Origin of the sequence: Eikenella longinqua (assembly GCF_001648355.1) — a bacterium.
Lineage (GTDB): Bacteria > Pseudomonadota > Gammaproteobacteria > Burkholderiales > Neisseriaceae > Eikenella > Eikenella longinqua.
Genome location: NZ_LXSL01000017.1, coordinates 1 through 56398 on the forward strand (window position 1 = coordinate 1; position 56398 = coordinate 56398).

Annotated in this window: 52 protein-coding genes and 3 pseudogenes; 32 read left to right on the forward strand and 23 right to left on the reverse strand. The window is 58.3% G+C overall.

Annotated features, from left to right (window positions below):
- From A7P95_RS11555 to A7P95_RS04660, 3 genes are all read right to left on the reverse strand, one after another.
- On the reverse strand, positions 1-1371 hold a 1371-nt coding region (locus A7P95_RS11555; protein ID WP_281179402.1), incomplete at its 3' end, for an IgG-binding virulence factor TspB family protein.
- A 159-nt stretch (positions 1372-1530) separates the two neighbouring features.
- Positions 1531-1800, reverse strand: coding sequence for a hypothetical protein (locus A7P95_RS04655; RefSeq protein WP_067591922.1), 270 nt, complete (start codon positions 1798-1800; stop codon positions 1531-1533).
- Positions 1801-2032: 232 nt separating this feature from the next.
- Entirely contained in the window at positions 2033-3082 is a 1050-nt protein-coding gene (locus A7P95_RS04660; RefSeq protein WP_245636560.1) for a zonular occludens toxin domain-containing protein, read from the reverse strand.
- On the opposite strand from A7P95_RS04660, the gene A7P95_RS04665 reads away from it, so the two are divergent.
- From A7P95_RS04665 to A7P95_RS11095, 7 genes are all read left to right on the forward strand, one after another.
- Entirely contained in the window at positions 3081-4079 is a 999-nt protein-coding gene (locus A7P95_RS04665; RefSeq protein ID WP_179945898.1) for an ATP-binding protein, read from the forward strand. The genes A7P95_RS04660 and A7P95_RS04665 overlap by 2 nt on opposite strands.
- Before the next feature lie 33 nt (positions 4080-4112).
- The gene (locus A7P95_RS04670; protein ID WP_067591930.1) at positions 4113-4937 is read left to right on the forward strand and encodes an SIR2 family NAD-dependent protein deacylase; all 825 of its coding nucleotides are present in this window, start codon (positions 4113-4115) and stop codon (positions 4935-4937) included.
- Between the two features lie 102 nt (positions 4938-5039).
- Positions 5040-5927, forward strand: a complete 888-nt coding sequence (locus A7P95_RS11560) for an Nmad3 family putative nucleotide modification protein (protein ID WP_156503501.1) — start codon at positions 5040-5042, stop codon at positions 5925-5927.
- On the forward strand, positions 5924-6568 hold the full coding sequence (locus A7P95_RS11565) for an Nmad2 family putative nucleotide modification protein (RefSeq protein ID WP_156503502.1): 645 nt from the start codon (positions 5924-5926) through the stop codon (positions 6566-6568). Before A7P95_RS11560 ends, A7P95_RS11565 begins: the two co-directional genes overlap by 4 nt.
- A gap of 50 nt (positions 6569-6618) precedes the next feature.
- On the forward strand, positions 6619-7020 hold the full coding sequence (locus tag A7P95_RS12145) for a hypothetical protein (RefSeq protein ID WP_245636561.1): 402 nt from the start codon (positions 6619-6621) through the stop codon (positions 7018-7020).
- A gap of 30 nt (positions 7021-7050) precedes the next feature.
- Positions 7051-7362 carry a PP2C family serine/threonine-protein phosphatase gene (locus A7P95_RS12150; RefSeq protein WP_245636562.1) on the forward strand — a complete coding sequence of 104 codons (312 nt, stop codon included), beginning with the start codon at positions 7051-7053 and terminating at the stop codon, positions 7360-7362.
- Positions 7363-7454: 92 nt separating this feature from the next.
- Complete coding sequence (locus A7P95_RS11095; protein ID WP_245636563.1) at positions 7455-7772, forward strand: hypothetical protein; 318 nt, start codon at positions 7455-7457, stop codon at positions 7770-7772.
- A 223-nt stretch (positions 7773-7995) separates the two neighbouring features.
- On the opposite strand, the gene A7P95_RS04685 is transcribed toward A7P95_RS11095, so the two are convergent.
- The 3 genes and pseudogenes from A7P95_RS04685 to A7P95_RS12160 form a co-directional block, all read right to left on the reverse strand.
- Positions 7996-8523 carry an OmpA family protein gene (locus A7P95_RS04685; RefSeq protein WP_067591936.1) on the reverse strand — a complete coding sequence of 176 codons (528 nt, stop codon included), beginning with the start codon at positions 8521-8523 and terminating at the stop codon, positions 7996-7998.
- Between the two features lie 71 nt (positions 8524-8594).
- Positions 8595-11417, reverse strand: coding sequence for an autotransporter family protein (locus A7P95_RS12155; RefSeq protein ID WP_245636564.1), 2823 nt, complete (start codon positions 11415-11417; stop codon positions 8595-8597).
- A gap of 1608 nt (positions 11418-13025) precedes the next feature.
- Positions 13026-13082, reverse strand: a pseudogene (locus A7P95_RS12160) (hypothetical protein); the annotation flags it as partial.
- Positions 13083-13524: 442 nt separating this feature from the next.
- On the opposite strand from A7P95_RS12160, the gene coaBC reads away from it, so the two are divergent.
- Positions 13525-14718: a bifunctional phosphopantothenoylcysteine decarboxylase/phosphopantothenate--cysteine ligase CoaBC gene (gene coaBC / locus A7P95_RS04695; RefSeq protein ID WP_067591942.1), complete on the forward strand. Its 1194-nt coding sequence runs from the start codon at positions 13525-13527 to the stop codon at positions 14716-14718.
- Between the two features lie 214 nt (positions 14719-14932).
- Here coaBC and cls read toward each other — a convergent pair whose 3' ends face one another.
- The 3 genes from cls to A7P95_RS04710 all read right to left on the reverse strand — a co-directional run bounded on the left by cls (position 14933) and on the right by A7P95_RS04710 (position 17687).
- Positions 14933-16390 carry a cardiolipin synthase gene (gene cls / locus A7P95_RS04700; RefSeq protein ID WP_067591945.1) on the reverse strand — a complete coding sequence of 486 codons (1458 nt, stop codon included), beginning with the start codon at positions 16388-16390 and terminating at the stop codon, positions 14933-14935.
- Positions 16391-16579: 189 nt separating this feature from the next.
- Complete coding sequence (locus tag A7P95_RS04705) at positions 16580-17467, reverse strand: polyprenyl synthetase family protein (protein WP_067591948.1); 888 nt, start codon at positions 17465-17467, stop codon at positions 16580-16582.
- On the reverse strand, positions 17460-17687 hold the full coding sequence (locus tag A7P95_RS04710; RefSeq protein ID WP_067591951.1) for an exodeoxyribonuclease VII small subunit: 228 nt from the start codon (positions 17685-17687) through the stop codon (positions 17460-17462). Before A7P95_RS04710 ends, A7P95_RS04705 begins: the two co-directional genes overlap by 8 nt.
- A 265-nt stretch (positions 17688-17952) precedes the next feature.
- Here A7P95_RS04710 and A7P95_RS04715 point away from each other — a divergent pair, with 265 nt between their 5' ends.
- From A7P95_RS04715 to A7P95_RS04720, 3 genes are all read left to right on the forward strand, one after another.
- Positions 17953-19383, forward strand: coding sequence for a sodium:proton antiporter (locus A7P95_RS04715; RefSeq protein WP_067591954.1), 1431 nt, complete (start codon positions 17953-17955; stop codon positions 19381-19383).
- 69 nt (positions 19384-19452) lie between these two features.
- The gene (locus A7P95_RS11570) at positions 19453-19608 is read left to right on the forward strand and encodes a hypothetical protein (RefSeq protein WP_156503503.1); all 156 of its coding nucleotides are present in this window, start codon (positions 19453-19455) and stop codon (positions 19606-19608) included.
- A 163-nt stretch (positions 19609-19771) separates the two neighbouring features.
- Positions 19772-20455 (forward strand): pseudouridine synthase, encoded by a 684-nt coding sequence (locus A7P95_RS04720; RefSeq protein WP_067591957.1) that lies wholly within the window; start codon positions 19772-19774, stop codon positions 20453-20455.
- Between the two features lie 348 nt (positions 20456-20803).
- On the opposite strand, the gene A7P95_RS04725 is transcribed toward A7P95_RS04720, so the two are convergent.
- Both A7P95_RS04725 and A7P95_RS04730 read right to left on the reverse strand, forming a co-directional pair.
- The gene (locus A7P95_RS04725) at positions 20804-21202 is read right to left on the reverse strand and encodes a VOC family protein (protein WP_067591960.1); all 399 of its coding nucleotides are present in this window, start codon (positions 21200-21202) and stop codon (positions 20804-20806) included.
- A 246-nt stretch (positions 21203-21448) separates the two neighbouring features.
- Positions 21449-21961 carry an O-acetyl-ADP-ribose deacetylase gene (locus A7P95_RS04730; RefSeq protein ID WP_067591963.1) on the reverse strand — a complete coding sequence of 171 codons (513 nt, stop codon included), beginning with the start codon at positions 21959-21961 and terminating at the stop codon, positions 21449-21451.
- 201 nt (positions 21962-22162) lie between these two features.
- Here A7P95_RS04730 and A7P95_RS04735 point away from each other — a divergent pair, with 201 nt between their 5' ends.
- The 4 genes from A7P95_RS04735 to A7P95_RS12165 all read left to right on the forward strand — a co-directional run bounded on the left by A7P95_RS04735 (position 22163) and on the right by A7P95_RS12165 (position 26697).
- Positions 22163-24388 carry a primosomal protein N' gene (locus tag A7P95_RS04735; RefSeq protein WP_067591967.1) on the forward strand — a complete coding sequence of 742 codons (2226 nt, stop codon included), beginning with the start codon at positions 22163-22165 and terminating at the stop codon, positions 24386-24388.
- Between the two features lie 216 nt (positions 24389-24604).
- Positions 24605-24922 (forward strand): hypothetical protein, encoded by a 318-nt coding sequence (locus A7P95_RS04740; protein WP_067591970.1) that lies wholly within the window; start codon positions 24605-24607, stop codon positions 24920-24922.
- Positions 24923-25050: 128 nt separating this feature from the next.
- A complete protein-coding gene (ribF, locus tag A7P95_RS04745; RefSeq protein WP_067591973.1) occupies positions 25051-25989 on the forward strand; it encodes a bifunctional riboflavin kinase/FAD synthetase in 939 nt (312 codons plus the stop codon).
- 186 nt (positions 25990-26175) lie between these two features.
- Positions 26176-26697: a PH domain-containing protein gene (locus A7P95_RS12165; RefSeq protein WP_067591976.1), complete on the forward strand. Its 522-nt coding sequence runs from the start codon at positions 26176-26178 to the stop codon at positions 26695-26697.
- Positions 26698-26776: 79 nt separating this feature from the next.
- Here the strand turns inward: A7P95_RS12165 and A7P95_RS04755 are convergent, their stop codons facing one another.
- The 3 genes from A7P95_RS04755 to A7P95_RS04765 all read right to left on the reverse strand — a co-directional run bounded on the left by A7P95_RS04755 (position 26777) and on the right by A7P95_RS04765 (position 28064).
- A complete protein-coding gene (locus tag A7P95_RS04755) occupies positions 26777-27259 on the reverse strand; it encodes an aminoacyl-tRNA deacylase (RefSeq protein WP_067591979.1) in 483 nt (160 codons plus the stop codon).
- A 43-nt stretch (positions 27260-27302) separates the two neighbouring features.
- Entirely contained in the window at positions 27303-27638 is a 336-nt protein-coding gene (locus tag A7P95_RS04760; RefSeq protein WP_067591982.1) for a YnfA family protein, read from the reverse strand.
- A 138-nt stretch (positions 27639-27776) separates the two neighbouring features.
- Positions 27777-28064 carry a hypothetical protein gene (locus tag A7P95_RS04765; RefSeq protein ID WP_067591985.1) on the reverse strand — a complete coding sequence of 96 codons (288 nt, stop codon included), beginning with the start codon at positions 28062-28064 and terminating at the stop codon, positions 27777-27779.
- A gap of 376 nt (positions 28065-28440) precedes the next feature.
- Between A7P95_RS04765 and ilvC the strand changes: the two genes are divergently transcribed.
- From ilvC to A7P95_RS04820, 12 genes are all read left to right on the forward strand, one after another.
- On the forward strand, positions 28441-29454 hold the full coding sequence (gene ilvC / locus A7P95_RS04770; protein ID WP_067591989.1) for a ketol-acid reductoisomerase: 1014 nt from the start codon (positions 28441-28443) through the stop codon (positions 29452-29454).
- A 258-nt stretch (positions 29455-29712) separates the two neighbouring features.
- The gene (gene metF, locus A7P95_RS04775; RefSeq protein ID WP_067591992.1) at positions 29713-30546 is read left to right on the forward strand and encodes a methylenetetrahydrofolate reductase [NAD(P)H]; all 834 of its coding nucleotides are present in this window, start codon (positions 29713-29715) and stop codon (positions 30544-30546) included.
- Positions 30547-30775: 229 nt separating this feature from the next.
- The gene (locus A7P95_RS04780) at positions 30776-31114 is read left to right on the forward strand and encodes a CidA/LrgA family protein (RefSeq protein WP_067591994.1); all 339 of its coding nucleotides are present in this window, start codon (positions 30776-30778) and stop codon (positions 31112-31114) included.
- Positions 31111-31806, forward strand: a complete 696-nt coding sequence (locus A7P95_RS04785) for an LrgB family protein (protein WP_067591997.1) — start codon at positions 31111-31113, stop codon at positions 31804-31806. The genes A7P95_RS04780 and A7P95_RS04785 overlap by 4 nt, the downstream gene beginning before the upstream one ends.
- A 220-nt stretch (positions 31807-32026) precedes the next feature.
- Positions 32027-33796 (forward strand): acyl-CoA dehydrogenase family protein, encoded by a 1770-nt coding sequence (locus A7P95_RS04790; RefSeq protein ID WP_067592000.1) that lies wholly within the window; start codon positions 32027-32029, stop codon positions 33794-33796.
- 122 nt (positions 33797-33918) lie between these two features.
- On the forward strand, positions 33919-34311 hold the full coding sequence (locus tag A7P95_RS04795) for a hypothetical protein (RefSeq protein WP_067592003.1): 393 nt from the start codon (positions 33919-33921) through the stop codon (positions 34309-34311).
- Between the two features lie 160 nt (positions 34312-34471).
- On the forward strand, positions 34472-34606 hold the full coding sequence (locus A7P95_RS12340; protein WP_281179403.1) for a hypothetical protein: 135 nt from the start codon (positions 34472-34474) through the stop codon (positions 34604-34606).
- A 24-nt stretch (positions 34607-34630) separates the two neighbouring features.
- Positions 34631-35122 carry a hypothetical protein gene (locus A7P95_RS04800; protein WP_156503504.1) on the forward strand — a complete coding sequence of 164 codons (492 nt, stop codon included), beginning with the start codon at positions 34631-34633 and terminating at the stop codon, positions 35120-35122.
- Positions 35123-35292: 170 nt separating this feature from the next.
- Positions 35293-36099: a DNA ligase gene (locus tag A7P95_RS04805; RefSeq protein ID WP_067592009.1), complete on the forward strand. Its 807-nt coding sequence runs from the start codon at positions 35293-35295 to the stop codon at positions 36097-36099.
- Positions 36100-36330: 231 nt separating this feature from the next.
- On the forward strand, positions 36331-36750 hold the full coding sequence (locus A7P95_RS04810; RefSeq protein ID WP_067592012.1) for a hypothetical protein: 420 nt from the start codon (positions 36331-36333) through the stop codon (positions 36748-36750).
- Positions 36743-37969 carry a beta-ketoacyl-ACP synthase gene (locus tag A7P95_RS04815; protein ID WP_067592014.1) on the forward strand — a complete coding sequence of 409 codons (1227 nt, stop codon included), beginning with the start codon at positions 36743-36745 and terminating at the stop codon, positions 37967-37969. Before A7P95_RS04810 ends, A7P95_RS04815 begins: the two co-directional genes overlap by 8 nt.
- Positions 37950-38453, forward strand: a complete 504-nt coding sequence (locus tag A7P95_RS04820; protein ID WP_067592017.1) for a hotdog family protein — start codon at positions 37950-37952, stop codon at positions 38451-38453. Before A7P95_RS04815 ends, A7P95_RS04820 begins: the two co-directional genes overlap by 20 nt.
- A 136-nt stretch (positions 38454-38589) precedes the next feature.
- On the opposite strand, the gene A7P95_RS12470 is transcribed toward A7P95_RS04820, so the two are convergent.
- The gene (locus tag A7P95_RS12470; RefSeq protein WP_425387463.1) at positions 38590-38751 is read right to left on the reverse strand and encodes a type I-C CRISPR-associated protein Cas8c/Csd1; all 162 of its coding nucleotides are present in this window, start codon (positions 38749-38751) and stop codon (positions 38590-38592) included.
- 180 nt (positions 38752-38931) lie between these two features.
- Between A7P95_RS12470 and A7P95_RS04825 the strand changes: the two are divergent.
- Positions 38932-39459: pseudogene (locus A7P95_RS04825) on the forward strand (IS1595 family transposase); the annotation flags it as partial.
- Positions 39460-39506: 47 nt separating this feature from the next.
- A pseudogene (locus tag A7P95_RS04830) lies at positions 39507-39993 on the forward strand (integrase core domain-containing protein); the annotation flags it as partial.
- Here A7P95_RS04830 and mfd read toward each other — a convergent pair.
- From mfd to leuE, 6 genes are all read right to left on the reverse strand, one after another.
- Entirely contained in the window at positions 39990-43538 is a 3549-nt protein-coding gene (mfd, locus tag A7P95_RS04835) for a transcription-repair coupling factor (protein ID WP_067592181.1), read from the reverse strand. The pseudogene A7P95_RS04830 and the gene mfd sit on opposite strands and share 4 nt — an antisense overlap.
- 311 nt (positions 43539-43849) lie before the next feature.
- Entirely contained in the window at positions 43850-47059 is a 3210-nt protein-coding gene (gene carB / locus A7P95_RS04840) for a carbamoyl-phosphate synthase large subunit (protein WP_067592020.1), read from the reverse strand.
- A 40-nt stretch (positions 47060-47099) separates the two neighbouring features.
- Positions 47100-48137 (reverse strand): PDDEXK family nuclease, encoded by a 1038-nt coding sequence (locus A7P95_RS04845; protein ID WP_067592023.1) that lies wholly within the window; start codon positions 48135-48137, stop codon positions 47100-47102.
- Between the two features lie 161 nt (positions 48138-48298).
- On the reverse strand, positions 48299-48583 hold the full coding sequence (locus A7P95_RS04850) for a DUF3861 domain-containing protein (RefSeq protein WP_067592026.1): 285 nt from the start codon (positions 48581-48583) through the stop codon (positions 48299-48301).
- Between the two features lie 149 nt (positions 48584-48732).
- Positions 48733-49074 carry a hypothetical protein gene (locus A7P95_RS04855; RefSeq protein WP_067592029.1) on the reverse strand — a complete coding sequence of 114 codons (342 nt, stop codon included), beginning with the start codon at positions 49072-49074 and terminating at the stop codon, positions 48733-48735.
- Positions 49075-49198: 124 nt separating this feature from the next.
- Entirely contained in the window at positions 49199-49852 is a 654-nt protein-coding gene (leuE, locus tag A7P95_RS04860) for a leucine efflux protein LeuE (RefSeq protein ID WP_067592032.1), read from the reverse strand.
- A gap of 255 nt (positions 49853-50107) precedes the next feature.
- Here leuE and yaaA point away from each other — a divergent pair, with 255 nt between their 5' ends.
- The 3 genes from yaaA to A7P95_RS04875 all read left to right on the forward strand — a co-directional run bounded on the left by yaaA (position 50108) and on the right by A7P95_RS04875 (position 53200).
- Positions 50108-50881: a peroxide stress protein YaaA gene (gene yaaA / locus A7P95_RS04865; protein ID WP_067592035.1), complete on the forward strand. Its 774-nt coding sequence runs from the start codon at positions 50108-50110 to the stop codon at positions 50879-50881.
- Between the two features lie 105 nt (positions 50882-50986).
- On the forward strand, positions 50987-51478 hold the full coding sequence (locus A7P95_RS04870) for a low molecular weight protein-tyrosine-phosphatase (RefSeq protein ID WP_067592038.1): 492 nt from the start codon (positions 50987-50989) through the stop codon (positions 51476-51478).
- A gap of 171 nt (positions 51479-51649) precedes the next feature.
- On the forward strand, positions 51650-53200 hold the full coding sequence (locus A7P95_RS04875) for a methyltransferase regulatory domain-containing protein (RefSeq protein ID WP_067592041.1): 1551 nt from the start codon (positions 51650-51652) through the stop codon (positions 53198-53200).
- 141 nt (positions 53201-53341) lie between these two features.
- On the opposite strand, the gene A7P95_RS04880 is transcribed toward A7P95_RS04875, so the two are convergent.
- Both A7P95_RS04880 and A7P95_RS04885 read right to left on the reverse strand, forming a co-directional pair.
- Complete coding sequence (locus A7P95_RS04880) at positions 53342-54688, reverse strand: M16 family metallopeptidase (RefSeq protein ID WP_067592044.1); 1347 nt, start codon at positions 54686-54688, stop codon at positions 53342-53344.
- A gap of 98 nt (positions 54689-54786) precedes the next feature.
- Positions 54787-56097 carry a M16 family metallopeptidase gene (locus A7P95_RS04885; protein ID WP_067592047.1) on the reverse strand — a complete coding sequence of 437 codons (1311 nt, stop codon included), beginning with the start codon at positions 56095-56097 and terminating at the stop codon, positions 54787-54789.
- Positions 56098-56398: the final 301 nt, after the last annotated feature.

The following is a 56398-nucleotide window of genomic DNA, read 5'->3' on the forward strand; positions in this document are numbered from 1 at the left end:
GGGGCGGGCTTTGCGGGCGGTATCGCACATCGGTTCGTAGCTTATTCTTTGCTGTGTTCCGGCTATGCTGAATGAGGTAGGAGCGGGACAGGCGGCATCGGTGTTGAAGATATTGACCGGGGATAGGGCGATATTGATATTTTGCTGCGGTAAGACGACATCTTGATAGTCGGTAGAGCCTATCGGGGCGCACATCATGCTATTAGGGTTTTGGGCGCAGATATCGGGTTTTTCGGCAGTGCTGCCTTCCTTTTGCGGACGGGTGTCCTGCTGCCCCTGTTGATGCTGGCTGGCAACTTCGGCACGGGTGGGGGCTTGGCTGCTGTTGGCGACCAAATCAGGGCGCTGAATGGTGTTTTGGGTGATGCTGCCGTTATTGTTGATGATGAATTGTGTTTGTTGGGCTTGGTTTGCGCCTTCAGGGGTGTAGGGTTGGGTTAGGAAGGTGTTATCTGCAGGGCTGCCCATGACCATGCTTTGCGTGTTGCCGGGACCGATGACACCGGCGCCCCATAAAGCATTAATCAATTCGGTATGGTTGCGGTTGTTGTCGTTTAAAAGCTGCTCCATCAGGCGAACCATATCGGCTTCTTTAGGCATGATTTCGGCAAGCTGGGGGGCATGGCTTAAATTCCAGTTTTTCAAATCTTGTTCCGTTGCCTTCTCCGCGGTTATGGTAATCCACGAACCGGCTTGCAATCGCGGGCTAATTTCAACGCTGCCCAATCTAAACGGCCAGCTGACGTTATCGTTATTTTTCCGCTGCATTAAAATGCCTTCACGCCAGTATTTATATTGCGAATAATCCGCCTTGCTTACGGGTATTTTCCAGTCAATCCGTTGTTTAGTATCATCATTCTGCTCTCTAATTGTTACCATGGCATAATCTTTGTAATCAGCCGGATTAACCCTGTTAGGTAAATTCTGCGGCTGGTAAGTATTAAATTGCTGCTGGGCTTGTGCCAATGCCTGCTGATACATTTGTTGATTCATCTGCTGCACATCTGAATTTCCCCAGAGGCTATCGGCTACGTTGCCGCCGAAGCCTGTCCAGTCAAACAGTTTAGCGGTGGCACTTGCAACCTTATTCCAATCGCCCTCTTCAAAGCCGCGGCTGTACATTTCAGATACACCTTGCGCTTTCAGGCGGCTTAGATGTTGGTCGGCCACCTGCAAAACATACAACGCGCCGAAACCCTGCGCCAATTTGGACGGGCCGGGCATGGCGGTTTGGGTTTGGATCTGGCCGCGGGCGACGTTGCCGTAATTGTCGTAGAGGTTGACGGGGTTGGTTTTAGTGCCGACTAGGCCGCCGGAGCCGGAGGAAACTCTTGAATATTGATCTATTCTTATAGGTCCACCATTACGCAAGCCCTCAATGCTAGGAACAAATGCCCTACCATTCCCCAACTATAATTGATTGTTCTACCATTAGGGGCTTGCGCAACCGTTTGAAGAGTAGGAGTATTCTGCGGCAGATATGCTGGCACATCCGCCCAAGCTGGAGCAATCAAGCCCAGCCCAAATAGATTAATCGTAACTAATATCAACCTCCTCATAACCTTGCTGCAATATATCCAATCCACGATTAAACCTCTCATCAAACAAATGCCGGTTGGCACGCAATACGGCCAATTGCGCCGGACTCATCATCAAACCTAAATAAAGCGGCTTATCTGCGCTTGGCCGCACGCCCGCAATACCACTATCAAAGCCATCTGCAACCAATGCTCCTACACCCTTAAAAACCGTCATGTAGCCATCATCAACACAATGTACAAACTCAGCCTGCCAATCCATCTTGCTACCCTTTCATTAACAATTTACGTCAGGGCAGCTTAACCAATCCGGGCAGGTTTGGCTAGCTTTTCAGGTAGCCTGTTCATGCGGCCACTTGAAACGGCCGTTTCAACCAGCCCCACCATTTTCAGCACCCCTGCCGCGCTATCGCTTGGCGGATACCTGGCGGAATCGACTGCAAGCAGTCAATTCCGTCAGGCATCTCATCCCTTCCCCGCCGTTTCAGGCAGCCTTATTGCGCCATCGTGCCCTTAGTTTCTGCGTGTGCCATGGTAGGTTTAGCCGGGCTGTCCAAAGTCAGCACGCTGGCACCGCCTTCGCCGCTGTAGCTGCCCTGCGGCAGGTTGTCGGCAGTTTCCTGCCGGGCTTTGTAAGGGTTGTAAATGCCGTTTTCAACGTAGCTCCGGCATTGGGTATCGGGTACGGCCACAGGTGTGGCCTGTTCGGTGTAGCAGGTACAGCCACTATCGCTTTGGATACAGGCGACGGGATAGGGCATGGTTTGGATATTGCGGTTGTGGCCGTTGTAGATGGGAGCTGTCCACGGCTGGCCGTCTATGGCGGGCTGCCAATCTTCGGATTTCAGGTTGTTATCGGGCGGCTGTTGTACGGTAGCCGGTTGTTCGGCATAGCTGCCTGTTGCCGGATATTGGCCATTTGCCTGTTGTGGGTAGTTTTGCGGCTGCTGCTGATATTGTTCGACCTGTTGCGCTTGGGCTTGTTCGGGGTGGATTTTGCGCTGATAGCTTGCCCAAACGTAACTCATCAAATAGCCGACAATCACAATGATAACGGGGAGGGCGTAAACCCACGCGCTGACCGAGCCTTTAAGTTTGGTGTGTTCGCTGGCAGATTTGTACATGCCGAACACGCTTTTTTTCGGCAGAAAGATGCTGTTTTTGGCTTCGGCCACGTCTGCCCGGGCTTCGGGGTTGGCGCAACGCTGCCAGTAGGAGACACGGCGCAGGCCCAGCATGGTGCGGCTGATGTTGCGGTGTTCGCCAATCAGGCTTCTTAGATGGACGTCAATTAACCGCGGGTGTTGCGTAAGCACAAAAATATCAATGCCTTTATGGCGATGCGTTTCCAGAGCTTGGATATAGTCGGGTACTTTCGCCCCGGCAGGCCGCGGGCGAAAGACCCTTTGCGCTTCGTCAATGACGAGTATCGAACCATCGGGCGCCCATTGGTGCCACGTTTCCATGCTTTCGCCTTCGGGTAACCACCTGCTCGAAAGCAATGCTGTGCCGATGGTGTGGATTTCCAACCATGTCGGCTGCATGGATGACGCCTTCCTGCGCCGCTTCGACATCGTACTGCATATGCCTGATTTGCCAGTGCAGCACAAAGCAGGCCTAATTCGCACCCTATCCGGCGGGCGGCTAGATGAAACACAGATTAATGCGTTATCCAAACAAGACGGCCTGACCCCGGCCGTACTGGAACGCGGTTTCAAAGTGGCTGCTGAGCTGGGAGGTAACCGAAAAGCCTTTGCTGGCCATGCCGTTGCCCTATTCAACCAGACACTAAAGGCACAAGGTCGGCGGCCAATCAATCTACCCTCAGCCATACGTGCCGCCTACTCTTTAGACTGGATTGCCTGCGATAGCGACATACATGCTGTCAGCAAAGGCCTAATTACACATAAAAAAGGCCGCATTTGCTGTTACGGTGCGCCCGGAACAGGCAAAACTGCCCGGGCAAACTGGCTCGGCGAGCAGGCCGGACTCCCCATTTTGCTGCGCCAGGGCTCGGATTTGCTCGGATCATACGTCGGCGAAACCGAAAAAAATATCGCCGCCGCTTTCGAACAGGCCAAAGAGCAGGAAATGCTACTGGTGCTGGACGAAGTGGACAGCTTCCTATTCGCCCGCAACGGAGCCGATCGAAGCTGGGAGCGCAGCATGGTCAACGAAATGCTCACCCAGATCGAGCGCTTTGAGGGCCTCTTGATTGTCTCCACCAATCTGATGCACAGCCTCGATCCAGCTGCTCTTCGTCGCTTCGATCTGAAACTGCATTTCGGCTATCTCACCCCGCAACAGGTTATCGATCTAGCACAAGAGCAAGCTTCCCTTCTGGGTTTGCCACCCCTCAGCACAATCGAGCAAGGCTACCTGAAAATCCTAAGCAACCTCACTCCCGGTGACTTTGCCGCTGCCGCCAGAAGGCATCACTTCGCACCATTTGCCAACACAGCTGCTTGGATGGCCGCCCTGCAGAGCGAATGCGCCCTCAAACCCGACGGCATACCGAACCGCATCGGCTTCGTTGCCTAATGTTTGTTTTACTGTCATGCAGGAGCAAGCACCATGCTTAAAGAACCAATCCAACAGGCCGCCGCCTATATCCGCCGTGCCGACGCCCTCATCATTACCGCCGGGGCTGGTATCGGCATCGATTCCGGTCTGCCCGACTTCCGCGGTATCGACGGCTTCTGGCGTGCTTTTCCACCGCTACGCCGTTGGGGCAAAAACTTCCAAAACATGGCCACCCCAGCCCTATTCCGTACCGACCCGCATCTGGCCTGGGGCTTCTATGGCTGGCGGCTCAACAGCTACCGCCAGACCGAGCCGCATCAAGGCTTCCATCTCCTAAAACAATGGGCCGACAGCAAGGAGCACGGTGCCTTCATTTTTACCAGCAATGTGGACGGCCAATTCCAAAAAGCCGGCTTTCCCGACAACCGCATCATAGCCTGCCACGGCAGCATCCACGATTTACAATGCACCGGCCACTGCCATGACCAAACTTGGCCAGCCGACAGCTTCGTGCCGCAGGTAGATGAACAGACCTGCCGACTGCAAAACAGCCTGCCAGTTTGTCCGCAATGTGGTGCTCTCGCTCGCCCCAACATCCTAATGTTTGACGATTGGGAATGGCTGGAAGAACCAACCATGACGCGGCTTCGCCAGTTTAAACAATGGCTACCTGAAATCCGCTGCCCCGTGATCATCGAAATCGGTGCCGGCTCCGCCATCCCCACCGTGCGCCGCTTCTCCGACCGTACCGCCCGCCATCTGCATGCTCCGCTAATCCGCATCAATCCCGATGAAGCTCAAGTCGGCCAAGAACATCATGTTGGGCTGGCGATGGGAGCGTTAGCAGCGCTACGAGAATGTGCTCGTTTTTTATGACGTGGTAAGCAGCAGACACGGCTTCAGAAAAGAGCGATCAAACTAACATTAATTCATATTATTTGATATATAATTTTTCTTACTTATCGAAAGGTTAAAACGATGAAACTTATTTTTTCACGTAAAGGCTTTGATAGTTCGGCTGGTGGTATACCAAGCCCCATCCTACCCGATGGAAGAATGATCTCCCTACCCATACCGGCCAACCCGTACGACAAGAAAACCTTGCATGACGTTTATCTAGACGGCGTTGATATTCATCAAATGGTTGATGATTTATCCGGCGGAAAGGCCCCGGAACACATACATTTAGATCCGGAACTCAGGCGGCATCCACGACAAACACCTTCCGATTGGCGACCTGCATTCGGGCAGGTAAATGCCGCGCAAACCCATTTAAACAACCATCAAGTTGGCATAGGTGATGTTTTCCTATTTTTTGGCTGGTTTAAAGAAGTAGAGCTATCCTCAACAGGACGATGGCAATATAAAAAAACTGCCCCTGATATTCAAGTCATGTTTGGCTGGCTTGAAATTGGAGAAATTTTCAACACCATTAAAGATAGGATGCAAGCACTATCAAAGTATCCTTGGCTTATTGAACACCCACATTTTAATCAAGAAAATTACAAACATCCTAGCAATACAGTTTATCTCGCCAAAGATAAATCAGTATATTCGGATCAATTATCATATGGTGGCGGGATATTCCCATCTTTTTCTCCTGCTTTACAATTAACAAAAACCGGAATGAGCCGCAGTATTTGGCAACTGCCAAAATGGTTCTATCCAGTTGATGGTCATGCCTTGTCATATCATTCAAATCTGGATTGCTGGAAATGCTCCGATGACCCTAAATATATTATACTCCATAGCGCCAAACGAGGGCAAGAATTTATTATTGATAGCGCATACTATCCCCAGTTGGAAAACTGGCTTGCCAGTGTTATCAAAAACCATGCTAGCACTATTAAGGATTCTGAACAATGAAATTAGAACTTAGCAGTAATAATCGCCTTTATACCTACAAAGTTGCCTATGATTCTGGAACTGCTCCAAATCCCGATTTCAATACTTGTACATTAGCTATCTGTAAACCGGCAATACGGCGGACAGCTAAAGTTGGTGATATTATTGTCGGCTTTGATTGCCTTGAAAATCAGGATCGTATCATCTACTGCATGCAGGTTGATGAGGTTTTAACATGGTCAGAATATGTTGCACGTTGTGAGATAGATCAATCCCTAAACGGGAAGATTCCAAAAAATCAAAATGATGCGGGAGACTGCATATGGGTAGAAGAACGATTTGAGAGCTACGAGCCGCTGCCTTCATGGTCTTGGCACGGTCGAGACGAATTTTATTCAGATGTATTAACAGGGAAAAATGTATTATTAGGCAAAAAATTCTGGTATTTCGGCAAAGGAGATAAGTATGAAATTCGCTTACCTGAAAAATTGCTCAATATTATCCCTAACCGCGGGCATCGTTCTAATTCCAATGATGAATATAAAGAGGCATTCATTACTTTCTTTAATATGATCTTGGATAAAGAAAAAATCCCTCTCGGAAAAAACGGCACACCTAAAAATGCTCCAAAAAACCAAACTGAACAGAAAAAATGCTCCTAACTCCCAAGCTATTCTAATGAGAAGAAACAGACTAAACAAAAAGGATTTTCGTGCTTCAACTCGCCTACTTCCAAATGGCCGGCGCCGGCAAAACGCGCAATCAGGATGCCCTATTTGATGGCACGGCAGTAAGGCAAGTACGGCTGCACAAAACTCGTTTGTCCGAAACAGCCGATACTGTTCGGCTGGCGGTCGCCGACGGTGTATTCAACAGCCCGGCCGCACACCTGGCCAGCCGTTTTTGGATGGAAGCCTTTGCTCGCGAAGGCGATGCCGAAGGCCGTTTCCTACGGCGGCTGCACGGCAGCTTTTGTGATCAACTGGCAACTGCATATTTCGGCTCAGCCTCCACCTTTGCTTCGGCAATAGTCGAAGCAAACGGTTTATGCCGTATCTGCAATGTTGGCGATAGCCGCGTTTATCATATATCCGCCAACGGCTGCTGGCGGTAAGTAAGCCATGATCACACCGTATTAGCCGATTTGATTGAACAAGGAGAAGCACAGCCAGGCACAGACTATGCTGGGATTTACTACGCATTGGCACATTGCCTGACAGCGGATTATGAAGAAACCCTTTTTAAAATATACACCGCCTCCTTCACTCTGCTAAGAAACGAAACCGTTCTGGTTTGTTCCGATGGTTTGCACGATGCGCTATCTCATCACCAATTAGAAGAATTGTGGCGTGCTTACCATTCTTTGCCCGATAGGCTGGAAGCCTTACGCCGTACAGTAAAACGGGTTCCCTTTCATGATGACTGTTCGGTGGCAGCATGCCTGCTGCAAGGTTAGTTTCCACCGGTACCGTGTTGCACACCTTTTCCTTGAAGCCTAAAATGGTAACGTCATTCTGTTTTCCCATTTTCAGTGAAAAGGAGCAAATCATGCCTGATATTACTTTACCTCGTGATTGGGTATGCAACGGTAGGGAGTTGAAACCAAGAAGTGGCGGTACATCTAGAGAAACTTGGATTTTCGATGGCAGGGAAATCAAACCCAAAATCGGTGGAACATCAAGGGATACCTGGCTTTTTGATGGTCGGGAGCTAAAACCCAAAATCGGCGGTACTTCCCGTGATGTATGGGTAATTGATCGAGATAAATTAAAACCCAAAATTGGCGGCAGCAGCAAAGATACCTATGATCTAAATGGCGAGCCAATTCTGGTGGCATTTGCCCAATTGATTTTGAAGCTGTGGTGACCCTTTGAAACGATAGTGGCTTGACACTCTTTCGATATAAGGAGAGCAAGCTGCCTGCAGTACAAGTAATGCGGCAAAATACAGCAACAGAGAAAGTTACGTTACGATAAAAGCCGAATCCCATTGGAACAGGATTCGGCTTTATTTATGCAACATCATTATGCGGCCAGAGGCTACCTGAAACATGGCAGCCGCTTAAACTATGCCTTGTATTAGCAGCCGCCTATTGCTGCGCCGTGCCGGTAATCTCCACGGTAACGCGGCGGTCGGGCTGCAGGCAGGCTTTGAGCGCGGCGGTGGCGCGGGTGCCGTGGCAATCGGTGGTCACGGGCTGGCTTTCGCCGGCGCTGGCCACGCTGATGGGGTCTTGCACGCCTTTGCTTTGCAGATAGGCTTTCACGGTTTCGGCGCGACGCAGGCCGAGGTTGTGATTGTATTGCTCGCTGCCCAGGCGGTCGGTGTGGCCGACGAGGGCGATGCTGTCGATCTGGGCTTGGCGGCTGACGAGGTTGGCGGCCAGCTGGTCGAGCGTGGCGCGGCCTTCGGGCAGCAGGTCGCCGACGGCGGATTTGTTGAAGCGGAACAGGGCGTCGGCAGAGAGGTTGATGCGCTCTACCTGCGGCTGCGGTGCGGGCTGGGCAACGGGCGCTTCTTCGGCACACCAGCGGTGGTGCACGTCGCGGGCGAGGGCGGAGCTGGCGAGGCCGGCGATGAGGCTGCCCAGCAGGAGGGTTTTTGCAATTGGGTTCATCTGTTTTCCTTTTGAAGCTACCTGAAAACTGCCATGCGGTTTTTCAGGTAGCCTTTTGATGGGTTGAACGGTTATTTCCAGGTGTACTTGAAGCCGACGCTGCCGCGGTAGCCTTGGCGGCTGGCGCTGCCGAAGTTGTGCTGGTAGCGGGCGTCGCCGTACAGGTAGGCGTTGTTGGACACGGGCAGCTGGCCGCCGATGCCGACTTCGCCCCAGGTGGCGTTGCGTTTTTCGCGCACGTTGTCTTCACCGATGTCCACGCCGTGCGGGTTGATGAAGTCGTGCCACACGTTGGCCACGGCGTAGAAGGTGTTGGTGCGCAGGTTTCTGCTGGGGCCGTTGTAGGCAAGGCGTGCGCCGAGGCGGCCGCGTAGGCTGTGCTGTTTATCCTGGCTCACTTGGCGGATGCCGTCGTTGAAGTCTTTCAGGCCAACGTATTGGTACACCAGCTGCGCCTGCGGCTCGATTAGCCAGCCGCCTTGGTTTTCGGCACGGCTACCGAGGGCGAAGGGGCGGCCGACTTCGGCAGAAAGGGCGGCTGCCCAGCCGTTTTGTTTCACGCTGGCGCTGTCGCGGCCTTGGTATTTGTTGCGCAACCAGCTCAGCTGGCCCACCAAGTCAAGATAGCTGCCGTTGGCGGCATAGTTGGTGTTGCTCAGGCCGAGGCTGACGGCGTCGGTGGTGCCTTTGCCGCTGTAGTGGTCGGCGCTCAGCACACCGTTGACGGCGCGGTAGCGGTCGTAGAAGTCGGTGTCGGCACGGCTGTAGGCCAGGTAGCCGCCAGTGAGGCGGTGGCCGCCTTTGTCGTTGCGGCTAACGGCGAAGTCGTGGCCGATTTGGAAACCGCCCATTTTGGTTTCGAAGTTGAGGCGCTCTTTGCCGTCGCTCTCCAGGCGGCTGCCCAGGATGCGGGTCCAGGTTTGGCCTTTGGCCTGCTCGCCGCAGCGGCCGCAGTCGTCCCAAGCGAGGGTTTGGTTCTCGCCGCGACGCTCATGCAGGGTGCCGAGGGTGTGGTGGCCGATTTCCTGGTTTACCTGCGGCATCAGCACATCGCCGGCCACGGCGGGGGCATAGATGTATGCCGAGGGGTTGGGGGCGTTAGGGTCGGCAAACAGCGTCCAGGCATACACGTTTTTGCCGCCGGCAGTGCTCTTCAACACCAACTGGGCTTGTCCGGCATTAGTAGTATTAGCGGTGCCGGTGAAGATGGCATTGTCGTCGGGCTGGCCTTCTTGCTGGGCGGGTGCGTTGGGCTGCGGCTGTTCAACCGTAACCACATCAGACGAGAACTGCTGGGCCCGGCTGCGGACAATGTTGCCGATGATGCCGTTGGGTGTGCTGACGGTGGTGGTGCCGGTGGCCGTGCCTTTGATGATCAGGTGGTCGGAATCCTGGTCGCTGGCACTGTTCCACAGGGTGTTCACCACCAATTGGCCATTATTGCCGGCGTAGTTGCCGTTTACCGTGATGGTTTTGTAGTTGCCTGCTGCGGCAGTGGCGGGGGCAACGAAGGCAACCGTGCCGGCGTTATCCAAGTTGGTTACGGTGGAGTTGCCGGTGTTGTTCCAGGTGGTGCCGTTGTCGAGCTCCACGGCAGACGTGCCTGCCGCCAGCGACATCGCGCCGTTCAGGGTTGCGCCGTTGGTTACCGTCAGCGAGTTGGTGCCGGATACGGAGTTGAACACGTTGGTGCTGCCGGTTACGGTGCCGCCGTTGATATTGATGGAGTTGCTGCCGCCATTGGCTTGCAGGGCGTTGCCATTCACTTTCACGGTGGCGTTGTTCAGCACGGCTTTGCCGCCGTTGAGCGTTTGCACGCCGGTGCTGCCGGCACCGTTCAGGTTGAGGCTACCTGAAAATTCTACGGTGGCACCGTTCTGCGCGGTGTAGCCGGTTGTGCCGGCCGCGCCGGTGGTGGTGTTCAGGGCGGAAAGCAATTTGGTGGTGTTCACGGGGCTGCTGCCGGCCACCAATTGGTTGTTCAAACCGTAGCTTCTGCCGTCGGCTTTACCGATGGTGACGCCGGTGGCGCTGTCGGCTACGGTGGCCGTGCCTGACAGGCTGCTTTCCGCACCGCCGGACACCAAGGCGACGGTTGAGCCGTTACCGGTCAGATTGAAGGTGCCGTTGTTTACCGTGATATTGGAGGTTTTGCTGGCAGCGGTATCCCGGCCGTTGCTGGCCAAAATAACGGCGTCTTTGCCGGAAGCGGTAACGTTCAGGCTGGCAGCATTAATCGAGCCGCCTTCATCCGCACGGAACAGGGTGGAGTTTTCGGTGGTGATGTCGGTGCTATTGGTTAAGGCTGCCACAGTGGCCGAAGCAGAGCCGCCGTTCACATGGTAGGCAATCTGGTTTTTTGCGCCGGCAGAGTTGTCGAACACGGTTTGCGTACCCGCATTCACGGCCATGACCGAATTGCCGCGTGCGTGCGCACCAATTACGTTGTCGCCTTTCAGCGTCAGCGTGCCGTCGGTCACCACTTCGGCTTTACCTGTGCCGCGACCATCGGCATAAATGCCGTAGTTGCGGGTAACTTGGTTGGCAGAAGCTTCTTCCACCGTGATTTTGCTGCTGGCGGTGTTGGTGATTTTGGCTGTGCGCCCCGCTTCGGCCACCACATTTTCGCCCACGGCATTGGTGCCGGTTACGTTAATTGCGCCGGCATTGGTGATTTTGGCCGCATCGGAGTTTTGCGCCTGGATGCCAACGTTCTGTTTCGGCTGACCACTGGCTACTGTAGCGTTACCTGACACGTTGATCACGCTGTCCGCACCCAAATTTACCGTGGTCGAGGCGTTGCCGTTGCTCACCCTAACAGCAGTTGCACCTTGGGTTTCCTTGCCGATGGTAATGATGCCGTTGTGGTTGACTTGGGCAGCATTTCCAATCACATTGATGCCTGTTTCTGCCGAGGTGTTGGCAATCAATGTAGTAGTAGCAGTTTTACTGTACTGTGCGGTTCGCCCGATATAAATTTCACTACCCTTTTCTCCGATGAATGTGCCATTAGTGCCAGCATATACCCCATCTACACTACTACTTGGCGCATTATTGACACCAACATTAATAACCCCTCCAGTTTTATTAGCAATAACAGCATGATCCTTAACGATAATGCCATAATTAGGATGGGTATAATTAGGAAAAGTGTATCCTGCCACATTAATAATGCCAGAGTTCTCAAATTTTCCTGAGTCCTTGGCAATAACGGTATCTGCTTCAGAATAATATGCATTTCCACCAGGCGTGCTGCCACGGGTATCATATTCCTCACCTGCATAATAACCTCCTGATATAACACCATAATTTTCTGCAACACTGCCTGCCCCACGTACCGTAACACTATTAAAGTGCCCTGATAATGAAGCACCTTCCTCCACCACCGCTTTACCACCATTCTCAGCCAGCATCCCTCCTCCATTTGATTCGAAATTTCCTGAACCAAAACTTACACGATGCTCTAAGATGGCACCATTTTTTAAGGTAGCAGTCGAGCCTGTTCCCGTAGCAGCCATAATCCACCGTTCAGGTGTTGGTTTTAAAGAATCCGGGTGGTTGGTTCCCGTATTATTTTTAGTGAGAATAACCTTTTCCGTAGTAGTTGCCTCGTTATACCGACGGTTGTAGGCTGCTTGTTGTGTTTCCCCATCATTGGCAAATCCCGGTTGGCCGACAGCCGCTTTTAAAGCCTCATTAAAAGCCTGCAAATCAGCAATGCTATTGATGTTATAGCTGGTTCCCAGCAAATTTACCGTTTTAGGAGCCAGCACCCAGAACGTACGGGAGGTACTTGTTTCCCCAATGAGCATTCCTTCAAAATTAATACGATTTTTAGAAACCCATGCTACGGCACCACCATTTTCTGCCTGAACCATACGGGTTTGTTTTGCAGGAAGCTGACTTGGCGGAGTATTGACATTTTTTGAGGGCGCTTGCGTGCTGTCACCCAAGTTGGCAATCAGCATGCTGCCATTACCATTGGCTGTACCCAAACGCATATTGACATAAGCATCATTTCCGGTCGGAACAGAAATGGTTGTATCGCCAACCGTTTGCCCTTGGATATTGTTATAAACATTGACCGTCTGATGACTGCCGCTAGCTGGGTCTATTACCGTAACTGTTGTACCTTGTTGGTTGGAAATAATCCGTTCGCGTGCCAAATCATTTGCTATCCCTGGATCGCTAAAAATATCCTTCGCTGCTTTTGAAATAGTGGATGGACTGTTAGTAGTCAATTGATTGTTCAGGGAGGCAGCGGTTAATGTAACCGTATCGCCGCCGGTAACCAGCACCTGTCCCCTGTTATCATCGTTGGTGGAAACTGTATATATCCCCATATCGCAGCTGCCGCCGCTGGCCACGGTACTGCCGTTGCCGCAAGTAGAAGCCGTCGCCGGCAGGGCGGATACGCCGATGCCCACCACGGCAACAAAAGCCAGCAGTTTGGCAGCCGAGGGGCCGGAAGATTTCTTCCGGCTGGCGCGTTCCAGTTCCGAGCAAACCACCCAAGTGCTTTGTTCTTCAGAATAAACGATGTTATAAATTTTGTTCATTAGATTAATCCCTTGAAGTGAGAAACAAATCTCCGGCGCATTTAAAACCAGGCTTCAAATGCCGTTCCGCAAAATCGAAAAACAATGCAGCTTAACATAACCATACGGCACGCTTGCGGACTTCTGTAAAGAAAAACTGGAAATGATGGGGAAAAGATACAACGCAGCAACACGTCATCTCTTTGTATACATTACTCTAATTTCAATCATATTGACGCCCGCACCTCCTTGAGGCTACCTGAAAAGGCATAGCAGATTGACTCAACTTGCAGCAGCATTACTGCCCCTTGCCACATCGTTCCCATCAAGCTTTATATTTTCAGGTAGCCTGCCCCACCCCGTAAGGCTACCTGAAAAGCCCGAATTCCTGCGCAGCCAAAACCACCCCTTCCCTGTGTTACCATACCGCCCGTTTCCCTCGCTCAAGCAAGAACTCCACACCATGTCCAAACCGCCCAAACACATCCTGCTCGGCATCAGCGGCGGCATTGCCGCCTACAAATCCTGCGAACTGGTGCGCCTGCTGCGCAAGCAGGGGCACAGCGTGAGCGTGGCCATGAGCCGCGCCGCCGCCGAATTCGTCGCCCCGCAAACCTTCCAAGCCCTAAGCGGGCAGAGCGTGTGGACCGACCATTCCGCCGCTGCCGGCAACGGCATGGCGCACATCAACCTCAGCCGCGAGGCCGACGTTTTCCTCATTGCCCCCGCCAGCGCCAACACCCTGGCCAAAATCGCCCACGGCCTGGCCGACAACCTGCTCACCACCCTCGCCGCCGCCCGCGCCTGCCCGCTGGCCGTGGCGCCTGCCATGAACGTGGAAATGTGGCGCAACCCCGCCAACCTGCGCAACATCGCCCAGCTCCAGGCCGACGGCATTACCGTGTTCGGCCCCGCCAGCGGCAGCCAGGCCTGCGGCGAAACCGGCCAAGGCCGCATGCTCGAAGCCGCCGAGCTGGCCGAGCTGCTGCCCGATTTGTGGACGCCCAAGCTGCTTGCCGGCAAACGCGTGCTGCTCACCGCCGGCGCCACCTTCGAAGCCATCGATCCCGTGCGCGGCATCACCAACCTTTCCAGCGGCCGCATGGGCGTGGCGCTGGCGCAGGCCTGCCGCGCCGCCGGGGCGGAAGTGGTGCTGGTGGCAGGGCAGCTTCAGGTAGCCCCGCCCGCCGGGGTGGCCGTGCATCATGCTCACAGCGCGCAAGCCATGCACGACGCCGTGATGCGAGAAGCGTGCGCCTGCGACATCTTCATCGGCGTAGCCGCCGTGGCCGACTACCGCGTGGCCAACCGCAGCGCCGAGAAGCTGAAAAAAGACGGCAGCGGCACACCGCCGACAATCGAGCTGGCCGAAAACCCCGACATCCTCGCCGCCGTGGCGCACCTACCCGATGCGCCTTTCTGCGTAGGTTTTGCCGCCGAAAGCCACCATGTGCTGGAGCACGCCCGCGCCAAACGCCTGCGCAAAGGCGTGCCGCTGATTGTGGCCAACTCGGTGGCCGACGCCATGGGCAGCGCCAGCAATCAGGTCACGCTCATCAGCGGCTCGGGCGAAACCGCGCTGCCGGAAATGGGCAAGCGCGACACCGCCGACGCCATCGTAGCCGAAATCGCCCGCCTGCTCGGCCAGGCCGGCTGAACGCTTGCCCCGCGCCGAACCGTCAAATTTTTCAGGTAGCCTCCCGCCGCACGGGAAGGCTACCTGAAAACCATTCTTGCTACGTCAAACTCATTTTTACCGCATTGCAGCCCATGCTTTCAGACAGCCTGCTTGCAAAATAAGGAAGCAAAGATTAAGGCTACCTGAAAAGTGATTTCCGCTTTTCAGGTAGCCTTTATTCAACAGTTTGCCGCTATAGCAGCGGGCTGGCCAGCCGCACGCAGCGTTCGGCGAAGCGGCGTATCCTCGGGCGCTGCTGCCATTTCTTCAGCTCCACCTCTTCGCAGTTTTTCAGGTAGCCTTCCAGCAGCGCGGCCACAGCGGCCACGCTTTCGGGCGAATACAGCGCCAGGCTCACTTCCAAATTGAGATAAAAGCTGCGCATATCCATGTTTACCGTGCCAAACAGCGCAAAGCGCCCGTCCACCACCACCGCCTTGGTGTGCAGCAGGCCGCCGCCATACATTTTCAGCTTCACCCCCGCATCCAAGAGCGGCTGGTAATACGCGCTGCTGGCATAGCGCACCAGGCGCGAATCGTTGCGCCGCGGCAAAATCAGCACCACTTCCACGCCGCGCTGCGCGGTCATGGTGAGTGTGTTGAGCAGGGCTTCGTCGGGCACAAAATAGGGCGTGCTGATCACCACCCGCTCCTGCGCCACGTTCAGCGCATTGAGCAGCACGTCGTACACCAGCGCCGTGTCGCCGCCGGGGTGCGAGGGCACCACTTGCAGCGTTTCGCGCCCGCTGTCGGCGCCGCGTTCGGGCACGCCGTCGAGATAGCCGCTCAGGTATTCCAGCGTGGCGTTGAGGTTGTGCGCGTTTTCCACCGCCCAATCGCCGTAGAATACCGCCGCCAATTCCTGCGCCGCCACGCCTTCGCAGCGCAGCACCGCGTCCACCCATTCGCCCACGCCCGCGCCCTGCTTAAACAATTTGGGGTCCACCAGGTTGTAGCTGCCGGTGTAGGCGATGCGGTAGTCCACCACCAGGATTTTGCGGTGGTTGCGCAAATCGGCGCGCACCCACAGCGAGCTGATTAAGCCGAACGGCAGCGCGGGAGTGACTTCCACGCCGGCCTCGCGCAACCTGTCCGGCCAATCCGACAGCCAAAAACCCTGGCTGCCCAGCGAATCAGCCAGCAGCTGGCAGCGCACGCCGCGATCGGCCGCGCGCATCAGCGCCTCCAGCACGGCCTCCACCCGCCCGCTGCCTTCCACAATGTAAAACTCCAGCAGGCAGCAATGCTGCGCCGCTTCAATATCCGCAGTGAAGGCCTGCAAAATCGAATCGGTGTCGGCCAACAGGCGTGCGCTGTTGCCGCCGGTGGGCGCGAAGCCCGACTTGCCGCGCACGAAACGCGCGAGCTGGCGGAAGCGCATATCGGGCACCGGCGCGGCTTCGGGCGGCAGGAAGCGGTCGGCAAACTCGTCATGGAAGGCTTGCAGCTCGACCTGCCGCGCCACCCGCGCACGCCCCAGCTTGGATTCGCCGATGAGCAGGTAGGCGCCCACGCCCACGAAGGGGAAGGCAAACAGGAGCGTGAGCCAGGCCAACGCCGCGCCGCTCGAACGGCGCGAATAAATCACGCGCAGGGCGATGGCCAGCGTGAGCAAAAAGTGGGCGGTGAGGAAAATGTTCGACCAACTCATAAGCGTGTTATCCGGTTAGGCAGGCGGCCGCTTGAGGCTACCTGAAATTTAGCAAGCTGCTAGAAATCTCAAAACTATAAGCTGCTTAAGTTACGAAAAATTTTTACGATACGATCGCATCAAAAAAGGCTACCTGAAAAACCAAACCGCAGTTTTTCAGGTAGCCTCTTTATCGTTTGCCGCAGGGCATCAGTTGCCCCGCGCGGTAACATAGGCCGCGAGCTGCCGCAGCCGTTCGGCCCGCTCGCCGAAGCCGGCTAAGGCCTGCTGCGCTTCGGCCACCAGCCGTTCGGCATAGGCGCGGGCGGCGGCCAGGCCCATCAGCCGCACATAGGTGGGTTTGTCGGCTTCTTGGTCTTTGCCGGCGGTTTTGCCCAGCGTGGCGGTGTCGGCTTCGCAGTCGAGCACGTCGTCGATCACTTGGAAGGCGAGGCCGAGCTTGGCGGCGTAGCTGTCCAGTTTGGCCAGCGCGTCTTCACCCAAATCGGGGCAGCTCAAGCCGCCCAGTGCCACGGCGGCGCGGATGAGGGCGCCGGTTTTCAGGCGGTGCATGGTTTCCAATTCGGCCTGTCCGATCTGCCGCCCCACGGATTGCAAATCAATCGCCTGCCCGCCGGCCATGCCGAGGCTGCCGGAGGCGCGCGCCAAGGTGTGCACCATTTCGAGCTGGCGCGCGGCGGGCAATGCGCCGGGGCGGCTGAGCACATCAAAGGCCAGGGTTTGCAGCGCGTCGCCCACCAGCAGGGCGGCGGCTTCGCCGTATTGCACGTGGCAGGTGGGCTTGCCGCGGCGCAGGCTGTCGTTGTCCATGGCGGGCATGTCGTCGTGCACCAGCGAATAGGCATGCACCAGCTCCACGGCGGCCAGCGCGGCTTCGGCGGCGGCTTGGTCTGATTCGCCCAATTCGGCGGCGGCCAGCACCAAAAGCGGGCGCAGGCGTTTGCCGCCGCCGAGCACGGCGTAGCGCATGGCTTCATGCAGGCCTTCGGGCAGGCTGCTTGCGGCGGGCAGCACGCGCTCCAGCACCAGCTCAGTTTGGGCGCGGGCGCGCTGCTGCCATTGTTTCAGCTCACTCATCTTGTTCCAGCACCAGTTCGCGCTCCTGCCCGGCGTCGAGCACTTGCAGTTTTTGTTCCACTTCGGCCAAACGCGCCTGGCAGAAGCGCACCAGCTCGCTGCCTTCCTGATAGGCGGCCAGCGCGTCTTCCAGCGGCATGTCGCTGGCCTGCATGGCTTGGTTGATGGCTTCCAGCCGGCTCACGGCTTCTTCGAAGGTTTTCGGTTTTTTCTTGGTCATAGCGGGTGGTTTTGCGGTTTGATTCAAGGGCGGGATTGTAGCACAGCGGCCGGGCGGGTTCAGGCGGCTCCGACCAGGCAGAGGCTACCTGAAAATCTGCGGCCCCTGCCCGAGCGATGTTTTCAGGTAGCCCCAACGCCGATTTCATACTGACACACCGCCCACTTTCATTTACAATCCCCTCACCCGGCCGGATTGCTACAAGAAATCCGGCTTGCTATTTGCCGGCCCTTGCCGCCTCCAACCGCCATCAAAAGGAAACCCGATGCGTATCCGTCACGCCCTCTTCCCGCTGCTGCTCGCCCTGCCGCTGCCCGCGCTGGCCGCCGAGCTCAACGGCGCCGAGCTGAGCCTGCCCTGGGGCATCCCCTTCGTGCTGATTCTGCTCTCCATCGCCACCGGCCCCCTGTTTTTCGCCCACATCTGGCACCACCACTTCGGCAAAATCACCGCCGGCTGGACGCTCGCCTTCCTCATCCCCTTCACCCTGGTATATGGCTTCTCCACCAGCCTGCACGTGCTCGTGCACGCCCTGGTGGCCGAATACATTCCGTTTATCCTGCTGCTGTGGGCGCTCTACACCATTTCCGGCGGCATCCTGGTGTGGGGCAACCTGCACGGCAGCCCGTGCCTGAACACCGCCCTGCTCGCCATCGGCACGCTGCTGGCCTCCGTGATGGGCACCACCGGCGCCGCCATGCTGATGATCCGCCCCATCCTGAAAGCCAACGACAACCGCAAGCACCGCGTGCATGTGGTGGTGTTTTTCATCTTCCTGGTGGCCAATATCGGCGGCGGCCTCACCCCGCTGGGTGACCCGCCCCTCTTCCTCGGCTTTTTGAAAGGCGTGGATTTCATGTGGACGGTGGAGCACATGCTGCCGCCGGTGCTGATTAGCGCCGCCGTGCTGCTCACCGTGTTCTACTTCCTCGACCGCCACTACTTCGCCCAGGCCGACGAAATCCTTGCCAAAGACCCGAGCCCCGACAGCCCGCCGGAAAAAATCAAGCTCATGGGCAAATGGAACTTCCTGCTCTTGGGCGGCGTGGTGGCAGCCGTGATGATGTCAGGCATTTGGAAGCCCGAACACCCCGGCTTGGAAATCCTCGGCACGCACTACGCCCTGCAAAACCTCGCCCGCGACGTGATTTTGGTGGCGCTGGGCATCACCTCGCTGCTGATCACGCCCAAGCAGGTGCGCGCCGGCAACGAATTCAACTGGGGGCCGATTGCCGAAGTGGGTAAGCTCTTCCTCGGCATTTTCATCACCATCGCCCCCGTGCTCGCCATGCTGCAAGCCGGCGAGAGCGGCCCCTTCGCCCCGCTGATTGCGCTGGTGCACGACGCTGCGGGCAACCCGATCAACACCATGTATTTCTGGATGACCGGCATGCTCTCCGCCTTTTTGGACAACGCGCCCACCTACCTCGTGTTCTTCAACATGGCCGGCGGCGACGCGCAGGCGCTGATGACCGGCCACCTGTTCCACTCGCTTTTGGCCATCTCCATGGGCTCGGTGTTTATGGGCGCACTCAGCTACATCGGCAACGCGCCAAACTTCATGGTGAAGGCTATCGCCGAACAGCGCAAAGTGCCCATGCCCGGCTTCTTCGGCTACATGATGTGGTCGTTCGGCATCCTCGTGCCGCTGTTTATCCTGCACACGCTGATTTTCTTCGTGTGGCAGATTTTCTAAGGGCGCAGTAAGATGAAGGCTACCTGAAAACTATTTTTCAGGTAGCCTTTGATTTTCGGGGAGCGAAAAATGAAGCAATCCGGTTCTTATTCTGACCTTCAGTCTTTTGGTTATGGCTTGGCAATCGTTGCCGTAACCATCGTCTCTATTGCTGCTGTCGTCGCTAATTTCATCTTTACTTGGCACATCCTTGCCGCATTATTGGATACGGCAACTGCGCCTTGAAGCCAAACAAGCAGCAAACCAAACTCCCGCCCCTCCGGAAAACCACCCAAACCACCACGATTAAACCCGTGCCAACCCCAATCCCCATTTTTCAGGTAGCCCCAAAGGCTACCTGAAACCCTGTGCTATCATCCCGAATCCCACACTCATCCCCCGCCCAACCATGCAGCTCACCAAATACCTCCAAGCCCAAGGCATCGGCAGCCGCAAACAATGCCGCCAGCTTATCGAACAAGGCCGCATCGCCATCAACGGCGCCCCCGCCGAACACCCCGCCGCCGAAATCGAGCCCACCCAAGTGCACAGCCTCGCCATCGACGGCGAAGCGCTCGCCGTCATCCCCCTGCCGTATTATTACATCCTGCTGCACAAGCCCGCCGGCTACGAAACCTCCCACAAACCGCGCGACTACCCCAGCATCTTCTCCCTGCTGCCCGATCACCTCCGCGCCACCGGGCCCCAAGCCGTCGGCCGCCTCGACGCCGACACCACCGGCGTACTGCTCCTCACCAACGACGGCGCCTTCAACCACCGCCAAACCTCGCCCAAACAACACGTGGCCAAGCTCTACCGCGCCACCCTCAAACACCCCGCCGGCGAAGAACTGTGCGCCACCCTGCGCCAAGGCGTGCTGCTGCACGACGATAACGAAACCGTGGCCGCCGCCGCAGCCGAGCTCGAAAGCCCGCACAGCCTGCTGCTCACCCTCACCGAAGGCAAATACCACCAAGTCAAACGCATGGTGGCCGCCGCCGGCAACCGAGTGGAAGCCCTGCACCGCCTGCGCTTCGGCGATTGGGATTGCCAAGGCCTGCAACCCGGCGAATGGCGCTTTATCCAGCCCTAGCGCCGCCGTCAGGCAAACCAGCAGGTTGCCCTTCAACCTTCCCATCCGTTCCCAACACAAGCCCGCGGCTTACTGCTTCCCTCCGGCCTGCCGATACTTTTTAGCTTCGCAGAAACTCCGCTGCACGGCGTTTTGACTGCGTTGAAGCTTACGCTTTCAGGCAGCCTTGCCCGCCCCAGCCAAACAAAAGGGCAATCTTTGCTTACTCGAATGCAGGCTGGTTGTCAAGAAACCGCCTAAGATACTGTTCAGATTGGGTTTTACTGCTTGCCCCTGTTGTCGGGGCGTAATATAAGGCTACCTGAACTTTTCAGGTAGCCTCTCTTTTCCAGCAAATTTCCAGCAAATCTACTCGTTCCAAGCCATCGCTTCGATTTTGTGCCCGTCTAAATCGCGCACAAAGCAGCCGTAGTAGGCTTCTCCGTAGTGCGGGCGTTTGCCGGGCGCGCCGTCGGGCTGGGCGCCGTGGGCGAGGGCGGCGGCGTAGAAGGCGTCCACCTGCGCATTGTTTTCCGCCAAAAAGGCGATGTGCACGCCGTTGGCGGTTTGCGCGGGCTGCCCGTCGTGCGGCGCCTGAATCCAGAATTCGGGGAAGGCGCGGCCATAGGCGATGGCGCGGTGTTCGCTCAAATCCAGCACGCGGCGGATGCCCAGCGGGGCGAGCGCGGCATCATAAAAGGCGGCGGCCCGCTCGAATTGATTGGTGCCGAGGGAAACGTGCGACAGGGCGCTTTGCGGTTGGGTCATGGCAGAACTCCTTTTGCGGGTGGGGAATGGCTTATAGCGAACCAACTTAACTTTCGCTACGGCGTTAGCTCGCCTTGCCGTACTCCTCTGTACTGTCTGCGGCTCGCTGCCTGGTATCGAAAGCCAATTTGATTCGCTATAGTGATTTTAAACCATTGGGCATGGCGGATTCCAGAATCCGGCCTGCGGCCAAGCAAAGGGCTACCTGAAAAATGCGCAACGCTTTTGGCTGCGCCCAAACATTTTTCAGGTAGCCGCCAACAGCCGCCGATAGCGCGCCGCATCCTGCGTCGAAAAGCAGCAAAACACCACGCGCGCCACCTGCGGGCATTGCGCCAGCGTGTCGCGCACGGCCTGCACGGCGATTTCCGCCGCCTCGTCTGCGGGATAGCCGTACACGCCGGTGCTGATGCAGGGGAAGGCGATGCTCTTGGCGCCGTGCGCGGCGGCCAGCCGGAGCGAGCGGGCATAGGCCGCGGCCAGCAGCGCCGCTTCTCCGTGCCGCCCGCCGCGCCACACCGAGCCGACGGTGTGCACCACCCATCGCGCGGGCAGGCGGTAGCCCCGGGTGATTTTGGCTTCGCCCGGCAGGCAGCCGCCCAGCGTGCGGCACTCGGCCAAAAGCTGCGGCCCGGCGGCACGGTGTATCGCCCCGTCCACCCCGCCGCCGCCGAGCAGCGAGGAGTTGGCGGCGTTTACGATGGCGTCCACCGCCAGCGTGGTGATGTCGGCTTGGATGGTTTCGAGTGTGGCGGGCATGGCGCTTTCCTTGCTGCTGTGGGGTTGAAGGCTACCTGAAAAATGTTTGGGCGCAGCCAAAAGCGTTGCACATTTTTCAGGTAGCCTAGGCTTCGCCTGCATGATACGCCCGCTCGGCTGCCGACCCAAGAGGCTGGCTGAAATCTGCCGCCGCCGTTTCAGGTACAATACCCGCCGTCTCCCTCCCCGCCTCCCATTGCCGTGCCCTACTGCCAAGTTGCCCTCAACGTGCCGCTCGACAAGCTGCTCACCTACCGCGCCGACCGCATTCCCGCGCCCGGTACGCGCGTGGCCGTGCCCTTTCGCGGCAAAACCGTGGCCGGCATCGCGTGGGGCGCGTGCGCAGCGCCGGAAATCGATCCCGCCAAAATCTTGCCGCTGGCGCAGATGTTTGCAAACGAGCCGCCGCTGCCCGCCGCCTGGCGCGAGCTCATCGAATTCACCGCCCGCTATTATCACCACTCCATCGGCCAAACCGCCTTCACCGCGCTGCCGGCCGGCCTGCGCGAAGCCAAGCCCTGCCCGCTGCCGCCGCCCGAGCCGTGGTTTGCGCTCACTGAATTGGGGCGGCAGCAGCCCACGCCGCCGCCGCGCCACCGCCGCCAGGCCGCGCTGTGGCAGGCCTTGCTGGCCGCGCCCTTGAGCCGGAGCGCCGCCCGCGCCATTGCGCCGCAAGCCGCCGTGCAACTGGCCGCCTGGCAGGCGCAGGGCTGGCTCGCCGCCGAAACGCCCGTTGCCCCCGCCCGCCTGCCGATTCCGCCTTCGCCCGTGCCGCTCAACCCCGGGCAGCAGGCCGCCGCCGATGCGGTGGCGCAGGCGCAGGGCTTCGCCCCCTTCCTGCTGCATGGCATCACCGGCAGCGGCAAAACCGAAACCTATTTCGAAGCCATGGCCGCCGCGCTCTCTGCTGGCAGGCAAGTGCTGTTCCTGCTGCCGGAAATCAGCCTCACGCCGCAGCTCATCGCCCGATTGCAACAGCGTTTTGCCGAGGTGCCCACCGCCGTGCTGCACAGCCAAACCGCCGCCGGCGAGCGCACCCAAGGCTACCTGAAAGCCATGTGCGGGCAAGTCCGCCTGGTGGTGGGCACGCGGCTGGCGGTGTTCACGCCGCTGCCGGATTTGGGGCTGATTGTGGTGGACGAAGAGCACGACGCTTCGTTTAAGCAAGACAGCGAGCTGCGCTACCACGCCCGCGATTTGGCCGTGTGGCGCGCGCGGCAAGCCGGCTGCCCGATTATGCTGGGCAGCGCCACGCCCTCTCTGGAAAGCTGGCACAAAGCGAAAAGCGGTGCCTACCGCCTGCTCAGCCTGCCGCAGCGCGCCCGTGCCGCCGCCCGCCTGCCCGAAATCCGCCTCATCGACATCCGCCGCGAGCCGCTGGATCAAGGCTTCTGCCCCGCCGCCTTCAAGCTCTTGCGGCAAAACCACGCCGCAGGCGGCATGAGCATGGTGTACCTCAACCGACGCGGCTTCGCCCCCACCCTGTTTTGCGGCGACTGCGGCCACACCTTCGGCTGCCCGCACTGCTCGGCCAAGCTGGTGCTGCACCAGCGCGCCCGCCAGCTGCGCTGCCACCACTGCGGCCTGGCCGTGCCCATTCCGAAAAAATGCCCCAGCTGCGGCAACCAAGACCTCACCGCCGTGGGCATCGGCACGCAACGGGTGGAAGAAGCCCTGCGCGCGCAGCTGCCCGAAGCCAAAATCGAGCGTGTGGACAGAGACAGCGTGGCGCGCAAAGGCGACTGGCAGCGGCTCTACCAGCGCATTGCCGAAAACGGCGTGGACATTTTGGTGGGCACGCAGATGCTGGCCAAAGGCCACGATTTCGCCCGCCTGAACCTGGTGCTGGTGCTCAACGCCGACGGCAGCCTTTATAGCGCCGACTTCCGCGCCCCCGAGCGCCTGTTTGCCGAGCTGATGCAGGTGGCCGGGCGTGCCGGACGCGCCGAGCTGCCCGGCCGCGTGTTTATCCAAACCCGCCTGCCCGAGCACCGCGTGTACCAATCCCTCCTGCGGCAAGACTACCCCGCCTTCGCTGAAGCCGAACTGGCCGAGAGAGAAAGTTTCGATATGCCGCCCTTCGCCCACACCGCCGCCGTCCGCGCCGACGCCGCCAATATGGCCGATGCGTTGGAACTCTTGCGCCTGGCCGCCGAGTGGGTGGCTCAGCAAGGGCTACCTGAAAACGAACGCAGTGAGTTTCGCCAAAACGGGGAAAGCGAAGCGGCCGAAGTGCTCTGCCTCGGCCCCGTGCCCATGCTGCTGGCCCGGCTCGCCGGCCGCGAACGCGCGCAGGTGTTCCTCGAAAGCCCCAGCCGCAAAGCCCTGCACCGCCAAGTGTCCCTCTGGCAGCAGGCACTCGCCGCGCTGGCACGGCAGTTTGCCGCCGCCAGATGGTCGGTGGACATCGACCCGCTGGAAATGTGAGCCGCCATAGATGGATGGGCAATACCTGCCGCGCAAAAGGCTACCTGAAAAATAAGCCGCCAAAAGGGCAGGATATTTTTCAGGTAGCCTTTTCATGCCGCTGCAGCTTGGACATTCATGCCCGATATTTGTACTAAAAACCGATAGACATTCCCCCTAAGTATCGGCAAAATGTGGTCTCTTTCGTTTCATCCCGCAACCCAAAAAGGAAACCCCATGAAGAAAACTCTGTTTGCCGCCGCCCTGCTGGCCGCCGTGCTTGCCCCTGCCGCTTCCGCCAAAACCGTGCAGCAGATGCGCAGCGAATTCGTGTCCTCCTGCGTGCAGTCTGCCACTTCCGGCGGCAGCACCCTAAACCGCTCGATGGCCACCACCCTGTGCGGCTGCACCTTCGACGAAACCGCCAAGCAATACCCCGCCGCCCAATGGAAACGCACGCTCGAGCAATACGACCGCACCGGCAACGACCCCGTGTTTGAACGCCGCATGCGCGCCTCCACCGAAACCTGCGTGCGCCGCCACGTGCGCCGCTAATCCCCGCGCATCAAACCAAAGGCTACCTGAATTTATTTTCAGGTAGCCTCAATCTTTCCCGCCACAGCGGATGCTTTCCGCCGTCCTTCCCGCTACAATACGCCCTTTTCGTTTCCCCGCCACATCCCATGAACATCCGCTTCGGCAACACCGCGTTTCTGCCGCACCCGCGCGGCAGCGCCGTAACCATCGGCAACTTCGACGGCGTCCACCTCGGCCACCGCCACATCCTCGAACGCCTGCGCCAAGAAGCCGATGCGCGCGGCCTGGCCGCCGTGGCCATCGTGTTCGAGCCGCAGCCGCAGGAATTTTTCAGCCGGCGGCGCGGCGTGGAACAGCCCTTCCGCCTCAGCCCCCTTCGCGAAAAACTGCGCCTGCTGCGCGATACCGGCTGCCTCGACGCCGTGTGGGTGCTGCGTTTCAACGCCGAGCTCTCCGCCATGCCCGCGCCCGATTTTATCCAAAACCTGCTGTTCGGCCAGCTGAACACCCGCTACCTGCTCATCGGCGACGACTTCCGCTTCGGCGCCGGCCGCCAAGGCGATATCGAGCTCCTGCGCCGCCGCCCCGAAATGCAAACAGAAAGCACCCCCTCCGTGATGGTGCAAGACGTGCGCGCCAGCAGCACCCTGGTGCGCCAAGCCCTGAGCGAAGGCCGCCTCGCCTACGCCGAAAGCCTGCTCGGTCACCGCTATTCGCTCATCGGCCGCGTGAAGCACGGCGCCAAGCTCGGCCGCACTATCGGCAGCCCCACCGCCAATATCCACCTGCCCCCGCACCGCTACCCGCTCGGCGGCGTGTTTGCCGTGGCCGCACACGGCGCATTCGGCAGCCGCCCCGGCGTGGCCAGCTTCGGGCTCAACCCCACCGTGTCCGACCTGCCCACGCAGAAGCTGGAAGTGCACCTCTTTGATTTTGCGGAAAACCTATACGGCCAGCGCCTGCGCATCGACTTCCTGCACAAACTGCGCGACGAGCAAAAATTCCCCGGCCTGCCCGAGCTGCAAGCGCAAATCGCCGCCGATATGGCCGAAGCCCGCGAGTGGCTGGCACGGCATTCGCGTTAAGCCTTCACACCGTTGCAACATCCCAAAAAGGCTACCTGAAAATGTTTCAAACCATTTTTCAGGTAGCCTTTTTGTGTTTTCATCTTTCCCCTTAACATTATCTAGCAAATATTAAGGATGCTTTAACTTTTATATCAGCCATGCTATGCTTTTGGCTCATCTTAATTAACTATAGTGGAGATAATCATGAGAAGCCAAGAAGAAATCCAACAGATGCTGACAGACTGTGGTGCTATAGACTTTTTTGGAACAAAAAAAGAAGTAAAAGAACTTCCTAACATCATACATGATGATGAAATAATTACTTATGCAACATCAGGTTTATTGGATGGAAATACATGGTTGATTGTTTCTACTAATAAGCGAGTCATTTTCTTAGATAAAGGCATGATATTTGGGTTAAAACAAGTAGAAATACCATTAGAAAAAATTAATTCAATAAGCTATAAAAAAGGACTTCTGCTAGGCGAAATTGATATCTGGGACGGTGCTTCTCGTATGGGAATAACTGGCGTCACGAAACAGACACTGGTTCCGTTTGTAAATGCAGTAAATAAGGCTAAGGAAGAATTAGCTAACTTACACTCCCAACCTGTTTCTTCTCATTTATCTACCGCTGATGAGATCTTAAAATTCAAGAATCTGCTGGATCAGGGGATACTGACCCAAGAGGAATTTGATAAAAAGAAAAAAGAATTGCTTGGCTAACGTGTTGCCTGAAACCTTCAAAATTAAAAGGCTACCTGAACTTTTTCAGGTAGCCTTTCCTATGCCCACCAAGCGCCGGCTAATCCACCGCCACGTCCACCGCCTGCGCGCCCAAGCTCTCCAGCGCGGCGGGCGGCACGGCCACCAGGAAGCCGCGTTTGCCGCCGTTGATGTAGAGCGCGGGCAAATCCCAGATGCTGCGTTCGGCATACACCGGCAGCGCGGTTTTGCAGCCGAATGGGCTGGTGCCGCCCACCAGGTAGCCCGTCCATTTATTGGCCTGCTCGGGCGTGGCGGGCTCGATGTGCTTCATGCCGAGGTGGCGGGCGAGCTGGCGGGTGGAGATGTGGCGGTCGCCGTGCATCAGCACGATGAGGCCTTGTTTGTGCTCGTTTTCCAGCACGATGGTTTTGATCACGGCGTGTTCGTCCACGCCGAGGCATTCGGCGGGCTGGGCGGTGCCGCCGTGCTCGATATAGGGATAGAGGTGCGGCTCGTAGGCGATGTGGTGCTCGCGCAGAAAGCGGATGGCGGGGGTAACGGGATAGTGGGGTTTGCTCATGTTGGGCTACCTGAAAATGGAAATTCGCTGGGGAAACAAGGTTTCACGCGCGGCCGCCCCACATGATCACCGCCGCGCCACACAAACACAGGGTGGCGCCCAGCCAGTCGCTCGCCTTGGGCAACACGCCGTCGGCAAAACGCAGCCAAAACAGCGCGGTAACGATATACACCCCGCCGTATGCGGCATAAATCCGCCCGCTGGCGGCCGGATGCAGGGTGAGCAGGTAGGCAAACAGCGACAGGCTCGCGGCGGCAGGCAGCAGCAGCCAGGCGCTTTTGCCCTGCCGCAGCCACAAATAGGGCAGCCAGCAGCCGACGATTTCCGCCAGCGCGGTGAGCAGGAACAGCAGCAGGGTTTTGGCGGTGTGGGGCAGCATGGCGGGGTGTCTGTGGGTGGAGGGTCGGCTTGGCCGAAATGGGTTTCACTGTGTGGAAGCCAACGTTTTCAGGTAGCCTACATCTTGCCCGCAGGCTACCTGAAAGCGCCAGCTTCAACGCAGTTAAAAACCGCCGGCCTATTTGGCAAACGGCAGCCAGCGCCGCGCCAGCACATACATCGCCGCGCCGCCCACGGCCAGCACGGCAAACACGATGCCCTTCTTGCGCGCGTTCGGGCAGAGCCAATACACGCCGAGGCTGAAGCTGAAAAACAGCAGCGACACCGCCCACACCAGCTGCTTATCTTTAAAGCGGTTGAGCGTGTAGCTTTCGGTGAGCATCACATAAAGCTGCCACAGCCCGGCAAAACACATAAAAAACACGCCGGCAGGCAGAAAAATCAGGCCGAGTTCTTGTTGGCTCATGGCGAGGCCTTATCAAACAGAATCAGGCCGGCATTATAACCAAAGCACCGCCTGCTTCCTATGATGATGCCGTTTGCGGGGCATCCGTAGATTTTAGGTAGCCTTTCATCGCGGCAAATCCTCAACAACAAGACAATTTGTCTAAAATAATCTATTCAGAGCAAACTTTTTTGCCGATTTCTAAAAATTTTGTCCAAAAAGCTGCCAATCTGTCAAAAATCGGGTAGTATGCCCCACCTATGCGACAGCGCCTCACCTACCCGCTCCCGTGCCGCCCGCCCAAACGGCCACAAGCCCGATTATTCCGCAGCACGGCCGGCCTGCCGACTTCCCGTATCCCGTTTATTTGATTTCCGAATACAGAAAAGGATTCCCCATGAAAGTGTATTACGACAAAGACGCCGACCTCTCCCTCATCAAAGGCAAAACCGTGGCCATCATCGGCTACGGTTCGCAAGGCCACGCCCACGCCGCCAACCTGAAAGATTCCGGCGTGAACATGGTGGTGGGCCTGCGCCAGGGCGGCTCTTGGAAAAAGGCCGAAGCCGCCGGCTTTGAAGTGCTGCCTGTGGCCGAAGCCACCAAAAAAGCCGACGTGGTGATGATTCTGCTGCCCGATGAAAACCAGCCCGCCGTGTATCGCGCCGAAATCGAGCCGAACCTCAAGCAGGGCGCCGTGCTCGCCTTCGCCCACGGCTTCAACGTACACTACAACCAAATCGTGCCGCGCGAAGATTTAGACGTGGTGATGATTGCCCCCAAAGGCCCCGGCCACACCGTGCGCAGCGAGTTTCTCAAAGGCGGCGGCGTGCCCTCGCTGATTGCCGTGTATCAGGATAAAAGCGGCAAAGCCCGCGACATCGCCCTCTCTTATGCCGCAGCCAACGGCGGCACCAAAGGTGGCGTGATCGAAACCAACTTCCGCGAAGAAACCGAAACCGACCTCTTCGGAGAGCAGGCCGTATTGTGCGGCGGCGTGGTGGAGCTGATCAAAACCGGCTTCGAAACCCTGGTGGAAGCCGGCTACGCGCCCGAAATGGCCTACTTCGAATGCCTGCACGAAATGAAGCTCATCGTGGATTTGATCTACGAAGGCGGCATCGCCAACATGAACTACTCCATTTCCAACAACGCCGAATACGGCGAATACGTTACTGGCGTGGAAGTGATTAACGACCAATCTCGCGAAGCCATGCGCAATGCTTTGAAACGCATCCAAACCGGCGAATACGCCAAAATGTTCATCCTTGAAGGCGCCACCCACTATCCGAGCATGACCGCCCGCCGCCGCCTCACCGCCGACCATCAAATTGAAAAAGTCGGTGCCCAGCTGCGCGGCATGATGCCCTGGATCGCCAAAAACAAACTGGTGGATCAAGATAAAAACTAAGCTTTCTTAAGCAGCAAGCCAACAGGCTACCTGAAAAATATTTTTCAGGTAGCCTGTTTCCTCTTTCTCTTGCTCCACACGCATATCAAGCAAAAAACTCTTTTCTAGAAAACCAGTTATCCGTTTCCGCACCCCAGCCCGCATCCAACCTGCATGAATCCCATTCATCGCCCGATGCCGATTTTTCAGCCCGCCGCCCTTGCCTAAACCCCCGTCGCCCGCTACCGTATCGCCCTTTACCGCCCTTATCCCACCGCCATGCAAAACAACACCCTCAGCTTCGAATTCTTCCCCACCCGTACCCCCGAAGGCCGCGAAAAGCAGAAAATCACCCGCAAGCAGCTCGCCCAATACCAGCCCGAATTCTTCTCCTGCACCTCCGGTGCTGGCGGCACCACCCGCGAAGGCACCATGCAAACCATCCGCGACATCCTCGCCGAAGGCATGGCCGCCGCCCCCCACATCCCCTGCGTGGGCCTCGATGCCGGCGAGCTCACCGAGCTGCTGCAAGAATACAAAAACATGGGCATCCGCCACATGGTCGCCCTGCGCGGCGACATCCCCTCCGGCATGGGCCTGGGCACCACCGGCCTGCACCACGCCAACGAGCTGGTCGAGCTCGTGCGCCGCCAATTCGGCGACTGGTTCCACATCGAAGTGGCCGCCTATCCCGAATACCACCCGCAATCGCGCAGCGCCGAAGACGACATCCAAAGCTTCGTGCGCAAAGTAAAAGCCGGTGCCGATTCCGCCATCACCCAATTCTTCTTCAGCGCCGACGCCTACTTCCGCTTCCTCGACGATGTGCGCGGCCGCGGCGTGGACATCCCCATCGTGCCCGGCATCATGCCGATTGCCAACTTCTCCAAGCTCGCCCGCTTCGCCGATATGTGCGGCGCCGAAATCCCGCGCTGGCTGCGGCTCAAGCTGCAATCCTACGCCGACGACACCGCCTCCATCAAAGCCCTTGGGCTCGATGTGGTAACCGAAATGTGCGCCCGTCTACTGCGCCACGGCGCCCCCGGCCTGCATTTCTACACCCTAAACCAAGCCGGCCTCTCCTCCACCATCTGCCAGCGCTTGGGCTATTGATCGGCCGCTTGCTGGTGCAAACAATAAAGGCTACCTGAAAACTGGATTGCGTTTTTCAGGTAGCCTTTCATCTTGGCCAGATTTGGCCTCACCATGCAGTCCTAAAATTTTGCCTTACCGCAAACCAAGCGCCATCGGGCGCTTATCTACTTTAAGCTGCCTCCTCGCCCGCCAATCATCGGTGTATAATCCCGCCCCTTCTCAAACTATTTTCCCTAGGCAAGTAACCATGTTACGCGCGCTCATCATCGTTTTCGCCTGCCTGGCCGCAGGCGAAGTGTTTTTGCACTTCACCCACCTCAAGCTCCCCGCCAGCATTGCCGGCCTGCTGATTTTGTTCGGCCTGCTCCAAGCCGGCTGGGTGAAAGACACCTGGCTCAAGCCGCTCACCGAATTCCTCATGCAGCACATGATGCTGCTGATGATTCCCGCCTGCGTGGCGCTGATGGACTACTTCTCCATCGTGGTGCTGGATTTTTGGTCGATTGTGTTGGCCACGCTGGCCAGCACCATCCTGGTGCTGCTCTCCAGCGCCAAAACACACGAAATCCTGAGGAAACGGCAATGAAAGAGCTCGCCGCCAACCCCATCGTACTGATTCTGCTCATGCTCGGCGTGTACCGACTCAGCCTGCTCATCCGCCTGCGCAGTGGCAGCCCGCTGGCCAACCCGCTGATGGTGAGCACGGTTTTGGTGATCGGCTACCTGAAACTCTGCGGCATCAGCTACGACACCTTCATGCAAACCGGCCGCATGGTGGGCTTCTGGCTGCAACCGGCCATCGTGTGCCTGGCCGTGCCGATGTATCAGCAATGGCCGCGCATCCGCACGCAATGGCTGCCGATTGCCGCCTCGCAGGTGGTGGGCAGCGTGGTGGGCATCATCACCGGCGTGCTGTTTGCCCACTGGCTGGGCGCGGGGCACGAAGTTACGCAGGCGCTGGCCGCCAAATCCGTTACCATGCCGATTGCGCTGGAAATCACGCATGTGCTGGGCGGCGTGCCCGCCGTTACCGTGGCCGCCGTGCTGCTGGCCGGCCTCACCGGCCAATTTATCGGCTTCTGGCTCCTGCGCCACAGCCACATCCGCAACCGCATTTCCCATTCCATCGCGCAAGGCACCGCCTCGCACGCCATCGGCATCGCCGCCAGCTTGGAAATCAGCGGCCACTTCGCCGCCTACGCCACCCTCGGCCTCATCTTCAACGGTATCCTCACTTCCTTCCTCGCCCCGATTATCGTGCCGCTCTTGGGCGTGTGAGAGGCTACCTGAAAACGGGAGCCGGTATTCATACCCGGCAAGCCATCTCTGCCCGCTGCCACACAAAAGGCTACCTGAAAAACGAAAAACAGTTTTCAGGTAGCCTTTTTGCCGCCCATCAATCCCGCCGCACAAACCCCGCCTGCGCCATACCCAAGCCCCTGCCGATTTGCTATGCTAAGGGCAATCCCATCCCATTCCCCATACAAAGGAGCTCCCCATGTCCTACCGCGCCCCCGTAAACGAACTGCTGTTTTCCCTGCATACCCACGGCAACCTCGCCGACATCATCCAATGGTATGCCGAAAGCGGCATCGACGAAGACACCGCCGCCGCCATCATCGAAGAAGCCGCCAAATTCAGCGAAGAAGTGTTCCTGCCCACCAGCCGCACCGGCGATCTGCACGGCGCGCGCCTGGAAAACGGCAAGGTCGTCACCCATCCAGACCTCGCCGCCGCCTACCAAGCCTTCTGCGAAGCTGGCTGGGCCGGCCTGCGCGCCCCCGCCGAATACGGCGGCCAAGGCCTGCCCGCCATCCTCTCCGCCGTGTGCGAAGAAATGTACTACTGCGGCAACCTCGCCCTCTCCCTCATGCCCATGCTCACCGTGGGCGCGGTGGAAACCATCGCCTGCCACGGCTCCGAAGAGCAGAAGCAAACCTTCCTGCCCAAAATGAGCCAAGGCCTCTGGAGCGGCACCATGAACCTCACCGAGCCCCAGGCCGGCACCGACCTCGCCCAAGTGGCCACCAAAGCCGTGCCGCAGGAAGACGGCAGCTACCGCATCAGCGGCCAGAAAACCTTCATCACCTGGGGCGAACACGAGCTCGCCGAAAACATCATCCACCTCGTGCTCGCCCGCCTGCCCGGCACTACCTCCGGCATCAAAAGCCTCTCCCTGTTTATCGTGCCCAAATACAAGGTCAACCCCGACGGCAGCCTCGGCGCGCGCAACAGCGTGCACGCCACCGCGCTGGAACACAAAATGGGCATCCACGCCAGCCCCACCTGCGTGATGCAGTTCGACGAAGCCGAAGGCTATCTCATCGGCAAAGCCGGGCGCGGCCTCTTATACATGTTTACCATGATGAGCCACGCCCGCCTCGGCGTGGGCATAGAAGGGCACGCCGTGGCCGAAGCCGCCTACCAGCTCGCCCTCGCCTACGCCCACGAGCGCATCCAAGGCAGCGCCCCCGACGGCAGCCCGCTCGCCATCATCCACCACCCCGACGTGGCACGCATGCTCATCCAGCAGAAAGCCACCCTCGCCGCCCAGCGCGCCCTGTATATCCAAGCCGCCGCCGCGCTCGACGCCTCCCACCAACACCCCGACCCCGCCGGCAAAAAAGCCGCCCGCAGCCGGCTCGACTACCTCATCCCCATCGTCAAAGCCTGGTGCAGCGACAACGGCACGGTATTGTCCAACCTCGCCATGCAAGTGTTCGGCGGCGCCGGCTACATCGAAGAAACCGGCGTGGCACAGCTCGTGCGCGACGTGCGCATCACCGCCATTTATGAAGGCACCAACGGCGTGCAAGCCGCCGACCTCGCTCGCAAAACCGTGGCCGACAAAGGCGCCCTCGTGCGCAGCCTGCTTGCCGAAGCCCAGCAAACCGCCAACGAGCTCGCCGCCATCGAGCCCTCTGCCGCCGAGCCGCTAAACCGCGCCCTGGCGCTGGCCGAACGCAGCGTGGCCAGCCTGCTGCAACAGCACGAAGCCAACCACGCCGCCACTGCCGTTCACGCCGACGCCTTCCTCAACCAAACCGCCCTCACCCTCGGCGCCGCCGCCCTAGCCAAAAACTTCCTCGCCGCCCGCAGCCCGGAAAGCGAAGCACGCTTCGGCAGCGAATTCTGCCAAGCCCAGCAGCACATCGCCCGCGCCTACCTCGCCTACGTGCTGCCCCAGGCCTACGCCTGCGCCGAACGCATCGGCGGCAGCGCCGAAACCCTGCTCGCCGTGCCGCTGACCGCGCTGGCTTCGTCTTAAAGCGCACGGCATGGTAAAGGCTACCTGAAAAATTTCAGGTAGCCTTCAACAGCGCACAGCTTGGGTAACGCCTGCAGCTAACTCAAGCTGCGTTTCCTGAAAACAGGCCAAACAAATAATTTATGGAAATCGTTTTAGACGAATGGATGGGCATTAGATGCCAAGAAAGAATTTTCAATATTTCTTCGGAGGCCGAATTATTGTCCATTTTGGAAAAATTAGACACCAACAAGCATACGCTGGCCAATTTAAGCACCGGCAACAGTTATCTGATGGTGGTCGGCGGCAATGGGAAATACGTGGTAACTGGCGAAGAAAACGATGTGCTGTTTAACCTCACGCTTGAAACGGCACCCTCGCCATTGGTGAAATTAAATGCCGGTGGGCAATACGGACTATTCGAGGCAAAATATATCATTCATCGGGAGCTGGCATTCCGTTGTGCCGCTGAATATTTCAAATTAGGGCATATTCCTGCTACCGACCCGGATTTTAACTGGGAAAGAATAGATTAAAACCCATTCTGCACGGCCAGCGGATTGGACAGCAAATGCAGCAAGTTGCTCGAGTGCGAAATCCAACATTGCTATCCTCCTTTGCTGGGTGAGGCCTGCGGCTAACTTAAGCTGCACTTTCAGGTAGCCTCCAAACCAACTATCATCTTTCCGCCCAACCATGAGCCACCCTCCAAACTACCGCAGCAGCAAATCTCGCGCCCAGCGCCTGCCGCGCCACCGTTCCCCCCAAGCGCAGTTGCCCAAATGCCATGACACCGCCGTTCCGCCCAACTATATTTCCGGCTATATTTAGGCCTATACCCGGCGGCGCGGTGGGGTGTGCAAACAGCGCGGCGGCACGGTATATACCGTCTCTTGGATCGGCATGATAGCGATGGCTGCCGCCACGCTGGCGGGCGGCGTGCTGCTGGCCTTCCTGCTGATGGCTCTGCTGATAATAGTCGGCCTTATCCCCGAACTTATCCTGCTGCCGCCCTTCGCTCTGTTTTGGCTGTGGCTCACCGAAAGCTGGTGGTTCGGCCTCACCACGCGCCGCTTCGCCAAAATCACGCCCGGCGAGCTGATTTTGTATGGCGCATTCGGGCGGGTGCGGCAAACCTACAATCGCCAAGCGTGCAGTTTCCGCGGCGGGGTTTACGAGCTCAAAAGCTCCGGGCATCCGCGTTACGTGTTTTTCAAATTGCATGCCCGCCGCCCCGGCCAACGCTTTGCCCGCAGTATTAACCTCAGCCTGTGCGCCAATCCCGGCGCCTTAATCAAAGAGTTGGTGGGCAGCGAATCGTTTATCCTGTGGCCTTACAAAACATAAAGGCTACCTGAAAACGATGTCTTGCGAAGCAAGGCTGAGTTTCTGCGAAGCTAAAGCACCGCTTCAACGAAGTTAAACCGAGCAAAACAAGTTTCTGCGAAGCTAAACCCGCAAACCATTTTTCAGGTAGCCTCAACCCAAGCACCCCATCCCACCCCAACCATCCCGCCATGAAACGCCTCCTCCTCATCTTCGCCCTCCTGCTTTCCCCCGTCCTGCACGCCGCACCGCCCAATCTCATCCTCGCCAAAGAATACAGCGGCCAAAACATTGCCGGCTGGGCCATGAGCGAAAAGCTCGACGGCGTGCGCGCCTATTGGGACGGGCAAAAACTCATCAGCCGCCAAGGCCACCCCTTTTCCCCGCCCGCCGGATTCACTCGCGATTTCCCGCCCTTTCCGCTCGACGGCGAACTCTACAGCCGGCACGGCGCCTTCGAGCAGATTTCCGCCACCGTGCGCCGCAGCGGCAGCGATTGGAGCGGCATCAAACTGCACGTTTTCGACGCCCCGCAAGCCCCCGGCAACCTCTATCAACGCCTCGAACTCGTGCGGCGCCACCTCGCCGCCCACCCCCGCGCCAACATCGCCCTCATCCCGCAAACCCCCGCCCGCAATATCGAGCACGCCCGCCAATTCCTGCGCCAAATCGAAAACCAAGGCGGCGAAGGCGTGATGCTGCGCAACCCCGATACCCCCTACCAAGGCGGCCGCAGCAGCAACCTGCTCAAGCTCAAAAGCGCCCACGACGCCGAATGCACCGTTACCGCCCACCACGAAGGCAAAGGCCGCAACACCGGTCTGCTCGGCGCCGTGTCCTGCCGCAACGAGCTGGGCGAATTCCGCATCGGCTCCGGCTTCAAAGACGCCGACCGCCGCAACCCGCCCCCCATCGGCAGCCGCATCACCTACAAATACCGCGGCTTCACCGCCAAAGGCACCCCCCGCTTCGCCACCTACCTGCGCCGTGCCAACTGAACCCTAAGCCGCCTGCCCGCGCAAAAGGCTACCTGAAAACGATGTCTTGCGAAGCAAGGCTGAGTTTCTGCGAAGCTAAAACGCAAATCTGTTTTCAGGTAGCCTTTCGCCAGCCCGCCGCCGCGTTGCCTAAGCTCCCGCACCAGCCGTTTGCCATGCCATACTGCGCCGTTTCCCTCCGGCTTCGTCTATAATCCCTCCTTCCGTTTACCCCGCAAAGGCTACCTGAAAATGCCCGCCACACGCCTCCTCCCCCTCCTCGCCGCGCTGCTGCTTGCCGCCTGCGGCGCCACCTTCGCCCCGCAGGATTTGCCGCATCTGGCGGCGGGCGAGAGCCGCCGTTTCAAGCTGGAGCGGCTGGACGAAACCGGCGCGGCGGAGCAGGTGTCGCTGCTGGTGGTGCAGGGCGAGGCGGGCGGGCAGTCGCGCTGGATTCAAACCGACGCGTTCGGCGCGCCGCTGGCGCGTTTGCTGGCCACGCCAAGCGGCTGGCGGCGCGACGGTTTCGTGCCGCCGAACCATGCTTCGCAGGCGGTGTTCACGGCGATGTTCCCGCTGTTGGAAAACGGTTTTTCTGACGGCCGGCCGCGCGAACTGGAAAGCGGCGGGGCGAAATGGCGGCTCACGCCTTTGGGAGAGAACGATGAATAAGGCGCGGGCATACCTCGGTCGGCCGGGTTTGGTGTCGGCGTTGGGCAGCGGCGTGGCGGAACATGTGCGCGGCCTGTTGAGGCCGTCTGAAACCAGCCCGCTCACCTTTTCCACCGAATGGGTGAAGGGCAAAAACCGTGCTTTCGGCGCGGTAAACCGGCCGTTGCGCCCGTTTCCAAGCAATCTGCCCGCCGAACACCGCAGCCGCAACAACCAATTGCTGTGGGACGCTTTGGCGCAAATCGAACCGCAAATTCAGGTAGCCCTCAGCCGTTACGGCGCGGGCAGAATCGGCGTGGTCATCGGCACATCGGTGGGCGGTGCGGACGAAAACATCCCGCTGTTCCAACACGTTGCCAACGGTGGCGGCTGGGCGGACATGCCGTTCAAACAGCAGGCGCAACTGCTTTCCTCGCCCGCCGATTTTGCCGCAGCGGCGTACGGCCTGCGGGGCGCGTGCTACGGCGTGTCCACCGCCTGCACTTCCGGCGCGCGCGCCCTCATCAGCGCGGCACGGCTCTTGCGGCTGGGCGTGTGCGACGCGGTGCTGTGCGGCGGCGTGGACACGCTCTCGCCGCTCACCATCAACGGCTTCGCCGCGCTGGAAGTGCTTTCAGACGGCCTCGCCAACCCGTTTTCCAAAAACCGCAACGGCATCAACATCGGCGAAGCCGCCGCCGTGTTCGTGATGACGCGCGAAGGCGGCGGCGATACCCTGCCGCTCTTGGGCTACGGCGCGAGCAGCGATGCGCACCACATGTCTTCCCCACGCCCCGACGGCCTCGGCGCGGCGCAGGCTTTTCAGGTAGCCTTAAACCACGCAGGTTTGCCGCCCGAAAGCATCGGCTGGATTAACCTGCACGGCACCGGCACGCCGCTCAACGACGGCATGGAAAGCCGCGCCGTGGCCGACGTGTTCGGCAGCCATACCGCTGCCACCTCCACCAAACCGCTCACCGGCCACACCCTCGGCGCAGCCGGCGCGCTGGAAGCCGCGTTTTTATGGATCATGGCCAGCCGCCGCGACAACCCCGAAGGCGCATTGCCGCCGCAATTGTGGGACGGCCAGGCCGACCCCGCGCTGCCCCCAATCGCGCTCACAGTTTCAGGTAGCCATTGGCCGCAGGGGCGGCGCATCGGCGCGAGTTCGTCCTTCGCCTTCGGCGGCAACAATAGCGTCCTCATCATCGGAGAAGAACATGCCGCAATGCCCGATTAAACAGCCCGCCGCATTACTGCCGCACAGCGGCCGCATGGTGCTGCTGGATGAAGTTTTATCTTATGATAACAACAGCCTGAACGCCATCTGCACCGTCCGGCCCGACTGCATCCTGCTGCCAGACGGCGCAAACGCCCTGCCCGGCTGGCTCGGCATGGAAATCATGGCGCAGGCCGTGGGCGCATGGGCGGGCGCGCACGCGCTGGACGCCGGCCGCCCCGTGCAGCTCGGCTTCCTGCTCGGCACGCGCAAGCTCACCTTCGCCCAGCCCGACATTCCCGTCGGCATCGTACTCGACGTGCAAATCACCCTGTCCTGGCAAGACAACGCCACCAACATGGGCGTGTTCGACTGCACCCTAACCTGCCGCACCCCACCCCCTAGCCGCCCCGACCTCCCGCCCGGCACCCTGCTGCTCTCCGGCGCGCTCAACGTGTTCAGCCCCACCAGCCGCGAGGCCTTGGACGCGATTTTGGGGCGGTAGCGGAAATACTGCTGCCCTTTATTTTGGATCGGTTGCAGCTGGTGTTTTCAGGTAGCCTGAACGCGATCTGCAGTTAAGTATTTGTAATACATAGCCACCCGAAGGCGACTGGGTGGTATATTCAAACATGGCTTGTTTACCAACTGGAAATGTAAACCCCTTGTTTCTTGCCATAGGAATGAAATGCCGTACTTCCCTTATCAACCACACAAAAAGGTGTTGGTTTTTTATGAACACCAGAAATTTGATGATGTTTACGAGCAACCAGTGCTTTTTTGCCTGTTACAAGGCAGATTATATCTTTGAAATCATATGCTTATTTATCATTACCAGCAGAAATGGATAAATAATCCTGTGCCATTTTAGGTTGGCACACTAAAGCTGCAGACTCTTCCACCAAACGAAACTTATATTGCTATCTTTAGCTTTAATAATCTTAGGAGCTGACGTAGATTAGCAGCTATGCTAGGCTACGAAAATGCAAATAACCAATTGTAAACTAAGTGGGAAAATACAAAAGAAACTGCTCGAGTTTTTGTACTCGAAGTTACCGCCCGTGCTGCTGCCGATATTTTAGGCATACAGCCCAACTCTGCCATCCTGTTCTACCGCAAAATCCGCCAAGTCATCAGCCATCATCTGGCACTGGCGGCCGATGAAATCTTTGACGGTGCCGTCGAACTGGACGAAAGCTATTTCGGCGGACGCCGTAAAGGCAGACGCAGACGTGGTGCGGCAGGCAAGGTAGTGGTATTCGGCATCCTGAAACAGCAGGGACGGGTCTACACCATTGTGGTGGATAACGCTAAGTCTGGAATGTTACTGCCTGTCATCAAAAAGAAAATCATGCCGGACAGCATTGTTTATACCAACAGCCTGAGCAATAACGACAAGCTGGACGAGCAGTTTTATCCATTACCATATCAATCATTCTCAAGGGTTTGCAAAGCATCAGAACCACATTAACGGCATCGCACCCTTTTGGAATCAGGCAAAGCGCGTCGTGTAGAAAACAGTAGCGTTGTTTACAGTATTTCTAGGAGAATACTGAACATGAACATGCACAAAAACACCCGCCTCATCCCGCACCACCGCCAAGCCATCTGGCTGGCATATACACATCAGAAAGAAAGCTTTTCCTCCCTAGCCCGCCGCTACCAGGTCAGCCGCGTTACCATCTACCGCGCACTCAAAGCCGCCAGGGGCAGGCTGCTCAAACCCCAAAACAGTACCAACAAAGGCTCGGCCAACCATGCTTTCGGTGTAGTCTGTTATGAAAACGGGATTGGCCTGAAGTTTACCCGGGTTGCCCGTCTACAGACCGACGGTAAGGGCGGAACGGGCCATTCATACCCTGATGGAGATGTGGCACGAGAAACAGTCGTTCGAGAGTTCGGAACACCGGCAGAAGGAACTGTGCCGCTTCGTCAATTTCTACAACACGGTGAAGCCGCATGCCGGTTTGAACGGCGATACGCCATTTGAGATATTACAGGCTTCATTCTCAACCTATGGTGTAAACGTCGCGGTTGATTTCTATACTGCTACCATACCTCCCTTCAGCCGCCGCAACACATCCTTCACGGCATTTATCCTTGTCTCCACATCTCCCATTTCCGACGTAACCCTCAATTTGTCCGCCCCCGCCAGCCGATATTTTTTATCGCTCTGAATCAGCATAATAATCTCCGTCGGGTCGATTTGGTGGTGTTTGCCGAAGGTTACAGTTACGGCTTCGCCTGTGGCGTCGATGGCGTCTATACCCAATTCTTTTGCGGAGAGCCGCAGGTGGTGGCTTTCGATGAGGGTTTTGACGGGTTGTTCGGGCAGGCCGAAACGGTCCACCAACTCTTCGTGTATGGCGTTGATTTGCTGCACGGTTTCGCAGACGGCGAGGCGTTTGTAGAGGACGAGCCGTTCGTGGATGTCGGGGCAGTAGCTTTCAGGCAGCAGGGCGGGGCTGTGCAGTTTGATTTCGGTGGTGATGCCCAGCGGTGCGTCGAGGTCGGGCTGGCGGCCTTTTTTGAGGTCGCGCACGGCCTGTTTGAGCATTTCCGTATAAAGCGTGAAGCCGACCTGTATCATTTCGCCGGATTGTCCTTCGCCGAGGATTTCGCCTGCGCCGCGGATTTCCAAATCCTGCATGGCGAGGGTGAAGCCTGCGCCGAGTTCGTCTGCCGCCGCGATGGCGTCGAGGCGTTTTTCGGCGTCTTTGGTGATGTATTCGGGCGTGAGCAGGTAGGCGTAGGCTTGGTGGTGGCTGCGGCCGACGCGCCCGCGAAGCTGATGCAGTTGCGCCAGTCCGAATTTGTCGGCGCGGTTGATGATGATGGTGTTGGCGTTGGGGATGTCGATGCCGGTTTCGATGATGGTGGAACAGAGCAACACGTTGAATCTTTGCTGCAAAAAGTCGCGCATCACTTGTTCCAGCTCGCGCTCGCGCAGTTGTCCGTGCGCCACGCCGATGCGGGCTTCGGGCAGCAAGGTTTCCAGCCGCTCGCGCATGTTTTCAATCGTATCCACTTCATTGTGCAGGAAAAACACCTGCCCGCCGCGTTTGAGTTCGCGCAATACGGCTTCGCGCACGCTGCCTTCGCTGAACGGTTTGACAAAGGTTTTCACGGCAAGGCGGCGGCTGGGCGCGGTGGTAATCAGCGAGAAGTCGCGCAGGCCTTCGAGTGCCATGCTGAGCGTGCGCGGAATCGGCGTGGCGGTCATGGTAAGAATATCGACGTTGGCGCGCAGGCGTTTGAGCTGCTCTTTCTGGCGCACGCCGAAGCGGTGTTCTTCGTCAATGATGACCAGTCCTAAGTTTTTGAATTTGATGTCGTCCTGCACCAGTTTGTGCGTGCCGATAACGATATCGACTGTACCGTCTGCCATGCCTTCCAGCGCGGCTTTGGTGGCTTTGCTGTTGTTGAAACGCGAAAGGCTGGCGACTTTGACGGGGAAATCGGCGAAACGGTCGGCGAAGTTTTGCGCGTGCTGCTCGACCAGAAGCGTGGTCGGGGCGAGTACGGCGACCTGTTTGCCGCCCATCACCGCCACAAACGCGGCGCGCAGGGCGACTTCGGTTTTGCCGAAACCCACGTCGCCGCACACCAGCCGGTCCATCGGCTTCGCCTGCGTCAGGTCTTGAATCACGGCGGCAATGGCGGCGGCCTGGTCTTCAGTTTCCTCGTAGCCGAAGCCATCGGCAAACGCCTGATAGTCCAACTCGTTGATTTCAAACTTGTGTCCCGATTGGGCAGCACGTTGGGCGTAGAGGTTGAGCAACTCGGCGGCGGTGTCGCGCGCTTTTTCGGCGGCTTTGCGCTTCGCCTTGTTCCACGCACCGCTGCCGAGCTTGTGCAGGGCGACGTTTTCATGCGCCTGACCGGAGTAGCGGCTGATTAAATGCAGTTGCGAAACAGGCACATAAAGCTGCGCTTCGCCCGCGTATTCGAGCAACATCATTTCGTTGGTTTCGCCGCCCAAATTCATCGTTACCAAGCCCATATACCGCCCGATGCCGTGTTCTTCGTGCACGACGGGGTCGCCGATGTTGATTTCGGCAAGGTCGCGCAACAGGCCGTCCGATACGGCGGCGTGTTTCTTGCGGCGGTTGTGGACGCGGGCGCGGGCGACGTATTGGTAGAGCTCGGATTCGGTGATGACGGCAAGGCGCAGGCTGCTTTCGGGGGTGGGGCTACCTGAAAATTTATCCGCAGCATTTTCAGGTAGCCTTTCAATGTGCAGGCTACTTTTTGTGTTCAGGCCGACTGAAAGTTCGGGCGTAGGTCGGGCATTCAGGCTGCCTGAAAATTCCCCGCCCAGTTTGAACCCTTCCGCCAGCGGCGTTACCGCGATACACAGCGGCGCGGTATCGTCCAGAAACGCCTGCCAGCCCGCCACGGGCTTGGGTTTCAAGCCGTGCTGGGCGAAGAAGCCGAGCATGGTTTCGCGCCGCCCCGCGCTTTCGGCGCACAGCAGAATCCGCCCGTCAAAGGCCGTTTGGAAGCCTTGCAGCGCGGCCAGCGACTGTTCCGACTGGCGGTTCACGGCCACGTTCGGCAGCGCGTAGGGCGAAGCGGTGGTGATGTCCGGCCAAACTTGCGGATAGGCTTTCAGGCTGCCTGAAAAGCGGTCGGCGGGCAGATAGAGAAACTGCGGCGGCAGTGGCGGGTAAGCCACATCGCCCTGCGCCAGCTTGTAGCGCGATTTCACTTCGGCATCAAAACGTGCGGCCTCGGCGTGCACGTCGCCCACGCACACCGCCAGCGCGTCGCCGCCCACATAGTCGAACAGCGTGGCCAGCCCGTCTTCAAAAAACAGCGGCAGGTAATATTCCACGCCCGCGCCGAACTGCCCGCGCCCTACCGCCTGATACACGGCGGCCTCGTTCGGATTGCTTGGGATTTCTTCACGAAAGCGGTTGCGGAAGACTTTCTGCGCGTCCGCATCGGTGGGGAACTCGTGCGCGGGCAGCAGGCGGATTTCCGACACGGGCGCAAGCGTGCGCTGGGTGTCCGTGTCAAACGTTTTGATGCTGTCGATTTCATCGTCAAACAAATCAAGGCGGTAGGGGAAATCCGCCCCCATCGGGAACAAATCCACAATGCCGCCACGCACGGCAAACTCGCCCGCCGCCACCACGTTGGACACGGCCGCATAGCCCGCTTCCACCAGATTGGCGCGCAGTTTGTCCAAATCCAGCCGCTGCCCCGTTTTCAGCCAAAACGTGCGCCCCAGCAGGAACGACGGCGGCGCAAGACGCTGCATGGCCGTGGCCACGGGCGCGAACAGCACGTCCGCCGCGCCGTTTTTGAGCTGCCACAGCACCGACAGCCGCTCCGACACCAAATCCTGATGCGGCGAGAAACGTTCGTAAGGCAGCGTTTCCCAGTCGGGCAGGAACAGCGCGGTGTCCTGCGGGCGGAAAAACTGCCACGCGGTTTGCAGGCGAAGGGCGGTTTCCGCGTCGGGGGTGAGGATGAGTTTGGGCGTTTTTTCAGGCAGATGGTGCGCCAGCAGCATAGGCAGCACGCCGGTGGAAAGATGGAGCCAGCGGGTTTTCTGGCCGGCAGCAGGCAGAGGGAAATTCATGTTGTTCATACAATGGCTTGCGGCAGCCGGAATGGGTTTCGGGCTGCCTAAAAATGGGAAATTGGTTGTGAGGGCGAGATTTTAGCAGATTGGGGCGGGTTGCTGCGGCTGCTGGTGTTTCTGCCAAATGCCTGGCTCCGCTTTCCCCAGCCTGCCTGCAAACCCTTGGCTGAAGCAATTATTTGCCTAGGCAGCAAACCGCGCAGGCAGTACAAGCAGCACAGCAACGCCGTAGGAGGCAATGAAAAGCTTTAACTATAAAGGCTGCCCAGCAATTCGCCGGGCAGCCTGTTTCCTTTTTCAGGTAGCCTCTAGCCTTTCAGCCTGGCATGCAGCTCCTGCACGCTATACACGCCGATTGAGTTCAGGTTTTTCACGCCTTCGCTCATGGCTTCGCCGCCGGCCACGGTGGTGTATTGCGGCACGCGCTGGGTGAGGGCGCTGCGGCGGATGCTGTGGCTGTCAGCCACAGACTGCGGGTTGCTGTCCACGGTGTTCACCACCAGCGCGATTTCGCCGTTTTTAATCGCGTCCACAATATGCGGGCGGCCTTCGGGCACTTTGTTTACCGCCTGCACCACCACACCGTGCTCTTTCAGGTAGCCTGCCGTGCCGCGCGTGGCACACACGCCGTAGCCGAGCAGCTGGAAGTTTTTGGCGGTTTGCACGATGAGCGGCTTGTCTTCCTCGCGCACGGAGAGGAACACTTTGCCGGTGGCAGGCATGCGTTCGCCCGCGCCGAGCTGGGCTTTGAGATAGGCTTCGCCAAATGTTTCGCCTACGCCCATCACTTCGCCGGTGGAGCGCATTTCCGGGCCCAAAATCGTATCCACGCCGGGGAATTTGATGAAGGGGAACACGGCTTCTTTAACGGCATAGAAATCGGGGACGACTTCTTTTTCCACGCCCTGTTCTTTCAGCGAAATGCCTGCCATGCAGCGCGCGCCGACTTTGGCGAGCGACACGCCGGTGGCTTTGGAGACGAAGGGAACGGTGCGGCTGGCGCGCGGGTTCACTTCCAACACGAACACCACGCCGTCCTGCACGGCAAACTGTACGTTCATCAGGCCGACCACGCCCAGCGCGTATGCCATGGCTTTGGTTTGGCGGCGGATTTCGTCTTGGATTTCTTCGCTGAGCGAGTAAGGCGGCAGCGAGCAGCCGGAGTCGCCGGAGTGGATGCCTGCCTGTTCGACGTGCTGCATGATGCCGCCGATAACCACGTCTTTGCCGTCTGAAACGCAGTCCACATCGACTTCAATCGCGTTGTTCAGGAAGAAATCGAGCAACACGGGGCTGTCTTCGGATACCTGCACGGCCTCGCGCATATATTTTTGCAACTGTTCGGCGGAGTGGACGACCTGCATGGCGCGACCACCCAAAACGTAAGACGGGCGCACGACCAGCGGATAGCCGATTTCTTCGGCTTTGACGAGTGCTTCTTCTTCGTTGTGGGCGATGCGGTTGGGCGGTTGGCGCAGACCTAAGTCGTTCAACACTTTTTGGAAGCGTTCGCGGTCTTCGGCAGCATCGATGCTGTCGGCGGACGTGCCGATGATGTTCACGCCGTTTTCAACCAATGCGTTGGCGAGTTTGAGCGGGGTTTGACCGCCGTAATGCACAATCACGCCCCACGGGTTTTCGGTGCGGACGATTTCCAACACGTCTTCCAGCGTCAGCGGCTCGAAATACAGGCGGTCGCTGGTGTCGAAGTCGGTCGATACGGTTTCGGGGTTGCAGTTCACCATAATCGTTTCAAAGCCCGATTCGCGCAGGGCAAGCGCGGCGTGGACGCAGCAGTAGTCAAACTCGATGCCTTGACCGATACGGTTCGGGCCGCCGCCGAGAATCATCACTTTCTTACGGTCGGAAGGACGCGCTTCGCATTCTTCTTCGTAAGTGGAATAGAGGTAGGCGGTTTCGGTAGCGAACTCGGCGGCGCAGGTATCGACGCGTTTATAGACGGGATGCAGGTTCAGCGCGTAGCGGTGTTCGCGCACTTCTTTTTCAGGTAGCCCCAAAAGCTGTGCGATGCGTTTGTCGGAGAAGCCTTTGCGTTTCAGACGACGTAAGGCGGCGAAATCCAAATCTTGCAGGCAGCCTGCACTTACCTGCTGCTCTTCTTTCACCAAGTCTTCGATTTGCGCCAAGAACCAAGGGTCGATGGCGCAGATTTCGTGGATTTCTTCCAGCGTGAAGCCCGCGCGGAACGCGTCGGCAACATAAAGCATACGCTCAGGGCCGGGGTTGGCCAGTTCGCGGCGGATTTCCGCTTTGTCTTCGCTTCTCGGATTGAAGCCGCACAAGCCTGTTTCCAAGCCGCGCAGGGCTTTTTGGAAGCTTTCCTGAATGGTGCGGCCCATCGCCATCACTTCGCCCACCGATTTCATCTGCGTGGTCAGGCGGTCGTCTGCGGCGGGGAATTTTTCAAACGCAAAACGCGGGATTTTGGTTACGACATAATCGATGGAAGGCTCGAACGACGCGGGCGTTCTGCCGCCGGTGATGTCGTTGCGGAGTTCGTCCAGCGTAAAGCCGACCGCCAGTTTCGCCGCCACTTTCGCAATCGGGAAACCCGTCGCTTTGGAAGCCAGCGCGGACGAACGGCTCACGCGCGGGTTCATCTCAATCACAATCATCTCGCCGTTTTCAGGGTTCACCGCAAACTGCACGTTCGAGCCGCCCGTGTCCACGCCGATTTCGCGCAATACCGCTAAGCTTGCGTTGCGCATGATTTGGTATTCTTTGTCCGTCAGCGTTTGCGCCGGCGCAACCGTAATCGAGTCGCCCGTATGCACGCCCATCGGGTCGAAGTTTTCAATCGAGCAGATGATGATGCAGTTGTCGTTCTTATCGCGCACCACTTCCATCTCGTACTCTTTCCAGCCGAGGACGGACTGCTCAATCAGCAGCTCATGCGTGGGCGACGCATCGAAACCGCGTTCGCAAATCGCCAAGAACTCGTCTTTATTGTAGGCAATGCCGCCGCCCGAACCGCCCATCGTGAAAGACGGACGAATCAGCGTCGGAAAGCCGACCTGTTCCTGCGCCGCCAAGGCTTCGTTCATCGTGTGGCAGACAAAAGATTTCGGGCAATGCAAACCGATTTTCTCCATCGCTTCCTTAAAGCGGCCGCGGTCTTCCGCCTTGTCGATCGCGTCTTCCGTCGCGCCGATCAGCTCAACATTGTATTTCGCCAGCACGCCGTTGCGCGCCAAATCCAGCGCACAGTTCAGCGCGGTCTGGCCGCCCATCGTCGGCAGAATCGCATCAGGCCGCTCCTTGGCGATAATCTTCTCCACCGTCTGCCACATAATCGGCTCGATGTAGGTAACATCCGCCATTTCAGGGTCGGTCATGATGGTGGCGGGGTTGGAATTCACCAGAATGACTTTGTAGCCTTCTTCACGCAAAGCCTTGCAGGCCTGTGCGCCCGAATAGTCAAATTCGCAGGCCTGACCGATAACGATAGGGCCGGCGCCGATGATAAGGATGGATTTTAGGTCGGTACGTTTGGGCATATAGCTTACCTTTTAATAAACAATCTATTGATATGACAAATTATATAACTTCGTTAATAACATTCTGAATTAAGGCACGATATTTTTTATCAATAAAATAGCTGTTTTTATATGCACCAGGTGTATCACTATCTCGACCAAAGCTAATTAATTGACGCAGAAAATCATTGGATTTCCTAGTAATTGCTTGGCTAATATTACTTAATAACCTACCTGCATGCTGGACGTCATCACCTATATTATAGCGGTTAAATAACAAATCCTTAATTTCCTCCCTGTCAAAATCTCTATTTTCTGACAATAATATTTCTAAAAATGCTATAAACCTATCAGTTAAATTATTTTGCTTTGAAAGGAAAGCAGCAAGCTTACTTGATAATTCGTTGTTCGTATATTCAGGTATATCAAAAGAGATTAAATCCCAATTACTCTGTTGAATAATATTTTCTTGCTTTTGTATGGCTTTCCGCTTTACATATTCCTCTGCCTCTGGCAAGGGGATAATTTTATTAGGATAAATAAATAGTTTACCATCATCCATAGTAAATGGATTAATTTTAATGCACGTAATATCTAATCCTTTTTCATTCAGCCACAGTACTGCTGAAGCAACATCTGGATGAAATTCTCTTGATACTAAAACAATGCGTTGTTCTTGGTTTAGATGTTCAATTCCTTTTCCAATTTTACCAATGAAGTTTTCAATTTCTGTTTTAGCATTTTTTTGAATAGATTTATTATTTAGATATTCTTGATATATGGTAAAAATATATTCATCACTAAATGCGGAGCAATGAGATGCATATTTGATGGCTTGCCAATCAACATTATTGCCAGAGTTGTCCCTTTTTAGCTCAATAATAACCAAATTAGCATTTATATCTATTGCTAACAAATCTAATCTAATGCCATTCCCAACAACAACTTCTTTCCCAATGATAAGTAATTCTTCACCAAGAATATCAGGATTATTGTCAATCCACTCCTGAATATCATACCTTTCACGCAAATTTAATTCAGCAAATGTTGGGGTGTTAAGTTTCTGCATTGTTTTTTTCGAAATATCAACTTGATACATTATAGTCTCCTTGAGTTTTTAGCAAACCGTAATCAGCATGTAGGCTTCAAAAGCCACTAAATCTTAACTACTACCTGAAAATCAACAAACCTTTTTTAGCTTCGCAAGACATCATTCTAAACTTCGTTGAAGCTAGCGCTTTCAGGTAGCCTCTTTTAATTCTATCCCCGCTTCACCGCTTTCATAATTTCCATAAAATGCGGTTTCAATTCGGCAAACAGCGGGTGTTCTTTGTGTTCCATCATCACTTCGCCCATCAGTTTCAGCCCCACGGCGAAGCGTTGTGCCATTTCGGGGGTGAAGCCTTCGCGCTGCTCCATGCGTTTTACGATGTCGAAAATATTGTCGTGGTTGGGCGCATCGAACACCAGCGGTTCGGCGGAAACGGGGTGGCCGTCTTTGTCAGCAAGGTGTTCGAGGGTAAGGCGGAATTGGTGTTGTTTCATGGGTGCTCCGTCTGCGGGCGGGGAGGGGCTACCTGAAAGCGCTAGCTTCAACGAAGTTTAAAATGTGTCGGCTGGTTTAGCTTTATGCAAACGCCTTGGCGGCGCGAAGGCATATTTTTCAGGTAGCCTTTCCTTTATTTTATTTGGCGTTAGCGGGAAATCCGGCGCACGGTGTAGTCGGTTTCGCCGCGCGCGTCTTCAAACAGGCCGATGTGGTAGCGGTGGGTTTTGCCACAGGCCTGCACGGCCCATTCTTCGCGCACCTGCCAGCGGCCGCGCACTTTGCGGGCTTGCAGGACTTTGCTGCGGATGGATTGGATTTGGCTGCAATTGTGGGCGGCGCGCTCGGCGGTGAGCACGGTGCGGGTAACGTCGTTGCGCAGGATATGGTCGCCGCCGAAAGTGGCGCTTTCGCCGCTGTAGTTTTGGCTGCCGAGGGCGGTGCAGGCGGAAAGAGCGAGGGCGGCGAGGAGGATGCGGAGTTTGGGCATGGGGATTCCTGATGCGGACGGTGTGGGCAAATGCCGCTAATTATACGGCAAACCGCCCGAGTTTTCAGGTAGCCCCAGCAGAGATTGAGGCTACCTGAAAACTCGGGCTGCAACAAAGCAAACACTAAACCGCCGCCAGCCACAGGCTCACAGCAAAGCCGATAAACAGCAGGCCGGTGGCGCCCATGGCCGCCGCGCCCAAACGCCGCCGCCGGCCAAACAGCCGCGCCGCCTTCGCCCCGGCCAGCACCAAAAAATTCAAATAGCTGAAACTGATGGCCTGCAACACCAGCGCCAGCAGCAGGAAGGAAAGCGCGGGGTGCGGATAGGCGGGATCGACAAACTGGATGAAAAACGACAGGAAAAACAAAATCGCCTTTGGATTGGTGAGGCTCAAAAGCAGGGCGCGTTTGAAGATATGGCGCACGGGCTGCGGCGCAGCGGCGGCAGGCAGATCCGGCAAGCTCGGCGGCGGGGCAAACCATTTGCGCGCCGCCCCGCGCAGCATGCCGCAACCGATGTAGGCCAAATAGAGCCCGCCCGCCAGCTTGAGCGCATGAAACAGCGCCGGATACAGCCGCAGCACCGCGCCCGCGCCGAGCACCGTGGCCAGCATCAGCAGCGAATCGCCCAGCAAAATGCCGAACACCGCCCGATACGCCCGCCGCGCCCCGTGCTGCGCCGCCATCGAAAGGCAAAACATGCTGTTGGGGCCCGGAATCAGAATCAGGATAACCGTGCCGATAAAATAAGAAACGGGATTGACGATGCCGAACATAGGTTTTCAGGTAGCCTGTAATGCAAAACGCTGGCAGACATTGTACACGACGGGCTCGGGCAAACGCGGCTTGAGGCTACCTGAAAATATCCATCCGCCCGCCGATATTTTTAACTTCGTTGAAGCTAGCGCTTTCAGGTAGCCTTTCCCCCTAATCGCGCCCATTTGCTTTCCCTATCCCCCGCCACCGCATTTGCCCCCAGCGCCGCCAAAAGCTAAACTCCGCCCATCGCAAATTTTTCCCGCCCCGCCGCCATGTTTTTCATCCTCTCCCCCGCCAAAAACCTCAACGAAACCCAGCCCGCCCCCACCGCCGAACACAGCCAGCCCGCGCTGCTCGAACAATCCACCATCCTCATGGGTAAACTGCGCGAGCTGCCGCCGCAAGACATCGCCGCGCTGATGAGCGTGTCCGACAAAATCGCCCGCCTCAACGCCGAGCGCAACGCCGCCTGGCAGCCCCCCTTCACCCCGCAAAACGCCAAGCAGGCCGTGTATCTGTTTAACGGCGACGTGTATGAAGGCCTCGACGCCGCCAGCCTCAGCCCACCGCAAATTCAATGGCTGCAACGCCATGCCGGCCTGCTCTCCGGCCTCTACGGCCTCCTGCGCCCGCTGGATTTAATCCAGCCCTACCGCCTCGAAATGGGCACCAAGCTCGCCAACCCGCGCGGCAAAGACTTATACGCCTTCTGGGGCAGCCGCATCACCGAGCTTCTGGCCGAACGCATGGCCGAAGCGCACACCCAAGTGCTCATCAACCTCGCCTCGCAGGAATACTTCAAAGCCGTGCAGCCCGCCAAGCTCGGCGGCCGCCTCATCACCCCCGTCTTCCAAGACGAAAAAAACGGCCGCTACAAAATCATCAGCTTCTACGCCAAACGCGCCCGCGGCCTCATGCTGCGCTACGCCGCCGAGCACGCCCTCACCGATCCCGAACAGCTGCTGGATTTCGACAGCGAAGGCTATGCCTTCTGCCCCGCCGCCTCGTCTGACAGCGAATGGGTGTTCCGCCGCGCCGAGCGTTGAAATTGAAACCGGCGCGCATTGAAACCGGCGCGCCCGGCCAGGCCATGATTTTCCGCGTTGCAGAACCCCGCCCTGCTCCGCAAGACATCACTTTCAGGTAGCCCCATGAGCCCGCAACCCACCAAAATCCTCTTCGTCTGCCTCGGCAACATCTGCCGCTCGCCATTGGCCGAATACCTGTGCCGCAGCATGGCCCAAGCGCGCGACCTGCCCGTGGAAACCGCCAGCGCCGGCACCTCCGGCTGGCACGACGGCGAAGGCATGCACTGCGGCAGCCTTGAAATCCTCGACGCCGAAGGCATCGAGAGCCAAGGCTTCGTGAGCCGCCGCCTGCGCAACCAAGACTTCGCCGCCCACGACTACCTCCTCGCCATGGACGACGACAACCTAGCCGAAATGGAGCGCCGCTTCGGCCGCCACCCCGGCAAAATGTTCAACATCACCCGGCTGCTGAGCCCGCGCCGCCACAGCCACGTGCCCGACCCGTGGTACACCGGCAACTTCCGCGAAACCCGCGACATCCTCACCGCCTGCTGCACCGCCCTGCTCGACCGCCTCGCCGCCGGCAAGCCGCTGCTGCCGCCCGAAAAAGGCTAACGCGGCCGCCATCGGCAAAAGGCTACCTGAAAACCATGCCCGCCCAATTTTAACTTCGTTGAAGCTCACACTTTCAGGTAGCCTTTGCCCTTTCCCGCCTTCAAATCGGCATTAAAGCGCCGCCATTGTTTGCTAAAATAACGCCTTTCCATCCACATATCAGGAACCAACATGAGCGCCCCAGACTGGTCGGAAGGCTATGTAAACGACATCAACTACACCTACGGCTACTACACCGAGCTCAACCCCGAGCGCCTCGCCATCCCCTTTTTGAGTGCCGGGCTGGCTGTGCCGCCGGTTGTGCACGCCTGCGAGCTGGGCTTCGGGCAGGGCGTGTCGGCCAACATCCACGCCGCCGCCGGCCGCGCAGCCTGGCACGCCACCGATTTCAACCCCGCCCAAGCCGCCTTCGCGCGCAGCCTGGCCGCCCAATCCGGCGTGGAAAAAGACAAGCTGCTACTGGCTGAGCAAGGCTTTGCCGAATTCTGCGCCCGCGACGACCTGCCCGATTTCGACTTCATCGTCCTGCACGGCATCTGGACGTGGATTTCCGATGAAAACCGCCGCATCATCGTGGATTTCATCCGCCGCAAGCTCACCGCCGGCGGCGTGCTCTACATCAGCTACAACGTGCTGCCCTCCTGGGCGCCGCACCTGCCGGTTCGCCATATCCTGCAACAGCATAGCGACCATTTAGGCACGGGCAGCCGCAGCGAGCGCATCAGCCAGGCCCTCGATTTCGGCAGCGAGCTGCTCAAACACAGCCCCCACCTGGTGAAAAACGCGCCCGACCTGCCCCAGCGCCTGCAAAAGCTGAAAACCCACTCCCCCGGCTACATCGCCCACGAATACCTCAACCGCGACTGGCAGCCCATGTATTTCTCGCAAATGGAAGAATGGCTCGGCAGCGCCAAGCTCTCCTACGCCTGCTCCGCCCGCCATGTTGAAGACCTCACGTTCTGCCTGTTTGACGACGAACAGCAGGCTTTTGTGAACAGCATCAAAAATCCTTCCTTCGCCCAAACCGTGAAAGACTACCTCACCAACCGCCAGTTCCGCTGCGATTATTGGGTGAAAGGCGGCCGCCGCGCCGGCCTCTCGGAGCAGACGCGCACATGGGACGCGCTCAACGTGATCCTGCTCACCGAGCGCGCCGAATTCAATCCCGCCGTGGCCTTCCTGCGCACGGTAAACGTGATTCCCGACATCTACGACCCCCTGCTCAATCTGCTCGCCGACAACGCCGTGCACAACGTGGGCGAACTGCGGCAGGCGCTGGCCGGCAAAATCGATTCTTTGCAGCTTTATTCCGCGCTGGCCGTCTTGTTTGCCAAAAACGACCTGGCCGTGTGCACCGATGTTGAGCATATCGAGCGGCAGCGCCCCTACTGCCTCCGCCTCAACCGCCACGCCCTCTCCAACGACGAGGCCGACAGCCCGCTGGGCTGGCTGGCCAGCCCCGTGATTGGCGGCGGCATCGAACTGCCTTATCTCGACCGCCTGTTCCTGCGCTTCCGTGCCGAAGGCCTGCCGCCGGAAGAATGGGACGCACTGGCCTGGCAAGCCTTGCAGCGGCAGGGGCAAACCCTGGTTATCGAAGGCAAAGGGCTGCAAGGCGAACAGGAAAACCTGGCCGAAATCGCCCGCCAGAAAGCCGGCTTCCTGCGCCACCGCCTGCGGCTGCTGCATAACCTCCAGTGCCTGCCCGATAGTATGGATTAACGCGCTTTTGATAGCAGGCTGCCGCTGGTGCCGGCAAATCACAAACAAAAAAGGCTACCTGAAAATTTAGCTGCGCAGAAACTCGCAAAGCTCGTTTTCAGGTAGCCTTTTTGCTTGCCAACCAATCGGCAAGCGCCCGGCCTAGCGCCTTCTGCCGTGGGCTCGGCGGAGCGGGGCGGCGGGTTTGCCGGCGGCAGGCATACCCACCACCACGGTGTGCAGGCCGTGCACGCGGCGCTGCCAGGCGGCTTTCACTTCTTCCGCGCTCAGGCGCGAAATGGCGGCAGGGTAGCGGCTCAGGTAGTCGCTGGGCAGGTCGTTGAGGCCGATGGTTTTCAGGTAGCCTGTGAGCTCGGCGTTGGTGTCGAAGCGCAGCGGGAAGCTGCCCACCAGGTTGGCTTTGGCCTGCGCCATTTCGGCTTCGGTGGGGCCGTTGGCGGCGAAGTCGCGCAACACTTGCTGCGTGGCGGCTAGGGCGGCGCGGGCGTTGGCTTTCTCGGTGGCGAAGGAGAGGGTGAAGGGGCCGTTGGCGCGCAGCGGGGTGAGGCGGGAGGCGGCGCCGTAGGTGTAGCCGTGTTGGTCGCGCAACACTTTCATCAGCCGGCTGTCGAAACCGCCGCCGCCGAGGATGTAGTTGCCCACGGTGAGGGCGTAGAAATCGGGGTCGTGGCGGCTGATCAGCGGCATGCCGAGCACGATGTGCGCCTGGCTGCCGGAATGCGGCCGGCTGTGGGTGCGCGGGGTGCCGTTGGCGGCGGCGGGCAGCGGGGCGGGGCGTTCGCCCGGCGGCAGGCTGCCGGTGAGTTTGCCCACGATTTCTTCGGCCTGGCTGCGGCTCACGTCGCCCACAATGGCCACCACAGCGTTGCCTCGGGTGAAGTATTGGCGGTGGAAGCGGTGCAGGTCGGCGGGGGTGATGCGGCGGATGGTTTGCTCGCTGGTGCGGGCGGGGTAGCCGTAGGGGTGGGCGGGATACACTTGCCGGGTGTTGGCGATGGAGGCAACGAAGGCGGGCTGGGTGCGGTTTTGCTTGAGGTTTTCCACGGCGCGGTCTTGCTCGCGTTTGAGCACGGCGGGCTCGAAGCGCGGCGCGGCCAATACGTCGCGCATCAGGTCGAGCGCGGGGTTGAGGATGTCGCCCTTGGCGAGGCTGCGCAGGCGCACGCCGGCGCTGTCGGTGCCGCCGTAGCTGGAAAGTTGCACGGCAAGGTCGTCCACGCGGCCGAGCAGGGCTTCTTCGTTGAGGTTTTGGGTGCCGGTGTCCATCAGGGCGGCGGCGAAGTTAGCCACGCCGATTTTATCGGCGCTGTCGCGGCTGCTGCCGGCGTCGAAGGCCACGTTGATATCGACAATCGGATTTTCGTGCCGCTCCACCAGCAGCACCCGGGTGCCGTCGGCGGTTTGCCAGCGCTGGATGGGGATATCCTCGGCCAGGGCGGCGGCGGGCAGCAGGCAGGCCAGCAGCAGGATGCGGAAAAAAGGTTTCATGGGTTTGCTCCTAAAAGGGGGAAACAGGTTTTCAGGTAGCCTCTGCTTGAGGCGGGAAGGCTACCTGAAAATATCGGGCAGGCTTATCGGAACGGCCGCTACTTGGCTTCGGGATACAGCACCACGGTGGCATGCTTCTGCGCCAAGAGCCAGCGCGCGGCCTCGCGCACTTCTTCGGCACTCACCTCCAAGCGGCGGCGGCGGATTTCCTCTTCGTCTTGGTAAGAGAAGCCGGCCGACTCCAGCGAGCCCAGGTTGGAAGCCTGGGTTTCCATCGAATCTTTGGCAAACTCGCGCGCGGCCAGGCTGCGGTTGCGCACACGGGCGAGTTCCTCTTCGCCCACTCCCTGCTCGGCCACCTTGCGCACTTCGCCCCAAAACGCCGCCGTGAGCTGCTCGGGCTTCACATTGGGCGCGGGCGTGCCGCTAAACAGCAGCACATCCGGCGCGCGGCTGAGCAAATCGTAGGCTAGCGAGGCTTCGGTGGCGACTTTGCTGCCACGCACCAGATTGCGCTCGATGCGCGCCGACATGCTGCCGTCGAGCACGTTGGCCAGCATATTCAGCGCATAAGGCAGCTTGTCGTCCACCCGGCGCAGGGCGGGCACTTTCACGGCCAGCCCCACCACCGGCGAGCTCACCGGCGCGGTGGCGCGGGCAGAGCTATTGGCGGCGGCCGGCGGCTCGTTCAAATCATTGCGCGCGGGCAACGGGTGGTCCGGCAGGCTGCCGAACAGTTTTTCCACATTGTCCAACACTTCGCCCGCCTTCACGTCGCCCACAATCACCAGCGTGGCATTGTGCGGCGCATACCAGGCGCGGTACCAAGCCCGCAAATCTTCCGGCTTGAGCGCGTCCAAATCCGGCGCATAGCCGATCACCGGCGCGCGGTTTCCCGGCTTGGAGAAGGCGGCAAGGTTGATCTGCTCCCACATTTTGCCGCCGGGGTCGTTATCTGTGGTGAGTCGGCGCTCTTCGCGTATCACCTTCATTTCGTTTTCAAAATCGGCATCGCTGAAATTGAGGTTCACCATGCGGTCGGCCTCCAATTCCAGCACTTGCGGCAGATTGGCGGCGGCAAATTCTTGGTGATACACGGTTTCGTTGCGCGAAGTGAAGGCGTTGTCGTTGCCGCCCAGCGCGGAAATGCGGCGGCTGAACTCGCCGGCCGGCACGGTAGGCGTGCCTTTAAACATCATGTGCTCCAGCGCGTGGCTCAGGCCGGTTTTGCCCGCGTGCTCATCCGCGCTGCCCACCTTAAACCAAAGCTGCGTAACCGCCACCGGCGCGCGGTGGTCTTCGCGCACAATCACCTTCATACCGTTGGCCAGCACGCGCGATTGCGTTTCGGCCGCCGCCGGCAACACACAGGCCGCCAGCGCGGCGGCCACAAGCAAGGAACGGAACATAAGTTTTCCTAAAAACGGGGGAAAAGCGCATGATACCGAAATTTGCGCCCAGCCGCACGGCGGGCTGGGCAGGCTGAGGCTACCTGAAAGCGTAGCTTCAACGCAGTTAAAAATGGCCCCTCCGTAAAACCAAACACAGAACATTTGGTGCAATCAGCTGAGCTATGCCCTTCTCTGCTGACGCAGCCGAACGGAGCGCGGTTTTTCGGGTGGGCCCGAAGCGGCGCAGCCGCAAGTTCGGGCCCACCCGAAAAACCGCGCGGAGTGAGGGAAGTTTGGCGAAGCCAAACCTGTGCCCGCA

Excerpts from the sequence above, each read along its gene's own strand:
- A7P95_RS04655 (WP_067591922.1), bottom strand. The coding sequence starts at position 1,800 with ATGGATTGGCAGGCTGAGTTTGTACATTGTGTTGATGATGGCTACATG.
- A7P95_RS04665 (WP_179945898.1), top strand. The coding sequence starts at position 3,081 with ATGGATGACGCCTTCCTGCGCCGCTTCGACATCGTACTGCATATGCCT.
- A7P95_RS04660 (WP_245636560.1), bottom strand. The coding sequence starts at position 3,082 with ATGCAGCCGACATGGTTGGAAATCCACACCATCGGCACAGCATTGCTT.
- A7P95_RS04670 (WP_067591930.1), top strand. The coding sequence starts at position 4,113 with ATGCTTAAAGAACCAATCCAACAGGCCGCCGCCTATATCCGCCGTGCC.
- A7P95_RS11560 (WP_156503501.1), top strand. The coding sequence starts at position 5,040 with ATGAAACTTATTTTTTCACGTAAAGGCTTTGATAGTTCGGCTGGTGGT.
- A7P95_RS11565 (WP_156503502.1), top strand. The coding sequence starts at position 5,924 with ATGAAATTAGAACTTAGCAGTAATAATCGCCTTTATACCTACAAAGTT.
- A7P95_RS11095 (WP_245636563.1), top strand. The coding sequence starts at position 7,455 with ATGCCTGATATTACTTTACCTCGTGATTGGGTATGCAACGGTAGGGAG.
- A7P95_RS04685 (WP_067591936.1), bottom strand. The coding sequence starts at position 8,523 with ATGAACCCAATTGCAAAAACCCTCCTGCTGGGCAGCCTCATCGCCGGC.
- coaBC (WP_067591942.1), top strand. The coding sequence starts at position 13,525 with ATGTCCAAACCGCCCAAACACATCCTGCTCGGCATCAGCGGCGGCATT.
- cls (WP_067591945.1), bottom strand. The coding sequence starts at position 16,390 with ATGAGTTGGTCGAACATTTTCCTCACCGCCCACTTTTTGCTCACGCTG.
- A7P95_RS04705 (WP_067591948.1), bottom strand. The coding sequence starts at position 17,467 with ATGAGTGAGCTGAAACAATGGCAGCAGCGCGCCCGCGCCCAAACTGAG.
- A7P95_RS04710 (WP_067591951.1), bottom strand. The coding sequence starts at position 17,687 with ATGACCAAGAAAAAACCGAAAACCTTCGAAGAAGCCGTGAGCCGGCTG.
- A7P95_RS04715 (WP_067591954.1), top strand. The coding sequence starts at position 17,953 with ATGCGTATCCGTCACGCCCTCTTCCCGCTGCTGCTCGCCCTGCCGCTG.
- A7P95_RS11570 (WP_156503503.1), top strand. The coding sequence starts at position 19,453 with ATGAAGCAATCCGGTTCTTATTCTGACCTTCAGTCTTTTGGTTATGGC.
- A7P95_RS04720 (WP_067591957.1), top strand. The coding sequence starts at position 19,772 with ATGCAGCTCACCAAATACCTCCAAGCCCAAGGCATCGGCAGCCGCAAA.
- A7P95_RS04725 (WP_067591960.1), bottom strand. The coding sequence starts at position 21,202 with ATGACCCAACCGCAAAGCGCCCTGTCGCACGTTTCCCTCGGCACCAAT.
- A7P95_RS04730 (WP_067591963.1), bottom strand. The coding sequence starts at position 21,961 with ATGCCCGCCACACTCGAAACCATCCAAGCCGACATCACCACGCTGGCG.
- A7P95_RS04740 (WP_067591970.1), top strand. The coding sequence starts at position 24,605 with ATGAAGAAAACTCTGTTTGCCGCCGCCCTGCTGGCCGCCGTGCTTGCC.
- ribF (WP_067591973.1), top strand. The coding sequence starts at position 25,051 with ATGAACATCCGCTTCGGCAACACCGCGTTTCTGCCGCACCCGCGCGGC.
- A7P95_RS12165 (WP_067591976.1), top strand. The coding sequence starts at position 26,176 with ATGAGAAGCCAAGAAGAAATCCAACAGATGCTGACAGACTGTGGTGCT.
- A7P95_RS04755 (WP_067591979.1), bottom strand. The coding sequence starts at position 27,259 with ATGAGCAAACCCCACTATCCCGTTACCCCCGCCATCCGCTTTCTGCGC.
- A7P95_RS04760 (WP_067591982.1), bottom strand. The coding sequence starts at position 27,638 with ATGCTGCCCCACACCGCCAAAACCCTGCTGCTGTTCCTGCTCACCGCG.
- A7P95_RS04765 (WP_067591985.1), bottom strand. The coding sequence starts at position 28,064 with ATGAGCCAACAAGAACTCGGCCTGATTTTTCTGCCTGCCGGCGTGTTT.
- ilvC (WP_067591989.1), top strand. The coding sequence starts at position 28,441 with ATGAAAGTGTATTACGACAAAGACGCCGACCTCTCCCTCATCAAAGGC.
- metF (WP_067591992.1), top strand. The coding sequence starts at position 29,713 with ATGCAAAACAACACCCTCAGCTTCGAATTCTTCCCCACCCGTACCCCC.
- A7P95_RS04780 (WP_067591994.1), top strand. The coding sequence starts at position 30,776 with ATGTTACGCGCGCTCATCATCGTTTTCGCCTGCCTGGCCGCAGGCGAA.
- A7P95_RS04785 (WP_067591997.1), top strand. The coding sequence starts at position 31,111 with ATGAAAGAGCTCGCCGCCAACCCCATCGTACTGATTCTGCTCATGCTC.
- A7P95_RS04790 (WP_067592000.1), top strand. The coding sequence starts at position 32,027 with ATGTCCTACCGCGCCCCCGTAAACGAACTGCTGTTTTCCCTGCATACC.
- A7P95_RS04795 (WP_067592003.1), top strand. The coding sequence starts at position 33,919 with ATGGAAATCGTTTTAGACGAATGGATGGGCATTAGATGCCAAGAAAGA.
- A7P95_RS12340 (WP_281179403.1), top strand. The coding sequence starts at position 34,472 with ATGAGCCACCCTCCAAACTACCGCAGCAGCAAATCTCGCGCCCAGCGC.
- A7P95_RS04805 (WP_067592009.1), top strand. The coding sequence starts at position 35,293 with ATGAAACGCCTCCTCCTCATCTTCGCCCTCCTGCTTTCCCCCGTCCTG.
- A7P95_RS04810 (WP_067592012.1), top strand. The coding sequence starts at position 36,331 with ATGCCCGCCACACGCCTCCTCCCCCTCCTCGCCGCGCTGCTGCTTGCC.
- A7P95_RS04815 (WP_067592014.1), top strand. The coding sequence starts at position 36,743 with ATGAATAAGGCGCGGGCATACCTCGGTCGGCCGGGTTTGGTGTCGGCG.
- A7P95_RS04820 (WP_067592017.1), top strand. The coding sequence starts at position 37,950 with ATGCCGCAATGCCCGATTAAACAGCCCGCCGCATTACTGCCGCACAGC.
- mfd (WP_067592181.1), bottom strand. The coding sequence starts at position 43,538 with ATGAATTTCCCTCTGCCTGCTGCCGGCCAGAAAACCCGCTGGCTCCAT.
- carB (WP_067592020.1), bottom strand. The coding sequence starts at position 47,059 with ATGCCCAAACGTACCGACCTAAAATCCATCCTTATCATCGGCGCCGGC.
- A7P95_RS04845 (WP_067592023.1), bottom strand. The coding sequence starts at position 48,137 with ATGTATCAAGTTGATATTTCGAAAAAAACAATGCAGAAACTTAACACC.
- A7P95_RS04850 (WP_067592026.1), bottom strand. The coding sequence starts at position 48,583 with ATGAAACAACACCAATTCCGCCTTACCCTCGAACACCTTGCTGACAAA.
- A7P95_RS04855 (WP_067592029.1), bottom strand. The coding sequence starts at position 49,074 with ATGCCCAAACTCCGCATCCTCCTCGCCGCCCTCGCTCTTTCCGCCTGC.
- leuE (WP_067592032.1), bottom strand. The coding sequence starts at position 49,852 with ATGTTCGGCATCGTCAATCCCGTTTCTTATTTTATCGGCACGGTTATC.
- yaaA (WP_067592035.1), top strand. The coding sequence starts at position 50,108 with ATGTTTTTCATCCTCTCCCCCGCCAAAAACCTCAACGAAACCCAGCCC.
- A7P95_RS04870 (WP_067592038.1), top strand. The coding sequence starts at position 50,987 with ATGAGCCCGCAACCCACCAAAATCCTCTTCGTCTGCCTCGGCAACATC.
- A7P95_RS04875 (WP_067592041.1), top strand. The coding sequence starts at position 51,650 with ATGAGCGCCCCAGACTGGTCGGAAGGCTATGTAAACGACATCAACTAC.
- A7P95_RS04880 (WP_067592044.1), bottom strand. The coding sequence starts at position 54,688 with ATGAAACCTTTTTTCCGCATCCTGCTGCTGGCCTGCCTGCTGCCCGCC.
- A7P95_RS04885 (WP_067592047.1), bottom strand. The coding sequence starts at position 56,097 with ATGTTCCGTTCCTTGCTTGTGGCCGCCGCGCTGGCGGCCTGTGTGTTG.